Here is a 57,671-nt window from a genome sequence, read left to right as displayed (position 1 = left end):
CCATAGGAGATGAAATTCCCCCGGTCGACAAGGGTTACGTCCGCCTGGGGATTGGTCCGTTTTGCCTTGGATGCTGCCTTTGCCCCTGCGGCATTCGCGCCGATAACGACAATCTTCATCTTCACGCACTGACTCCTTTTTTGTATCTGTCAAGATTTCCACGCAGACTGCGGGCTGGTTCCCTTTCGGGTCGAGCCGGACCGCTGTCGCGATTCCCCGCCGAAACGGCTGGGGCAGTGCGGCAGCGCCCGATCTGTCCTCTGTTACGAATGATCGATGCAGACCATCCTGATGTTGCTCATCTCTTCCATGGCATAGCGGACCCCCTCGCGACCGAGCCCGCTTTCCTTGACCCCGCCGTAGGGCATCTGGTCGACCCGGAAGGTCGGCACGTCGTTGATGATGACCCCTCCCATGTGCAGCTGCCTGACGGCGCGAAACGCCTTGCCGATATCCTTGGTGAAGACCCCGGCCTGCAGGCCGAACAGGGAGTCGTTGGCCATGGCCAGGGCCTCGTCGAAGTCATCGAAGGGCATGAGCGAAACCACCGGCGCGAACGCCTCGGCGCAGATCACCTTCATCTCCCTGGTCACGCCGCTCAATACGGACGGCAAAAGGCAGTTGCCCACGGTTTCGCCGCCGGTCTCCACCCGCGCCCCTGCCGACCGGGCCTCGTCGATCCATGCCAGGGTCCGCTCCCGTTCGGCGCGGGAGATCATCGGCCCCACATCTGTGCCGGGATCGAGGGGGTCGCCTACCCTCAGCCTGCGGACTGCGGCAACGAAGCGCTCAAGAAACGCCCCGTAGACGGAGCGATGGAGGTAGATCCGCTGGACCGAGACGCATATCTGCCCGGAGTTGGCGAAACTGCCGTAGACACAGCGGCTCACGGCGAAATCGAGGTCGGCATCCGCGTCGATGATGGTGGGGGAGCTGGCGCCGAGCTCCAGGGCTACCCGCTTGAGCCCGGCACGGGCGCTGATCTTCCTGCCGACCGCAGGACTGCCGGTGAACGAGATCATGGCCAGGCGGTCGTCCGTCACCAGGGCCTCGCCCACCTCTGCCCCGCCAATGACCACGCTGAGTGCCCCTTCGGGGATGCCGGCCTCCACCAGCAGTTCGGCGAGCTTGATGGCAGACAGGGGGGTCTTGGGTGCCGGCTTCAGGACGACCGTGTTGCCGGCGGCAAGGGCAGGGGCGACCTTGTGGGCCACCAGGTTGAAGGGGAAATTGAAGGGGGAGATCGCGCCGATGACACCGACGGGGGTGCGCAGGTAATAGCCGAACCGGCCCGCGGAGACGGGAGAGGCGTCCATGGGGACCAGTTCGCCCTGGGGCGCCCGTGCTTCGTGGGCGGCGAACGCGAAGGTTTCGGCGGTCCGGTCCGCCTCTGTCAGGGCGTATTTCCAGGCTTTGCCCGCTTCCCTGGCGATGATCCCGGCGATCTCGTCCCGGTCGCGGCGGATCAGGCCCGCGGTCCGCTCCAGGATATCGGCCCGTTTGCAGGCCGGCAGGCCGGCCATGACTGCCAACGCCTGCTTCGCCCCCCTGATGGCCCGGTCGATCTCATCCTTGCCGACCATTGGCACGATCCCCACGACGGTGTCGTCAAAGGGGTTGATGACCTCGGTGCCGGGAAGATGATCCCCGACCCATTCCCCGGCAATCAGCGTTCTGTAGCGCTTGATCACGGCTATTCCCTTCCTCTGCCGAAATGGCTGCAGCCCGTGCACTGTGACCCTTTGTCCGCTGCCAAGAAGCGCAGACGGGCAGAGAGTGCCCATGGGCAAATTATGTGCATATGCACAGTTGAACATTTTTAATATCTAATGTCAAGGGGTTTTAACTCTGATTTCCGGAACTTGTACGGGTGGAGAAGGGTCGGGAGGGTCAAGATGTCCTAACGATCCGGATTGGCGATCAATGTTCAGAACCGGTAGCCGATCCCCCCCATGATGACGTCCGTGTCCCGGTCGTAGTTGGTGATGATGCGGTTCCACGAGGTGCGCAGGCTCCAGTGCGGGTGGAATCGGTAACTCCCGGTCAGGGTTGCGATGGCGGAGATCTTTCCGTCGTCGCCCTGATTTTTGTCGGATCGCTCATCCACGGCGAGATAGGCGCCGCATCCGGCACCGAGCGCTACGGAATCGTCCAGGAAGGCCTTGACGGCCCAGAACTGGCTGACCAGACCGCCCCGCCGGATCAGGCGGGTGTCGCCTTCGTAGAGCCAGGCGACCGTCCAGTCCAGATAGCGCAAGAGCCCTCGCCGATATTCGATGCTGAGCGCGGTCGAACGTTCCGAAGCAAAGCTGTTGGTGATGGTCCGGCCGGCAAACAGGGTGATCTCGTTCTCCGTGGTCTTCTCATCGGAGGGCCTGGAGGAAAGCTGTGCCGTGGCCGATGCGGGTTCACCCAGCTGATAGCCGATCCCGGCCAGGGCCGACACGGTATCGATGCTGCCGAAGGCCTTGACCCAGTTGGTGCGCAGCTGGAACTGCCAGCGGGTTTCGGTCTTCCAGATCGCCGCCAGGCTGGCAATCGCGCCGAAGCCGTGCTCGTTGGTGTAGGAGCCGTCGTTCGCCGAGGGGGTCGTCGTGTCGAAATAGTGATAGGGGCCGATCCCTGCGGAGACCGACAGCCGCCGCTCCAAAAGGTCCGTCTGTGCCCAGAGCTGGAGAGCATTGCCGTCGCGGTGATGGTTGGGCACATGCCCCTCGTTGAGATAGGAAAGGCTCGCCGCCACGTGCTTGGCGAAATCCTGCCGGTATTCCAGCTGCCAGGAGTAGGAGGTGTCGGTCCTCTCCGTGCCGACGGTCTCCATCGTCCCCCCCAGGCCGAAGAACTCGTCGGCGTCGGCAGGGGCGGCGGAAATCAGCAGGCAGGCGAAAAGAGCGGTCCATTTCATGGGGTATTCTCCTGTACAGTCATCGTCGAACAGCCGCACTGTCGGCGCTCGGATCGCTCCGGTGCAGGCGACGGACCTGCATCAAGTCTGATGGATAGGGCATGAAGAAGCAAAGTCATGCCATTGTCCCTATGGTGGAGCGGAAGCGCGACAGGGAGAGCGCAAACAGGACCGCGCCGATCAGGACGAGGGAGACAAACTGCGGCCAGACAACGGCGAGCCCTGCACCGCGGTAGAGGATGGCCTGGGCCAGCATGACGAAATGGGTGTTGGGCGCTGCTAGCATGATCCACTGCACGACATCGGGCATGCTTTCGCGGGGGGTGGTACTGCCCGAGAGGATCTCCAGCGGCAGCAGCACCAGCATCATCAGCAGGCCGAACTGGGGCATGGAGCGGGCGACGGTGCCGAGGAAGATACCGAGCGACGTGGTGGCGAACAGGTGCAGGGCGGTGCCGACCAGAAAGAGGGGGATGGAACCCTCGATCGGTACCCTGAGCAACCCCTGGACAACCAGGGTAAGCGAGCAGGCGGTGGTCGTCAGCACCACCAGCGCCATGGCCCAGACCTTGCCAGTCATGATTTCAAAGGGGGTCACCGGCATCACCAGCAGGTGCTCCACCGTGCCGTGCTCCCGTTCACGGATCAGCGCGGCTCCGGTCAGGATGATGGAGAGCATGGTGACGCTGTTGATGACCTGCATGACCGAGCCGAACCAGAATTGGTTCAACTCCGGGTTGAAGCGTGCCCGCAGGTTCAGATCGACGGTTGCGGCGGTGTTTGCCCGATAGCCCTGCAGAAAGGAGCTGATTTCGGTGTTGACGATGGACTGGATGTAACCGCTGCCGGTGAACGCCTGGCTCATCCGGGTTGCGTCCACGTTGAGCTGGACAATGGGCGAACGTCCGGCCAGGACGTCGCGCTGAAAGTTCGGGGGGATATCGATGGCAAAGGTGTCGAGACCGGCATCCATGCGGGAATCCATCTCGTTCCGCGTGATCATGGCCGGCGTGGTGAAATGCGGGGGGATAAAGGCGTCGGCGATGCGCGCCGAGAGTTGGGAACGGTCCTCGTCGATAATGGCGATCGGCGCCCGGTGCAGGGTTTCCGGCATGGCCCTGGCGGCCGAATAGACCTCGAAGCTGAAGGCGTAGACGATCAGCGCCAGCAATATGGGGTCGCGCAGCAGGCTGCGCAGTTCCTTGATGCCGAGATGGAGGATGTTGGCGCTACGCATGGTCAGCGATCCTGTTTCCTGAGCAGGGCCGTGGCCAGTCCGATCAAGAGGGGCACGGCCAGCAGCAGGGGGACAAACGACACCTTGAGATCGGCAAAGCCGAGCCCCTTGGAAAATGCGCCACGGGCGATGATCAGAAAATAGGTGGTCGGATAGACCGTGCCGATCGCGGCCCCGGCACCTTCCAGTGAGGAGACCGGATGGGTCAGACCGGAAAACTGCACGGCCGGCAGGAGGGTCAGGATAGCCGTGCCGAACAGGGCGGCGATCTGGCTCCGCATGAAGGTGGAAATCACCAGGCCCAGCGCGGTGGCCGCGATCACATAGAGAAGCGCCCCGGCCGACAGGGCCGCGAAGCTCCCCTTGAGCGGGACGCCGAAGACGAAAATCGCCAGCAGGGTGAGGAGCAGAAAGCTGAGCATGGCGAGTGCCACGTAGGGGAGTTGCTTGCCCAGGAGAAATTCCAGCCGGGTGACCGGCGTGACATAGAGATTGACGATGGAGCCCAACTCCTTTTCACGCACCACCGAGAGCGCGCTCAGCATGGCGGGGATCAGCATCAGAAGGAGCGGGATCATGGCCGGCACCATGGCCACCAGGCTCTTGACATCCGGGTTGTAGCGATAGCGGATCGCGATGTCGGCCGCGGAGGCCGTGGCCGCAGTGCCGAGCTTTTCCCGCACCAGGGCCGTCAGCCACTGGGCGTGCATCCCCTGCACGTAGCCACGGATCGTTTCAGCCCGTTGTGGCATGGCACCGTCGATCCAGGCGCCGACGGCGACCGGGGAGCCGCGCCGCAGGTCGCGGGCAAAGCCGGGCGGGATCTCGATTGCCAGACTGATCTCGCCGGCCCGCATCCGCCGGTCCAGGTCGTCGTAGTCTCTGAGGGGCGGGCGCTCGATAAAGTAGCGGGAGCCGGCGAGGCTGAGCAGATAGTCGCGGCTGAGCGTGGTCTGGTCCCGGTCCAGAGCGGCAAAGGTCAGATTCTCCACATCCATGGTGATGCCGTAGCCCATGACGACCATCAGGATCACGCTCCCGAGCAGGGCCAGGGTCAGGCGGATCGGATCGCGAAAGAGTTCCAGCGCCTCGCGCCGGGTATAGCTGAGCAGCCGTTGCAGGCTGAAGAAGCCGGAGGGTGCTGCCGGTGGAGCAGGCTGGCCGGCGCGGGGAGCGGAGGGAATGTCTGCCGTTTCCGCCGCTATGCTGATGGGAGTAGGTGCTGCGGCATCGGTGGCTTCTTCCAGATAGCCGATGAACGCCTCTTCCAGCGATGCTGCCCCGCGAGCTGCGATCAGGGCTGTTGGCGCGTCGCTGACCAGCACCCGTCCGGCGTGCATCAGCGAGATCCGGTCGCACCGCTCCGCCTCGTTCATGAAGTGGGTCGAGATGAAGATGGTGACCCGATCCCGGCGCGCCAGTTCAATCATGATCTGCCAGAAGCCATCGCGCGCCACCGGGTCGACCCCCGAGGTCGGCTCGTCCAGGATCAGCATCTCCGGCCCGTGGATCATGGCCACGGCCAGGGAGAGCCGCTGGCGCTGCCCCAGCGGCAGCGCGTCGGGGAGGCTTTCCATCACCCCGTCCAGGCCGAAGCGCTCCGCCATCTCCCGTACACGGGCGGGAATCCGGGCTTCCGGCATGCTGAAGAGGCGCGCGTGTAGGACCAGGTTCTGCCGCACCGTCAACTCGCCGTAGAGGGAAAAGGACTGGGTCATGTAGCCGACCCGGCGGCGGGTGTCGATGTCGTGCGGGTCCACCGGCCGGTCAAAGAGCCGGGCCTCGCCTTCGCTGGCCGGCAGGAGGCCGGTCAGCATCTTCATGGTAGTGGTCTTGCCGCAGCCGTTGGAGCCGAGAAAGCCGAAGATCTCCCCCTGCTCGATACGGAAGCTGACATGATCGACAGCAATGAAGTCGCCGAAGCGCATGGTCAGATCATGGGCCTCGATGGCGGCCTTGCCGTCGGGTTCTGCCTCCCGCGGCGGGATAATGACCGGTTGGTAGCCCTCGCGCTGCGCCTGGGGCAACAGGGCGATGAATGCCTCTTCCAGGGTCGTGGTGCCGGTCTGGGTCAGGAGTTCCCGCGGCGTGCCAATGGCAAGCACCCGACCGCCGTTCATTGCCACCAGCCAGTCGAAACGTGCGGCCTCCTCCATGTAGGCGGTGGCGATCAGCACGCTCATGCCGGTCCGACCGGCACGGATGCGGTCGATCAGTTCCCAGAACTGGCGGCGCGACAGGGGGTCGACGCCGGTGGTCGGTTCGTCCAGGATCAGCAGGTCGGGGTCGTGGATCAGGGCGCAGCAGAGGCCCAGCTTCTGCTTCATGCCGCCGGAGAGCTTGCCTGCCGGCCGGTCGGCAAAGGGTGCCAGGCCGGTGGCGGCCAGCAGCTCGGCAATGCGCCGCTCCCGCTCCTGGCGGCCATGACCGAACAGCCGGGCGAAAAACTCCACATTCTCCAGCACCGACAGGGTTGGATAGAGATTCCTGCCGAGCCCCTGGGGCATATAGGCGATACGGGGGCAGACCGCACGGCGGTGGCGCCTGTCGGCCATGTTGCCCCCCAGGACGTCTATCCGGCCGGACTGGATGGCACGGGAGCCCGCGACCAGCGAGAAGAGGCTTGACTTGCCCACGCCGTCCGGCCCGATGACGCCGACCATGCAGCCGGCCGGCAGTTCGAGATCGACCGCAGCCAGCGCCAGGGTCTTGCCGTAGCGCTGGCTGACCCCCTGCAGCCTTGCTACGGGCGGCAGGGGCGCCCGGATGGCTTGCGGATCGCAATCGCTCATTGCGGCAGCTTCACCTGCAGGTGGGCGGGCCACGGCTTGGCGGCGTCGAGCCGCACATAGGCCATGCCGGGCAGACCGGTCTTGACCTGGGTGATATGTTTCCGGAGCAGCTCCACGGGGATCTGGGCGCGCAGGCGGAACATCAGCTTTTCCCGCTCACTGGCCGTCTCCACGGTTTTGGGGGTGAACTGGGCCACATCGGCAACGAACGATACTTTGGCGGGGATTACATACTGGGGAGCGGCGTCGAGGATCAGCCGGACCTCTGAACCGAGTGCGACCCGGCCGGCCGCGGTCGTCGGCAGAAAGAAGGTCATGTAGACATCGCTCAGGTCGACCAGGCTTAAGACCCGGCCGCCGGCGGCGACCACCTCGCCGGGTTGGGCGACCCGGTATTGTACCCGGCCGTCGCGGGGGGAGACGAGGGCGCTGTCCCGGATATCGGCCTGGACCCGTTCGACCGTGGCCTGGGCCGCTGCAACGGCTGATAACGCCCCGGAGATCTGGGTCCGGACCGTTGCGATGGTCGCCTCGGCGGCAGCGACCTGGGCGCGGGCCGCGCTTACGGCTGCCACGGCGCTTTTGAGCCGTGTGCTGTCGTCGTCAGCCTCTTGTCGCGACATCGCGCCCCGTGAGACAAGGTCGGACGAGCGTGCTTCGTGCTGTTGTGCGTTTTCCAGTTCTGCTTCGCGCTGTCCGACCAGTGCCAGTGCCGCTGCCTTTTCGCTTTGGCGTTGTACCAGCTGGCTGCGCGTGGTGGCAACCGAGTCGCGCGTCTTCTGCAGCTCGGCCTCGGCCTGGCGGAGCTGGGCTTCGAGCACCTCGGTGTCCATTATCGCCACCTTCTGCCCGGCAGTGACGAACTCCCCTTCGCGCGCCAGGATATCCTTTATCCGGCCGGCGGTCTTGGCGGCGATGTCGATCTCCACCGCTTCGATGCGGCCGTTGCCGCTGACGAGACCGCGGTCTCTGTCGTTGCCGGCGAACTTCTGCCATGCAACGATACCAAGAATCCCCATAACCAGCAGTCCGGCGACGATGATCAGCCATGTTTTCCGTGGTTTGGTCATGGTACCCTCTCTTTGCCAGTGAAGATATTACAGCCAGTCGGTCAGCATTACCCCCACCCCAAACCGGTTGGTGGAATGGTTGTAATCCACGAGGCTTTCACCATAGCCGTTGAAATATTGGACATACCCCTTTAGATGCTTGTGGAGGGGGAAGCTCCAGTCCAACTGCACCGCTCCCTTGTTCCCGGATGTGCGCAGGTTGTTGCGCAGCATCAGGGTCAGGGTGTGCTCCCCCAGTTTTTGCAGGGCAAACAGTTCCCCATAGCCCAGATATTTTTCCATCTGCGGGTTGTCATCATCCTCCCTGCTTTCGGGGATACGGAACCAGGGCCTCAGGGAGACGTAGGTGTCGCCCGCGCTGAACAGGAGGTTTGCGACGATGCGGTTCCAACTGCGGGACAACGGTTCTCCCCGCCCGTTGGATTGGTGGTTGAAGCCGAGGGTGATCATCTGGCTGGTCATGCCCAGCAGTCTGGAGCCGGTATGGAATGCCAGGAAGGCCTCGGGTTCGAAGTTGATCTCGCGAAAGGGTGCGGATGAGCCGCTGTTGTATGCCTGCCAGAAGGCAAGTTGGCTGTAGGCCACATAGAGTGTGCCATTGTCGCCGAAGATGTCGTCCCAGAGCGCGGTCTTGATGCTCAACTGGAATTTGACCTCAAGGTTGTCGAGATTTTCGTCCCGGCCTGCCAGGTTGGCATATACGGCATTATTGGGCGAGGTGTTGTAACTGACGGGAAGCAGGTAGTTGGTTTTGTGCGGCAGGATGGAAAATCTTGATTCCTTGGCCTGTTTTTCATGGTGCAGCCGTTGTTGCAGGGCAGAGTCCTGCGGAACGGATGCCCCTGGCTCGGCGGGCGGTGTTTCTACGGGGGCGACGGGCGAGGGGAGCTGTTCGGTCCGGGCAACACCCGCTGTACCTGCGATTGTCGACAGGAAGAAACATATGACAAGTATGGCGCGTCGTGAAGCGGTCACGTGCTGGCACTCCCCTCAACCCCTACGGAAGTTTGGGCGAATATGCTCTCACTGCCTGTTCGGTGAGTCTCCCCGCTTGCTGATGAACAGGAGGCACATCAGGACAAAGCCCACCGTTCCGCCTAACAAGAACCCGCAAGTAAAGGCAATCCATACTGTGCTCATATGATTGTCTCCGTTTCATGCCCAAAATAACGTTGCGTTCATTCAGGCACGCTTTTGCCTTGGAAAGGCTGCCTGCCCCCCGGTCCGGAGGTCTCTCACAAAAACGGTCAGTGCCTGAAAAGCAGGTGTATCAGATTTATGGGCCAGTCCGGGTGCGGTTCCCTGACCAGGAACGTGTAGGCCATCATGACGGCAAGCAGGGCGATGACGAGGTACAGAACCATTCTTGAGGGTTTCATCCCATGCTCCTCCGGTTTGCTGCCGCGCTGCCGCTACTTCGTCCCGCCACCCAGAACCTTGTACAGCGTCACCAGATTGCTGATGCGGGAGAGGCGGACGCTGATCAGGTTCTGTTGGGCGCTGTAGAGGGAGCGCTGGGCGTCCAGAACCTGCAGGTAGCTGTCGACCCCTTTCTCGTAGCGGGCCTGGGAGAGGCGGTAGCTCTCGGAGGTGGCGTCGGTGAGCGATTGCTGCGCCGCCACCTGCTCGTCAATGGTCCCCCGCAGGGCCAGGGCATCGGAGACTTCCCGGAATGCGGTCTGGATCGCCTGTTCGTACCGGGCCACCGCAATGTCCCGATCTACCTCTGCCACCGTGAGCCTGGCTTGGTTGCTGCCGGCGGTGAAGATCGGCAGGGTGATACGGGGGGCAAAGCTCCAGGCAAAGGCATCGCCGGTGAAGAGGCCGGAGAGTTCGTCGCTGCCGAAGCCCACGTTCGAAACCAGGGTGATGCTGGGGAAGAAGGCCGCCCTGGCCGCGCCGATGTTGGCGTTGCTCCCCCTGAGCAGGTTCTCGGCCTGGAGGATGTCGGGACGGTTGAGCAGCACCTCGGACGGCAGGCCCGGCGCCAGCTCCTTCAGGGCGGTCAGCGTTTCGGAAAGGGACGGCGGCAGCAGGTCCGCCGGGATCTTCGAGCCGACCACGAGGGCCAGGGCGTTCTCGTCCTGGGCCACCAGGGTGGTGTAGCGGGCAATGTCAAGCCGCGCGGTGTCCACGCTGGTCTGGGCCTGGTGGAGGTCGAGGGCGGAGGAGACGCCCGCCTCGTAACGGCTCTTGGTCAGCTGGAAGGATGACTGCTGGCTCGTCAGGGTCTCTTTGGCGAGCTTCAGCCGCTCGCGGTCCGCCCCCAGGGCCAGGTAGGTGGTGGCAACCTGTGAAACCAGGCTGATCTGCACGCTGCGCCGCGCCTGCTCGGTAGCCAGGTACTGCTCCAGGGCCTGGTCCTTGAGGCTGCGCACCCGGCCGAACAGATCCAGTTCATAGGAGCTGACGCCGAGGCCGACGCTGTATTGATGGATGGTCCGTGCCTGGCCGGTACCGGAAAAATCCTCGGGCAGCCGCTGGAACGCGCCGTCGGCAGTGGCATCGACCTTGGGGAAGAGGTCGGAGCGCTGGATCTGGTACTGGGCCCGGGATCGCTCGATATTGAGAACGGCGACGCGGAGGTCGCGGTTGTTCTCCAGCGCCAGGGCGACCAGTTTCTGCAGCCGCTGGTCGACGAAGAACTCCTGCCAGGGGATATCGGCCAGCGGCTTGTCCGCAGGCTTGGCTGCCGCTTCCCCGTAGGCGGCACCGCTGGGCCATTCGGCCGGCACCGGCGCGGCCGGCCGGCTGTAATTCGGGGCCATGGTGGTGCATCCCGCCAGGCAGAGGAATACCCCCAAAGGAAGACACAAGGCTGTTGTCATCCGGTTCATGTCAATGTTCCTCCAATGATTCGATTGGCGTGGCCAATCGCGTGGGCTGTTTTTTCCGGGCAAAGAGACGCGAGACCATGACAAAGAAAAACGGGATAAAGATCAGGTCGATAAAGGTGGCCGAGAGAAGGCCGCCGGTCACGGCGGTACCGATGGCGTTCTGGGCCGCTGCCCCGGCCCCTTTGGTCAGGGCCAGCGGCAGGGTGCCGAAGAAGAAGGCCAGCGAGGTCATGATGACCGGCCTGAGCCGGATCTTCACCGCCATCAGGGTGGCCTCGACCAGTTCATGCCCCTGGTGCATCTGATCCTTGATGAACTGGATGATCAGGATGGCGTTCTTGGTGGAAAGACCCACGGTGGTGAGCAGGCCGATCTGGAGATAGACGTCGTTGGGCAGTACCCGCAACGTGACCGCCGTAACCGCACCCACCAGGCCGAGCGGCAGCATCAGCAGGTTGACGAAGGGGATCGTCCAGCTCTCATAGAGCGCAGCAACCGCAAGGAAGACCACCAGCAGCGATATGGCATAGAGCGCCGGGGCCTGGGCGCCCGCCTTCTTTTCCTCGTAGGAGAGACCGGTCCACTCGTATCCCATGCCGGTCGGCAGCTGGGCCGCCATCTTTTCCATCTCTGCCATGGCCTCTCCGGTGCTTACGCCGGGCGCCGCCTGCCCCATGATTTCGACCGACGGGATGCCGTTGTAGCGCTCCAGCCGTGGCGAGCCGTACTGCCAATGGGCGGTGGCAAAGGCGGAGAAGGGCACCATCTCCCCCTTGTTGTTGCTGACATACCAGCTGTTGATATCTTCCGGCAGCATCCGGTACCTGGCGTCGGACTGGAGGTAGACCTTCTTGACCCGACCGTTTTCGATGAAGTCGTTCACGTAGGAGCTGCCCCAGGCAGTGGCCAGCACGTTGTTGACGTCGGCAAGCGAGACTCCCAGGGCGCCGGCCCGCACGTCATCGATATCCAGCTTGAACTGGGGTGAATCGTCCTGGCCGTTGGGCCGGACCGCGATCAGCTTGGGATTCTTCATGGCCATCCCGAGCAGCTGGTTGCGGGCCTCCATCAGCTTGTCATGCCCCAGGCCGCTCCGGTCCTGCAGCATGAAGTCGAAGCCGTTGGCCTGCCCCAGCTCCACCACTGCCGGGGGTGAAAAGGCAAAGGCCAGGCCGTCCTTGATGGTGGAAAAGGCGCCCATGGCGCGGCCGGCAACGGCAGCCGCCTTCAGGTCAGGGGACTTGCGCAGCTTCCAGTCCTTGAGCTTGACAAAGGCCAGCCCCATGTTCTGGCCGCGACCGGCAAAGCTGAAACCTGCCACGGTAATGATGGTGTCCACCGTCTTGGTTTCGCGCTCCAGGAAATGCTTTTCGAGCTGCTCGATCACCTTGATGGTCCGCTCCTTGGTGGCACCGGCCGGCAACTGCACTTGGCAGATGATGAACCCCTGGTCCTCATCCGGCAGGAAGGCCGTCGGGAGCCGCAGGAAGAAGACCGCCATGGCCGCCACGATGGCGCCATAGACCACCAGGTAGCGGACCGGCTTGCCAAAGGAGCGACCGACGATCCCTTCGTATTTTCCCCTTGCCCAGTCGAACCACCTGTTGAAGTGGCGGAAGAAGCGGCAGAACCAGCCGCACTCGCCCGGCGTGTGCCCCTTTTCCACCGGTTTGAGCAGGGTTGCGCAGAGCGCCGGGGTCAGGATCATGGCCACCAGGACCGACAGGATCATGGCGGCGATGATGGTGATGGAGAACTGGCGGTAGATGACCCCGGTGGAGCCGCCGAAAAAAGCCATCGGCAGAAAGACCGCCGTCAGTACGGTGGCTATGCCGACCAGGGCGCTGGTGATCTGCCCCATGGACTTGATGGTGGCGTCGTGCGGGGAGAGCCCCTCCTCGGACATGATCCGTTCCACGTTTTCGACAACCACGATGGCGTCGTCCACCAAGAGGCCTATGACAATGACCAGGGCGAACATGGTCAGGGTGTTGATGGAGAAGCCGGCGGCCGACAGGACGCCCATGGTCCCCAGGAGCACCACCGGCACCGCGATGGTGGGGATCAGGGTGGCCCGGATGTTCTGCAGGAACAGGAACATGATGATGAAGACCAGGAAGACCGCCTCGATCAGGGTCCTGACCACCTCCTCGATGGAGATCTTGACGAAGGGGGTGGTGTCGTAGGGGTAGACCACCTGCATACCTGCCGGGAAGTATCTGGAGAGCTCCTCCATCTTGGCCTTGACCCGGTTTGCCGTATCCAGGGCGTTGGCGCCGGCCGCCAGCCGGATCGCCATCCCCCCCAGCGGTTTCCCCTTGTAGCGGGCTTCGATATCGTAGTTTTCCGTGCCGATCTTGCTGACGGCCACGTCTTTCAGCCTGACCGTGGAGCCGTCGCTGTTGGTCCGCAGGATGATGGCGTCGAACTGCTCAGGGCTCTGCAACAGGGTGCGGGCGGTGATGGTGGCGTTCAGCTGTTGCCCGATTTCCGCCGGGGTGCCGCCGAACTGGCCGGCCGACACCTGGGCGTTCTGCGCCTGCAGCGCGGCGATCACATCGTTGGTCGTGAGATGGTAGTTGTTCAGCTTGGCAGGGTTCAGCCAGATCCGCATGGCGTTCTGGGTGCCGAACATCTGGACTTCACCCACCCCTTCCACCCGGCTGACGATATCCTGGACGTTGGATACCATGTAGTCGGACAGGACGTGGCGATCGTAGCGGCCGTCTTCCGAGACGAGGCCGATGATCAGCAGGAAGTTCTTGGTGGATTTGACGACCTGTATCCCCTGTTTCTGCACGATCTGGGGCAAGAGCGGCGTGGCCAGCTGCAGCTTGTTCTGCACCTGCACCTGGGCGATGTTGGGGTCGGTGCCGGCCTTGAAGGTCAGGTTGATGGAGACTGCCCCGGCAGAATCGCTGGTGGAGGACATGTAGATCAGGTTGTCGATCCCGTTCAGCTTCTGCTCCACGACCTGGGTGACCGTATCCTGGACGGTCTGGGCCGAGGCGCCGGGATAGGTGGCATTGATGGTGATCTGCGGCGGCGCGATGGGCGGGTACTGGGAAACCGGCAGCGTCTTGATCGCCAGAAGGCCGGCCAGCATGACCATGATAGCGATTACCCAGGCAAAGATGGGACGATTTATAAAAAACCGGGACATAGGGGGAGCTCCTTATGATTTCAACTGGCGAAACCTTTTCACCACGGAGACACGGAGGCACGGAGAAAACAAAAACGGACGGGTTAAAGCAAAATCATTCATCCGGCTGTTTCCTTAATAGAGACGTGAGCTGTACTCCTTGTCTCCGTGCCTCTGTGGTGAGTTGATCATGAACTATTTCTTCCCTGCCGGCGCAGCTGCTGGTGCTGCCGCGCCCTCTGGCTTGGCCCCGAACGGCACGACCTTCACCGGTGTACCGGGCCGCGCCTTCTGGATACCTTCGAGGATGACCTGGTCACCCGCCTTGAGCCCTTCGCTGACCAGCCAGTTTTCGCCAACGGTCCGGGCAACCTTGATGACCCGCGGTTCCACCTTGCTTTCTGCCCCGACCACCATGACCATCGCCTCGCCCTGCGGATTCCGGGTGACGCCACGTTGCGGGACAAGGATCGCCTGGTCGCTTACCCCTTCCTCGATGATGGCCTGCACGAACATGCCGGGGAGCAGGGTCTGCTTCGGGTTCGGGAAGATCGCCCGCAGGGTGATGGAGCCGGTGCTCTGGTCGACGGTCACTTCCGAAAACTTCAGGGTGCCGGGCAGCGGATAGGGGCTGCCGTCCTCCAGGATGAGTTTCACCTTTGCCTGGCTGGCGCCGTTCTTTCTGATCTCGCCGCTGGCGAGATTCCGCTTGAGGCGGAGCAGATCGGCGCTGGATTGGACGACATCCACGTACATGGTGCCGAGCTGCTGCACCGTTGCCAGTGCCGTGACCTGATTGGCGGTCACCAGTGCCCCGTCGGTTACGGTGGAACGGCCGATCCGCCCGGAGATGGGGGCGGTTACCTTGGTGTAGGCCAGGTTGATCCGCGCGGTGTCCACTGCCGCTTTTGCCGCAGCCACATCGGCCTCGGCCTGTTTCAGGGCGGCGCTGGCATCGTCGTAATCCTGTTGGCTGACTGCCTTGATCTTGGCCAGGTCGCGGAAGCGTTCCTCCTTCAGCCGGGCCGGGATGAGATTGGCTTCAGCCCTGGAGAGTGAGGCGCTGGCGCTGTTGTATGCCGCCCGGTAGGTGGAGGGATCGATCTGGTAGAGCACTTGCCCCGCCTTGACATCGGAACCTTCGGTAAAGAGGCGCTTCTGGATGATTCCGCTGACCTGTGGGCGCACCTCGGCAATCAGGTGAGCCGATGTCCGACCGGGCAGTTCCGTGGTCAGGGATACGCGCTTGGGTTCTACCACCACGACCCCGACCTCGGGAACGGCCTTCTGCTGTGGATTGGTGGCATTGGTCTTTTTCCCGCATCCGGCGAGCAACAGCCCGCAGACTGCGAGACCCGCAGCGGCCATAAGGATTTCGGCTCTGTACGTGCTTTTCATGGATACCTCTGCAATGTGCAAGTTTGCCAGCCCTGCGGGCTGGTCATGGGTGGGGTGGCATTAACGGCCAACCGGCCGCTAGTTCTTTTTCTTCACCAGGACGACGATGACCGTCAGCGTCCATGCTGCTATGACAAGTGTGACAAACAGCTTCATGTTCGCCTCCTCGCGTAAATTGGAGTGAATGTTCATTCCATAATGGATATATGGTAATTACTGCCCGCAGTGCGCTGCCGGTGCGTTCAGCGTCTGATCCCGTCCCAGCAGGCCTCGATGGTCCGGGTGATCATGGCTTCGTCCAGGTGGACAAAACCGAGGATATGGTCGCGCGCCACCGAGATCAGGGGGCCGAAGGCCAGGTCGAACAGGATGACGAGGGGGAAATCCTTGAGCACTTGCTGGGCCAGGCCTTGGTCGAACAGCTCCCGGTAGACCTCGCACCTTTTCTCGTTTCCCAGAAGCTTGTCCCGCCGGAAGGCCACTCCGTAGGGGGAGTTGTGAAACTGCTCCAGGTAGCGGAAATGCAGGGGGTGCTCGATAAAGTAGCGCAAGAGCGCCGTGCCCAGATGGAGAAAGCGCGCCCTGAACGGGGCTTCGGTGGAGTAGCCGTCCAGGATGTACGGGTACATCAATCCTTCGAGTGTCCGGTACAATTCGTTGATGAGGACATCCCGGTTCTCGAAATAACGGTAGATCGTCCCGGCCCCCACACCGGCCCGTTCGGCGATCATGGCCATGGGAGCGCCATGGAAGCCCTGTTCCGCCATTAATTCCAAAGCCGCGCGGATGATTTCTTCACGCTTGTCCGGTTTTGACATAGATCGCCTTCCATATTCGGAATGAATGTTCATTCAAAATATCGTCATGTCACGGGACTGTCAAGAATATTTTCCGGGTTAAGGAGATGCAGTGTGCCGGCGCTGCCGGGGGGGTACCGAAAGAGAAAGCAAAGAAAAACAAGGTAATGGACAGATTGCTGGGTAGGACGGGGCGATCCGGGCAGGGATTTTTTCATCGAACAGGGGTGGGAATGAGAAAACCCGCCGTATCGAGCGGCGGGTTTTCTTGTGCGCAGAGAGTAGTACTATTCGTGTATTTTGGTCACGTCGTCGCTGGTCGAGGCCTTCTTGAAGTTCCTGATGCCGCTTCCCAGCGCCTGGCCGATCTGGGGCAATTTGGAGGGACCGACCACGACCAGGAGGATGGCCAGGATGATGAACAGCTCCGGCATACCGATGCCAAACATTTTTTATCTCCTTTCAGGCATGGACGTTTCTTTCTGCCGGTCCGTCACGCCGCCATGGGCAGGACGGCAACGCCGTCTGCTGCAAGGTCTTTCAGGATCATCCCGGCTACGTCGTCGAGACGAGCCTGGAGGGTGGGGGAGAGCTGGTCGCTTGCGTCCAGCGATTCCGGGATGACGCCGATTAGGGTGATCCGGTCCGGGCTGCCGCCGCGCATCTCGCTCAACAGCAGCATCTCCTGGATGCCGATCTGGTGGGGGGAGAGCTTCACCGGGATCCGGTTCAGCATGATGTCGTCCTTCTCGAAGCGGAGCAGTTCCCCCGGCGTTCCGGCCGCCTCGACCACGTCGATAATGTAGGCCCGCTCGGCCTCCTCGAACTTGTGGGTCACCATGATCCCCAGGGTGCCGCCGTCGTAGAGCTCGACCTCCTCGGGGAACGAGTAGTGTTTTTCCAGGTATCTGATGCAGTGGACCCCGAACCCTTCATCGGAAAGGAGCAGGTTGCCGGCACCAAAAATCAATGTTTTCATAAGAGTTTCCTTTTTTTTGTTGCCTGCAAACGCTCAATTTTTCGCAAGATCAAGGCTGTCGAGGGATTGAGCGGAGGCGTAGCAGCGCTACGCCGCACAATCAATCCCGAAGACTTACGCAGATATTGCGGAAAAGTGGGCGTTTCCTACAATACCTTGACCGAGGTGATTTCCTTCCCTTCCGGGTCCACTGCATGCACCGCACAGGCAATGCACGGGTCAAAGGAATGGATGGTCCGGAGCACCTCCAGCGGCTTGTCCTCCTGCGCCACCGGGTTTCCCACCAGGGATGCCTCGTAGGGGCCGAGATTCCCCTTTTCGTCGCGGGGAGAGGCGTTCCAGGTGGAGGGGACCACGGCCTGGTAGTTCTTGATCTTCTTGCCGTCGATCACCATCCAGTGGGAGAGGCTGCCGCGCGGCGCCTCGTGGAACCCGACCCCCTTGTATTCGCCGCTGGGGATCTCGGTGTGGTTGGCGTAGATGGTGTCACCCTTGCCCAGGTTGGTAACCAGCTTGTCCAGGTATTCCAGGGAGAGGTCGGCCATGAGGTGGGCCCTGATGGCCCTGGCCCCCAGGCGCCCCATGGTGGAGTGGAGGTCGCGCACCGAGACGCCGATCTTCTGGCAGGTTGTATCCACCAGCTTCTTGACCTTCTGGTTGCCGCCGGCATAGGCGGCAAAGAGCTGGGCCGGCGGCCCGACCTGGACCGGTCTGCCGGCGAAGCGGGGCGACTTGCACCAGCTGTACTTGCCGTTTTCCTGGAAGTCGGTGTACTCCGGCTTCGTTTCCCCTTCCCACGGGTGGTGGGTTGCGGAACCCTCGTACCAGGCATGGGCGACACCTTCGCTGATATTGTCGATCAGGTAAGGGTCCTGGTGATTGGTGATCGCCTTGAAGGTGCCAAGGTCGCCGTTGAAGAAGATTCCACCGTTCAGGGCGAACTGGGTATTCTTGGTATCTTCGGGGAATTCGGGAACGGCCAGGTAGTTGGTGACCCCGGCACCGTATTTGAACCACTCCTTGTAGGCAGAGGCGATGGCGATCATGTCGGGATAGTAGACCTTCTGCACGAAATCCCTGGTCTCTTCCATGAGCGAGCGGAGGTAAGCCAGGCGCTCCATGTTGATGGTCGTCATGTTCTCCAGGTTGAGGGCGGTCGCCACCCCGCCGACCACCAGGTTCTGGATGTGGGGGTTCTTGCCGCCGAGGATGGCGCCGGCCTGGGCCGCTTTGCGCTGGTAATCGAGCGCCTTCAGGTAGTGGGCCGTGGCGATGAGGTTGATTTCAGGGGTCAGCCGCATGGCCGGGTGCCCCCAGTAGCCGGAGGCGAAGATCCCCAGCTTGCCGCCACTGACAAAAGACTTCAGCTTGTCCTGGACCGCCTTGAACTCCTTTTCGCTGTTCCCCGGCCAGTCCGAGAGGCTCTGGGCGATCTGGGCGGCCTTTTTCGGGTCGGCCTTGAGGGCGGCCACGATGTCGACCCAGTCCAGCGCCGACAGGTGGTAGAAATGGACGATGTGGTCCTGCACCGAGTGCTGGGCCATGAGGATGTTGCGCACATACTGGGCGTTGAGCGGGACATCCACCTTCAGGGCGTTTTCCACAGACCTGATGGACGAGATGGCGTGCACCGTGGTGCAGACGCCGCAGAAGCGCTGGGCCAGCGACCAGGCGTCCTGGGGGTCCTTCCCTTTCAGGATGGTTTCGATGCCGCGCCACATCTGGGCTGACGACCAAGCCTTGGCGACCTTGCCGCCGTTGACCTCGACATCGATCCGGAGGTGACCCTCGATGCGGGTGATGGGATCCAGGGTGATTCGTTTCGACATGCAGTTTCTCCTCTATGAATAAGGTAGCGGATGTTATTTGCCCACATGCACGGCAGCGGGGAGGATCTCCTCGTGGGTGCCGGCATGATGGCTGTTATCTGCGGTCTTGTGGCCACTGCCCGCATGCTTCGGATTGGGGAGGACCGGGAAGAGCTTGACCAGCACCTGGTACCCCAACAGTTCCAGGGCGATGACGCCGACGGTGATCATCAGTTCGGCGATGGAGGGGAAGTAGTGCCAGCCCTGGCCGGGGTTGAAGCCGATCAGGTAGACGTTGAAGCGGTAGAGCCCGCCCCCCAGGATGATCATGGCCGCGGTGATGAAGAGCCAGCGCGGGGAGCGGCGCATCCTGCTGCTGAAGAGGATGATGGAGCCGCCCGCCACCAGCAGGAATTCCAGGAGGAAGAAGCAGGAGTAGAAGTCCAGCTTGATTGCGGCGCCGAGCTGGCCGCGGTAGGCCAGGTCGCCGACCCGCACCGAAAGCCAGATCACCGTCAGCCAGGGGATGATGCGCGACAGCCCCGACAGCTCGTTCAGCTCGATCTCCCGCTTGAAGGCGTTAGAGGAGATGATCGATTCCAGGATGACAATGGAGTAGCCGATGTAGATGCAGTTGATCAGGAACAGAAGCGGCAGGAAGCCGGTATGCCAGAGCGGGTGGAGCTTGGTGGCCGCGATCAGGAGCAGCGAGCCGAGGGACGACTGGTGCATGGTCGGGAGGGTAATGCCGAGGACGATGAAGAAGACCAGAACCTTGTCGAGCCGCGGCCTGAGCCACGCAGCGGACGACCTGACCCACTCCAGGCCCGAGGCGAGCCTGGCCTCGTCGGGAGTCAGCCGGGGATGGAGCCAGTCGGCGACCTTGCGCAGCGTCACACCCTTGCTGTTCTCCAGCGACCAGAGCACTGCCGGCAGGAACTCGATGATGAGGACCAGGGTGTAGGTCATGACGCAGAGCGCCACCTCGAACATGGCCGAGTTGATCTGCCAGCGCGACGGGATGAAGAAGCCGTAGGAGTTCCAGTAGCGCCCCAGGTCGACGACCACCGAGAAGCCGGCCAGGCCGTAGCCGAACAGCGAGGTAAGGAGCGCCGAACGGATCAGGGGGTGGAACTTCCAGTTGTTGCGGATATAGATCAGGATGGCGACGGCGTAGCCGCCGCAGGCGATGGCGGTCCCGGTTGCCACGTCGTAGGCGATCCAGATCCCCCAGGGGTAGCCGTCGCTCATGTTGGAGACGGCGCCGATCCCCTTGACGTAGCGGACGCCGATGAAAAAGAAGCCGATCACCACCAGGGTGAGCATGACAAAGAACGATCTGGTGAAGATCTTCCCTTCGAGTTTTATGAATTCATCATGATGTCCGGCCATTACTTGTCGTCCTCCCCGTTTCCGTTACTGTCCTGCCGTTTCTGGTTTTTCAGGGCGATGAAACAGAGGGTGCTGTAGAGCGCCACCGGCGCCACGAATCCCTTGTAGATGGTATGCTGGATCTTTTCCGAGAATTCGGCCGGCGCATCCTGCGGCACGATGGGGAGTCCCAGCTTGTGGAACGGCACCGCGGCCAGGTAGAGGTGGTTGGTCCCTCCCAGCTCGAATTCGCCGTAGACATGGTGGATGTAGCGGCCGGGATTGTCACGCAGCCGGGCATGGGCGATATCCAGCAGTTCCCGCCGCTTGCCGAAGGAGATGGCACCCACCGGGCAGGTCTGGGCACAGGCGGTGATCCCCTTTTCCTTGAGATTGGTGTTTTTGCACAGGTCGCACTTGACGATCTGGGGCAGGGTCTTTTCCCACTGGAACTTGGGGATGTTGAAGGAGCAGCCGACCTGGCAGTAGCGGCAGCCGATGCAGGTGTCCTTGTTGTAGTCGACGATACCGGTGACCTTGTCCTTGGTCATGGCGCTGACCGGGCAGACCGAGACGCATGACGGCTTCTGGCAGTGCATGCAGGAGTACTTGATGTACGACCACTCCTTGTCCGATTCCTTGTAGAGCTTGATCAGCGTCCGCGTGCTGCCGGAGAGGTCCTGGGGGGCATCCCAGAGGCCGTCCGGGTCGAAGGGGGCCTTTTCAAAGGCGAGGCTGCCGAAGTCGCCGTTGACCCGCTTGCAGGCGGTCATGCAGGCCTTGCAGCCGACGCACATGGTGGCGTCGTAGAGCATGCCGAGCGCCTCGTTGTTGACCGGCGGCTGTTCGGATGCATGGGACAATCCGGTGGTGCTCGCCACGAGCGCCGCACCGCCGAAGCCGATGGTTTTGAGAAAGCTCCTGCGACTTTGCTTACTCATCCTTCTTCTCCTGTGAATCGCCGTCCTTGGGGAGTTTTTTCGCCAGCATGGCCCCGGCGCCGAGGGCCGCCCCGGCTGCCAGTCCAAGAATGCCGGTGGTGAGCGGATCGGCGCCTTTTCCCTTGTCCTTCATGTTGACCGGTGCGTAGGTATCGGGTGGGGTCGGCAGATGGATCTGGACCTTTTCGGCGATCGCCTTCTTGAACAGGATATCGGGCTCGGTGCAGCCGATGCAGGGGTGGCCGATGGAGACCGGCCAGACTCCCACGTCGTTGAACCGCTGTACCGAGCAGTTGGCAAAGGTTTCCGGCCCCTTGCACCCCAGTTTGTAGAGGCAGTGCCCTTCCCGGTGGTCGTTGTCGCCATAGGCAGTGGCAAAGCGGCCGGCATCGAAGTGGGGCCTCCGCTCGCAGTGCTCATGGATCTTGCGGCCATAGGCGAACTTGGGGCGACCCAGCGCATCCAGCTCCGGCAGGCGCTTGAAGGTCAGGTAGTACATGACCGTGGAGAGGAAGTTGTAGGGATTGGGGGGGCAGCCGGGGATATTGATGATCGGCTTGTCCTTGACGATGTCCCTGACGCCGACGGCGCCGGTGGGGTTGGGGGAGACCGACTGGATGCCGCCGTAGCCGGCGCAGGTGCCGATGGGGATGATGGCTGCCGCCCCTTCCGCCGCGGTCCGCAGCGATTCCAGCGCGGTCTTGCCGGAAACCTTGCAGTAGATGCCGTTGTCCTTGGTCGGGATCGCCCCCTCGACCACCAGCAGGTATTTCCCTTTGTTGGCGGCCATGGAGTCGTGCAGCGACTTCTCCGCCTGGTGACCGGAGCCGATCATCAGGGTCTCGTGGTAATCCAGGGAGATCATGTCCAGGATCAGCGAGGTGATGGTCGGGTGGCTGGAGCGGAGCAGCGACTCGGAGCAGCCGGTGCATTCCTGGAAGTGCAACCAGATCACCGCAGGGTTCTGGTTGGTCTCCAGCGCCTCGGCAACCTTGGCATGCATGCCGAACGGCAGGCCCATCATGGCGGTTGCCGTCACGCAGGTCTTGATGAAATCCCGGCGGGTTACGCCGGCGCAGAAAAATTCGTCGTCTTTCTTCATGATCCTCCCTTTCCGTATGGTGCTGTCAGCCTGATCAAAGGCATGTATACTGCACTTCCGTAGCAGCCTGCCCTCGTATACAGCAACTGCCTTGCCAAGACGCCGGGACGATTCCTTTTTTATTATAATGCTCTAACTGTCAGGAATTATTGGTACGGCAGCAGGGGGGCAACATCGGTGAAAATGGGGAGGGATTATCGGCTTGCGTAGTTTTGTCCGGCTGTGTATCATTTTGTCCATGTGTGCGGTAAGGTATGGGAACGGTGGACGAATCAGGGGGAGAACCCGAAGCGGGGAGACCGCCCGGCAGGGGCTGCACCCCTGAAATTGACCGGAAACGGTGCGAGGGACCATGGCGAAGCCGAAGATCCTGATATGCGACGACGAAACGGAGATCCTCCGCTATCTGAAAAAGATGCTGGAAGGGCAGGGTTTCGGCGTGGAGACCTTCACGTCCGGCAAAATCCTGTTGCAGCGGCTGGAGAGTGCGGTCAGCGCCGACCTGCTGCTGCAGGACGTGCGGATGCCCGACATGGACGGCATTGAGGTGTTCAGGCAGGTGAAACTTTTGCGGCCCGATCTGCCGGTGGTCATCATGACCGCCTACGGCTCCATCGATGCGGCGGTGGAGGCGATCAAGCTGGGGGCCTACGATTACATCACCAAGCCCTTCCCGAGGGAAAAGATCCTGGGGGTGCTGGACAACCTGCTGGAGCGGGAGCATCTGCGCAAGGAAAACCGGCACCTGCGGGAGGAACTGCATGGCGGACAATCCGACACCATGGTGTTTCGCAGCCGGAAATTCCAGGAGGTGTACGATCTGACCTTGCAGGTGGCGGCGAGTGACAGCAACATCCTGATCCTGGGAGAGTCAGGAACCGGCAAGGAGCTCATTGCCGCGACCATCCATCAGAACAGCCCACGCCGAAGAGGCCTGTTTTTCTCCATCAACTGTGCGGCACTGACCGAAACCCTCCTGGAGAGCCAGCTGTTCGGGCATGTCCGCGGTGCCTTTACCGGGGCATTCGCGGCCCAGAAGGGGATGCTGGAGGAGGCGGACGGCGGCACCCTCTTTCTGGACGAGGTGGGGGATATGAGCCTGACCGTGCAGGCCAAGCTCCTGCGTGTCATCCAGGAGCGGGAATTCATCCCGGTGGGGAGTACCAGGCCCAAATCGGTGGATATCCGCTTTGTGGCCGCCACCAACAAGGACCTGGAGGCAGAGATCAGGCAGGGGCGATTCCGCGAGGATTTTTTCTACCGGCTCAATGTCATTACCATCAATCTGCCCCCTCTCCGCGAGCGGCCCGAGGATATCGAGCCGCTGGCCCGGCATTTCCTGGCCCGCTTCAGCACCCGCATGAAAAAGGAGGTTACCGGTATCAGCGACGAAGCACTCCGCCTGCTGGTCGGCTACCACTGGCCGGGTAATGCCAGGGAACTGGAAAACGTCATGGAGCGGGCGGTCATCCTGGCACGCAGCACCAGCATCACCCCCGAGATACTGCCGATCTGGAATGCGGCCGCGGCGCCGCAGCCTGCGGCACAGAGCGGTGCGGTATCGCTCGAAGCGCTGGAGCGCGAGCATATCCGGCAGGTGCTGGAGACCAACCAGTATCACAAGAGCCGCTCTGCCGAGCTGCTCGGCATCTCGCGCAAGACCCTGGACCGCAAGATTGCCGAGTACGGGCTAGTCCTGCCCCGGCAGTCGGCATGAGCAGAGGGGAGTCCCGTCACTGATGCAGCGCCGCCGCTTTCCCATCCGGGTCAAACTGACCATTGCCACTCTCCTGCCCCTTTTGATTGCCATCCTGATCTGCAGCCTGTTGGGTTTCTCCATTCTGATCGCCAAAATTGGCAGCCAGGCGCAGGAAAAGGTGCGCAACGACCTCAATGCCGCCCGTGAAATCTACCTGAATGAGATCGATCATGTCCGCGACGTGGTCAAGTTTACCGCCGGTGCCTCCTACACGGCTGAAGCCTTAAGCGGTAAAAGCCGGCGGGAGATAGCCGAGATCCTCGTGCCGCTCCTGAAGAGCGAGCAACTGCATGTCATTACGGCGGTCGATGCCGCCGGAACCGTTCTGTTCCGCGCCCGCAACCCCGAGGTCTATGGCGACGACCGCTCCCGGGACTTCCTGGTGAAGCGGGCCTTGGTCGGGGAACTGACTGCCGGGACCGCGGTCTTTTCTGCGCAGCAGCTCGCCATGGAAGGTGAGGACCTGGCCGGCCAGGCAAAGGTGGCAGCAGTGCTGACTCCCCATGCCACGCCGCTCCGTGCCGCTGTGGAAGACGCCGGCATGCTGCTGATGGCGTCGGCTCCCATTCGGGACCGGTCGGGGACCGTGGTCGGGGCGTTGTACGGTGGCGTACTCCTGAACAACAACAACGACCTGGTGGACAGGATCAAAAAGGTGGTCTACGAAGGGGTCAAGCATGAGGGGAAAGACGTGGGTGGCGCCACCATCTTTCTCAACGACCTGCGCATCGCCACCAACATCATGGATACGGAGAATCGCCGGGCCATCGGCACCAAGCTGTCGGAGGAGGTCTACGACAAGGTCGTGCTGAAGAAGGAGAAATGGGTCGGCCGCGCCTTCGTGGTGAACGACTGGTATTTCAGCGCCTATGAACCGATCATCTCGCTGGAGGGGGCTCCGGTTGGCGCCCTCTATGTCGGCATGCTGGAAAAGCCCTACACGCGGCTCAGGTTCACCATGAGCCTGCTGGTCGGGGGGGTTCTCATGCTCGGGTCATTGATGGGGATCTTTGTTTCCAGGGTTGCCAGCTCCAAGCTTGCCCGCCCCATCAAGGAACTGGAGTCGCTGGCCCGTCGAGTGGCTGCCGGGGAGCGTGGCGTGCGGATCGAGAGCAGCAGCAACGATGAGATCGGTGACCTGGGTGAGGAGTTCAACCGGATGTCGGCGGCGCTTACCCTGCAGGAGGAGGAGATCAGGGGGCTGAACCGCGATCTGGAGCACAAGGTACTGCTCCGCACGGCCGAGCTGGAGGAGAAGAACCGGTTGTTGGTCCAGACGCAGCAGGAGCTGCTCCGGGTCGAAAAGCTCGCTGCCATCGGCGAGCTCGCCGCCGGCGTGGCCCACGAGATCAACAATCCGCTCGCCATCATCCGCGGCAACGCGGAACTCCTGCAGTTGGCCCTCCCCGAGGAATCACCTTCCCAGGAAGAGGTCGGGATCATTACCCGGCAGGTGGGGAGGGTGGAACGGATCGTCGCCAACCTGCTCCGTTTCGCCCGCCGGGAACACAAGGTGCTCGGCCGGGCGGCGATCAACGGCATCCTGGACGAGATTGTCGGGCAGGTGGGGCACCAGATCCCGCTGACCGGGATCACCGTGGAGAAGCAGTATCGCTCGGGCTACCTGGAGATCGATGCCGATGCGGACCAGTTGCGGCAGGTGTTCACCAACCTGGTGCTCAATGCCATTCAGGCCATGCCGCAGGGGGGGATTCTGACGGTCTCCAGCCGGGCCATGCCGGCCGAGGGGATGTGCGAGGTGACAGTTGCCGATACCGGGGCCGGTATCGCCGCAGAGCAGATGGGACAGATCTTCAACCCGTTTTTCACCACCCGCGCCGACGGCACGGGCCTGGGGCTATCGGTTTCCTACGGCATCATCAAGGATCATGGCGGGAATATCGCGGTGGAGAGTTCTCCCGGCGTCGGGACACTGTTCCGGGTCACTCTGCCGCTTTCGTAGCGGCCGCTCCTTCAGCAGGTTGTTGAAAACCTTAGGTTGTTCAAAAACGGTCAGATCGTCGCACCCGCAGAAAGCCCCGCGGAGGCGTAGTACCCACTGGGCATAAACAGCGCTACGCCGCACAAGGCGGCTTTCGAGGACGGCGGCGAGATGGCTGTTTTTCAACAACCTACTAGTCGGGCGGGGCCAGGGCGGCCTCGACGGTTGCCGACAGCGGGCTTTCCTGCAGTTGGCCGTTGTTGTCGACCACGATGCCGGCGGCATAGAGGTATGTTTCGCCCCGCGTGAGGCCGGAGTCATCGTGGCTTGGGGTGGCGAGCATCGCGCCAGTGAGGGGGATGAGGGGAAGTCGCTCTCCCTTGCGGCTGCGGTAGAAGGTGAAGCCTGCGGGGCTTTTCCCTTGGGGCAGGCTGCCGGCGTCGCAGACCAGCCGGATGGCGGTGGGAGAGGGGACTACCGTCAAACGGGGCTGCGGTAGCGGCGGCTGCACGCGGTAGCTGACCGGCGCAGAGCTCAGGCCTGCGTCACCGTCGCGGTTGACTGCCGTAATCCGGTACTGGTAGGCGGTTCCCAGCTTCGCTGTGCCGTCGATGACAAAGAGCCGGTCTCCCGCGCGCTCCACCCCTTGCAGGTATTCCAGATCCACATTCTTCAAGAGTTTCCAGGCATCGGGGCATTCGGTGCACTCCTGCGCCGGGGGGAGCACCTCGTGCCGCATGATACGGAACCCCGCCAGGTCGGTCAGCTTGCCGCCCCCCTCCTGCCGGCCGGGGAGCGTCCAGGAGAGCTGCAGGGCATCCCCCCGCTGCAGCGCCTGCAGGTCGGTCACCCGTGCCGGCACCAGCCCTTCCGGAGCCATCAGCGCACCCTTGCGGCCGCAGGCGGCAACAAGGAGCAGCAGCAGGGCGATGCCGAGAAGTCGTCTCATTTGCCCGCCTTCAGGCGCTCGATCTCTGCTTTCACCCGCTCCTCGGCAGTTCCGCCGGTTGCCTTGCGGGCATTGACGCTCGCCTCCAGGGTGATGCAGTCGAAGATGTCCTCCTCGAACCGGCCGGAAAAGAGCTGCCATTCTGCCAGCGACAGCTCCTTCAGCTCCATCTCGTTTTCCACGCAGTACTGCACGGTACGCCCCACCACTTCGTGGGCATCGCGGAACGGCAGCCCCTTGCGGACCAAATAGTCGGCGACGTCGGTGGCGGTGGAGAACCCCTTGGCCGCTGCTGCCCGCATGTTCGGCACATTCACCCGCATCTCGCGGATCATGTCGGCAAAGATCTTCAGGCTCCCCTTGACCGTATCGATGGTGTCGAAGAGCGGCTCCTTGTCTTCCTGCATATCCTTGTTGTAGGCCAGCGGCAGCCCCTTCATCACTGTCAGGAGCGCCATCAGGTTGCCGTAGACCCGGCCGGTCTTGCCCCGCACCAGTTCCGGGACGTCCGGGTTCTTCTTCTGGGGCATGATGGAGGAACCGGTGCAGAAGGCGTCGGAGAGCTCGACGAACTTGAATTCGCTGGTGGACCAGAGGACCAGCTCCTCGGAGAAGCGGGAGAGGTGCATCATGACGATCGAGCCGGCGGAGAGGAACTCAAGGGCGAAATCCCGGTCGGAGACCGAATCGAGGGAGTTGCGGGTGACCTCGGGGAAATCGAGGAGTTCCGCCACGTGCTCCCGGTCGATGGGAAAGGTGGTTCCGGCCAGGGCGCCTGCCCCCAGCGGCAGGACATTGACCCGCTTGAGGCAGTCGTCCAGCCGCCCCTTGTCCCGCTTGAACATCTCCACGTAGGCGAGCAGGTGGTGCGAAAAGAGGATCGGCTGGGCGGTCTGGAGGTGGGTGTAGCCTGGCATCAGCACTCCCAGGTTTGCCTCGGCCTGGCAGATCAGGGCGTCGATCAGGAGGTCAAGGTAGGCGGTGATCGCCACGATCTCGTCCCGCAGGTAGAGACGGATGTCCAGCGCCACCTGGTCGTTGCGCGAACGGCCGGTATGGAGCCGTTTCCCGGCCTCGCCGATCTTTGCGGAGAGCCTGGACTCGATATTCATATGGATATCTTCCAGGGAGATGGAAAAATCAAAGGTGCCCGCCTCGATCTGCAGGAGGATCTCCTGCAGCCCCTTTTCGATGGCGAGCACATCCTCCATGGGGATGATCCCCTGCTTGCCGAGCATGGTGGCATGGGCGATGGAGCCGCGGATGTCCTGGTGGTACAGGCGCTTGTCAAAGTCGATGGAGGCGGTGAAGACTTCAACGAACTTGTCGGTCGGCTGGGTGAAGCGCCCCCCCCAGAGTTTGTCCTTGCTCATGATGAAAGCTCCTTCTGCGATGCGTGAGTGGTTTCTGCGGCGAGTTCCTCGCCGGGGAGTTTTTCCCATCTGCCGTCCTCTGTCCAGCGCATGATGCTGTGGACCTTCAGCGGCACCCGCGAGGTGCGGGGGTCGATCTCGTGGTGCAGCGGCAGGTTGAAGTAGTAGAGCCGGGTCTCGCTGCCGAAACGGAGCCGGCAGACCGGGGCGCCGCTGAAGTCGTCGGTGCGGAACTCCCTGCTGCTTATCTTTGCCAGCCGGTGATGGCGGTTGATGATCACGTAGGAATGGCCATGGCCCGGTACTGCCCGCTCACCTTCGAGCATGGTCTCGTCCGAGGTATTGCCGAAGACGGTCACGGTTTCACGGACGCCGGGTAAGTCTTCCAGGTATTCGCCGTAGAAGCCTGAGATCACCTCCCGGTAGGATGCGTGTTCGGGTTTCGGGTTGCACTGGATGATGAAGAGGGTATCCAGCCCCTGCCGGGTGGTGAAAAAGAGCTGGTTGGCGTGGTCGATGATCTGCTTGATGTTGGAGGCGTAGATGTCGCGATAGAGGTAGTCGAGGCAGATCAAGGCCATGAAGTTGAAGCAGGAGGGACGGGCGCGGAAGAGATAGAAGTGCCGTCCCCGGTAGAGGTCGTGGTGCTTGTCCAGAAACTCCTCGCCATGGAAGGGGTGCGATTTCGCTTCGAGGAAGACCCGCAGTTTGCCGCTGGCCTCCTTGATCGCTATGCAGCACCAGTTCACCGGCATCTCCAGCACGTCGCCCGACGAGATATCACGGTCGACGCATTCGATGGCCTCGGCATTATCCTCCCGGAAGCGTTCCAGGAGCTCGCGGTAGACCTTGAGCGGGACGTGCTCGATGCCGAACATGGTGACCGTGTTCGGTCTGAAGCCTTGGTCGATGGTGTTAAGCAGGTCATCGAAGCGGGCAAAGGGGATGGAGGTTTCCGGCAGCATGAGGAAATGGAGTTTTTTCAGGTTTCCTTCGCCGTCGGAGATCAGATCGAGGATGACCTTGACCTGATTCCATTTTTCCTCGGGGTCGGTGATGACGAAGCCGTTTTCGACCCGCTGCAGATGATTGGGGATCTGGGCGATCAGGCAGTGCAGGTGATGGCCGAGGGGATACTCCAGGTTGACCTTCTTGTCGATGATCTGCACCATAACGTGTCACCTGTCGTCGAGTCGGCGATGCTGGGGGAAGAGCTTGCCGAGAATGAACCTGGTGCCGTCCGGCATCTTGTAGTCGGCCAGCACCTCTTTGGTCAACCAGCGGGCCTCTTCGACCTCGTCGGGATTGAAGTTAATGTCGCAGTAGAGGGGGCGGCAGAGGTAGTAGAGGATGATGAAATGGTAGTTGTCCTCGCCCGGCGTGACATGCTCGAAGACATCCAGCAGGTCCTCCACCTCCACCCGCAGCCCCACCTCCTCCATCACCTCGCGCTGGAGCGCCGCGATGATCGGCTCACCCAGGTCGATCTTGCCACCGGGCATGACCCATTCACCCTGGAAGGGGGGGACGCTCCGCTTGGTAAGGAGGACCTCGCCGTCGTCGTTGAGGATGACCGCAACTACCGAAGTGACGATATGGTCTTTTTTGAAGGTTGGTTTGGACATGGAAAATATACAAGGGACACGGCAAGCCGTGTCCCTGTAGATAATACTCCGAAGATCGGGATTGGAAAGCCTATTTCTTCTGGTTGGCCTGCATCAGCGCCCGGATCCGGAGGCGCAGGGAGTTGATCTTGATGAAGCCGGTGGCGTCGGCCTGGTTGAAGACCTGGTCCTTCTCGAAGGTGGCGAAGTCGAGGTTGAAGAGGGAGTTGGTCTCGGACTTGCGGCCGACGGTGCGGCAGTGCCCCTTGTAGAGCTTGAGCCGGGCCACGCCGTTGACGCACTTCTGGGAGTCGTCGATGAGGACCTGGAGCATCTCCCGCTCCGGGGAGAACCAGTAACCGGAATAGACCTGGCGAGCATATTCGGGGATCAGGGAGTCGCGGATCCGCATTACCTCGCGGTCCATGGTGATCTGCTCCACCGCCGAGTGGGCTTCGCGCAGGATGGTGCCGCCGGGGGTCTCGTAGACGCCGCGGGACTTCATCCCCACGGAGCGGTTCTCCAGGAGGTCGACCCGGCCGATGCCGTGCTCGCCGCCGATGTAGTTGAGGTGGGCCAGGAGCTGGGCCGGCGACATCTTCTCGCCGTCCACGGCAACGGCGTTGCCGTTCCTGAACTCGATCTCCACGAACTGCGGCTTGTTGGGCGCCTTTTCCGGGGCCTTGGTCAGGACGAACATGTTCTCGGGCGGCTCGGCCCAGGTATCCTCCAGTATGCCCCCCTCGAAGGAGATGTGGAGGATGTTGCGGTCAGAGGACCAGGGGCGCTTCTTGGTGACCGGGATCGGGATGCCGTTCTTCTTGGCATAGTTGACCAGGGCCTGGCGGCTGTTCAGCTTCCAGTCGCGCCAGGGCGCGACGACCGTGATGGCCGGATTGTAGTGATAGTAGGCGAGCTCGAAGCGGACCTGGTCGTTCCCCTTGCCCGTGGCGCCGTGGGAGACCGCGTCGGCACCCTCGATGGCGGCGATCTCCATCTGCCGCTTGGCGATCAGCGGCCGGGCGATGGAGGTGCCGAGCAGGTAGTGCCCCTCGTAGATGGCATTGGCCCGGAACATGGGGTAGACGAAGTCCCGGACGAACTCCTCTTTCAGGTCGTCGATGTAGACCTTGTCGGCGCCGGTGGCCAGGGCCTTGTCGCGGATGGGGGCGAGTTCGTCGCCCTGGCCCAGGTCGGCGGAAAAGGCGATAACCTCGCAGCCGTACTCGTTCTTCAGCCACTTGAGGATGATGGAGGTGTCCAGTCCGCCGGAATAGGCGAGGACGATCTTTTTCACGTCTTTCTTGGCCATTTTGCTCTCCTTATGTTGTATGACTGAACGTCATGTGAGCGTCGATTTTGTGTCAGATCAAGGCGCCCGAAGGAACCCGCGGAGGCGTGGCAGCGCCACGTCGCACAAAGAGTTCTTGAAGGGCAACGCCGAGCTGGCGCAAAAGCGGCGCTCACTATTTCATCAATGTTGCCATGATCGCCTTCTGCACATGCAGCCTGTTTTCCGCCTCGTCCCAGACCACCGACCGGGGGCCTTCGATGACCGAGTCGGTGATCTCCTCGCCGCGGTGGGCAGGGAGGCAGTGGAGGACCAGGCAGTCCGGCCTGGCCAGGCCGACCAGGGCGTCGTCCAGGCAGTAGCCGGCAAATGCCTTGGCCCGCTCCTGCTGTTCCGCTTCCTGCCCCATGCTGGCCCAGACGTCGGTGTTGAGCACGTCTGCACCGGCCACGGCCTCGCGGGGATCGTTAGTGAGGACCAGCTTCGCCCCCATGCCGCGTGCCCAGGCAAGAACCCCGGCGTCCGGCTCGTACCCCGTGGGGCAGGCCAGCCGCAACTCGAAACCGAGCAGTGCCGCTGCTTCGATCCAGGTGTTGGCCATGTTGTTGCCGTCGCCGACCCAGGCGTAGACGAGCCCGTCGTAGCGGCCCTTCTGCTCGATGACGGTGAAGAGGTCGGCCATGATCTGGCAGGGGTGGAACAGGTCGGTCAGGCCGTTGATGACCGGCACGGAGGAGTAGCGGGCGAATTCCTCCACGATCTCCTGGCCAAAGGTACGGATCATTACGCCGTCGCAGTAGCGGGACATGACCCGGGCCGTATCCTTGATCGGCTCGCCGCGCCCCATCTGGGAGGTGCCGGAGGAGATGAAGAGCGGGTGGGCGCCGAGCTGGTAGACCCCCACCTCGAAGGAGACCCTGGTCCGGGTGGACGATTTCTCGAAGATGAGTGCCACATTCTTCCCTTTCAGGAGGTGGTGCTCGATCCCCTGCTTCTGTTTGGCCTTCAGCTCGGCCGTGAGGGCGAAGAGCGCATCCAGTTCCGCTTTGGCGTACTGATTGAGGGCGAGAAAATGACGCGTCATGGCTGCACCTCCGCAAGAATTCCGGCCAGGATGCCGATCATTTCGTCGACCTCCTGCTTGGTCACCACCAGCGGCGGGACGAAACGGAGCACGCTGTCGTGGGTCACGTTGAGGAGCAGACCCCGCTCGTGTCCCTTCGCGACGATGTCGGCTCCCGGCACGGTGAGCCCCATGCCGATCATCAGGCCGATACCCCGGACGTCGGTGATGACGGAGAAGCGCTTCTTGAGCCCTTCCAGTTCGCCCAGGAGATATTCGCCCATCTCTTCGGCCCGGTTGAGCAGGCCGTCTTCGAGGATCGTCCTGACTGCGGCGATGCCGGCGGCCGTCACCAGGGGGTTACCGCCGAAGGTGGAACCGTGGGTGCCGGGGGTGAAGGCGGCGGCGACCTCATCCCGTGCCAGCATCGTGCCGATGGGAGCCCCGCCGGCCAGTGCCTTGGCCAGGGTCATGATGTCGGGGGTGACGCCGAAATGCTCGTAGGCGAACAGCTTGCCGGTCCTCCCCATGCCGACCTGCACCTCGTCGAAGATCAGGAGCAGGTTGTTGCGGTCGCAGATCTCCCGCACCGCCTGGAAGTAGCCGGAGTCGGGAACGTTGACCCCTCCTTCGCCCTGGATCGGCTCCAGCATCACGGCGCAGGTGGTGGGGGTGACGGCGCTTGCCAGGGCAGCAGCATCGTTGAAGGGGACATGCTGGAAGCCGTGCAGCAGGGGGTCGAAGAATTTCTGCACCTTTGCTTGGCCCGTGGCGGAAACCGTTGCCATGGTCCGGCCGTGGAACGAATCGGTGGCGGTGATGATCCCGTAGCGCTCCGGGTTGTCGTAGGTGTCCCGGCTGTATTTGCGGGCGAGCTTGATGGCGGCCTCGTTGGCCTCGGCGCCGCTGTTGCAGAAAAATGCCTTGTCGGCAAAGGAGTGGGTACAGAGGAGTTCGGCCAGCTCGATCTGGTTCGGGATCTGGTAGTAGTTGGAACAGTGGATCAGGGTTGCGGCCTGCTCCTGGATCGCCTTTACCACGGCGGGATGGCAGTGTCCAAGGCTGTTCACCGCAACGCCGGCCAGGAAGTCCAGGTAGCGCTTGCCATCGGCATCCCAGAGGATGGAACCTTCTCCCCGCACCGGAACGATCGGATATCGGCCGTAGGTCTTCATGATGTACTTGTCGGATTTTTCAATCCATTGGGCTCCGTTCATTTCCGTATCTCCGTACCGACGCCGACATCGGTGAATATCTCCAGCAGCACTGCATGCAATACCCGGCCATCGATGATGTGGGCCTTCTTGACCCCCTCGTTCAGCGCGTCGACGCAGCAGCTGACCTTGGGGATCATGCCGCCGGTGATGACACCGCTGTCAATGAGGTTCGGCACGTCGTCCAGCTCGATGCTGGAGAGCAGGCTCCCCCGGTTGTCCTTCACCCCTTCCACGTCGGTGAGCAGGATCAGTTTTTCCGCCTTCAGCGCCCCGGCCACCCGGCCCGCCACAAGGTCGGCATTGATGTTGTAGCTCTCGCCAGCCGCACCGACCCCGACCGGAGCGATCACCGGGATGAACTTCCCGTGCTCCAGGGTCTGGATCAGTTCCTGGTTGACCTTTACCACGTTGCCGACGTAGCCGATGTCGACCATCTCGGTCGTGCCGTCTTCCCCCTTCACCTCCTGGAGCATCTTTTCGCAGAGGAGCAGGGTGCCGTCCTTGCCGGAAAGCCCCACGGCGCGGCCACCGTGCTGGTTCAGGTAGCCGACGACCTCCTTGTTCACCTGGCCGACCAGCACCATTTCCACCACGGCCATGGTCTGGGCGTCGGTGACGCGCATGCCGCGCACGAATTCGGAGACGATGCCGTACCGCTTCAGGGTTTCGTTGATCTGCGGCCCGCCGCCATGGACGATGACCGCGTTGATCCCCAGGGATTTAAGCAGTATGACGTCGAGGGCGAAGGATTCCTTGAGCGCTTCGTCGGCCATGGCATGGCCGCCGTACTTGATGACCACGGTCTTGCCGGAAAAACGCCGGATATAGGGGAGTGCCTCCATGAGGGTGGAGGCCTTCTCGATGAGGTGCTGCATGGGATAGCTCCGCCTTGTGCAGTGGGTGCCGAGTCGAAAGGTGCTACTATAGCAGAAGACGAGGAATAATCAACACGAAAGAGGGTACAGAGCGGTTCGGCACGGGGGGTGAGAGGCTCAGGCCGTGGCAAGGGGGATGGTGATAACCACCCGCGTCCCCAGCCCCGGTTCGCTGTCGATACTGATGGTCCCGCCGTGCAGTCGGATGAATTCCCGGGCATAGTAGAGCCCGAGGCCGAATCCACGGACCTGGCCCGTCTGGGCAGGATCGATCTGGTAGAATTTTTCGAAGATCTTGGGGAGGTTCTCCCTGGAGATGCCGATGCCGTTGTCGAGAACCTGGATGACCGCCTGCCCCTGCTGCTCCTTGAGGCTGACGCTGACCGTGCCGGTGTCGCCGATGAATTTGTAGGCGTTTTCCAGTACCTGGCAGATGGCAAAGGCGATCTTCTCACGGTCGACAGTGGTTGGCGGCAGCGAGTCGAGGTTGAGATCGGTCTGGATGCCGGATTTGCCGACTACTTCGCGGGATTCGGCCAGCGCCTGCATGATCAGGGCGGAGAGGTCGCACAGCTCCAACCTGAGCCCTTCGTCGTTCGCCATGACCTTGCTGAAGGTGAGGAGTTCCGCAACGAGCCGTTCCAGGTAGCAGGACTCGTTGTAGACCATCCGGATGCTCTGCTCGAATGAGGGATCGCTGGTATCGTAGAGCCCGTTTGCCATGTTCTGCAGGAAGAGGGAGATGGCGGTGATGGGGGTCCGGAATTTATGGGAGATGAGCGACAGGAAGTTCGTCTTGAGCCGATCCAGGCTCCTGAGGCTGGCCAGCTCTTCCTTGAGCTCCTTTTTCACCAGCGCCTTGTCGACGGCAGTCTTGAGCTGCAAGAGATTCAAGGGCTTGGCGATGAAGTCGTCAGCATCGGCCTTGAGGGCGTTGAGGATGATCTCTTTTTCGGCAAAGCCGGTCATGATGATCACGACCAGGGTCGGATCGATCTCCTTGGCCTTTTTCAGGAGGTCGATGCCGTTCATCCTGGGCATCATCACGTCGGTGAGGATGACATCGATCCCCCCCTTTTCGAAGAGCCCCAGGGCTTCGTCGCCGTCCCCCGCCTCGAAAACCCGGTAGCCCTTGAGCGCCTTGCTGCAGAGGTCGCGGATGATCGCCTCGTCATCGACGATGAGGATGGTCTTGGTCTGCTGGTCGTTGCCACCAAGCAGGGCGCTGGTCGGAGTCATGCTGCTCCTCTCGTGCGGGCCGGGAATAGGCTGCTGTCAGGTCAGAAGTTCGGCTGCCCCGGAGAGGGCGTCTTGCAGCCGTTCGGGCTGGCTGCCGCCGGCCTGGGCCAGTTCGGGTTTGCCGCCGCCACTGCCGCCGATGAGGGGGGCGAGCTGGCGGATGAGGTCGCCGGCCTTGTAGCGGCCGGTCAGGTCCTTGGTGACCGCCACCAGGAGATGGGCCTTGCCGTCGGTTTCGGCACCCAGGACGACGATCCCCGAACCGATGCGGTCCTTCAGGGTATCGGAGAGTTCCCGCAGCCCCTTGGCGTCGGCCACGGAGACCTTGGTGGCAAGGAGCTTGATGCCGGCAACCTCCTGCACGCCTGCCAGCAGATCGGCCGACTGGGCGGCATTGAGCCTCCCCTGCAGGGTTTCGAGCTCGCGCTGCAGCTCTTTCTGGCGGGCCAGCATCTTTTCCAGCTTCTCCAGGGGGTCGCTCCCCTCGGACTTGAGCAGGGAGGCGACGCGACGCTGCCCCTCCTCGATCTCCTGGACGTAGCGGAGCGCGCCGTTGCCGGTGAGCGCCTCGATCCGGCGGACCCCGGCGGCGATCCCGGTTTCGGTGACGATCTTGAAGAAGCCGATATCCCCGGCTGCCCTGACGTGGGTGCCGCCGCAGAGTTCGGCGCTCACCTCGCCGACGCGGACGACCCGCACCCGGTCGCCGTATTTCTCGCCGAACAGGGCCGTGGCGCCGCTGCTCATGGCATCGGCCGCATTCATCTCGCTGGCCATGACATCGGTGTTGTCCATGATATAGCCGTTGACCAGCTCCTCGACCCGGACCAGTTCATCGGCGGTCACCGCGGTGTAGTGGGTGAAGTCGAAGCGGAGCCGCTCCGGGGTCACCAGTGAGCCGGCCTGCTTGACGTGATCACCGAGCACCTGGCGGAGTGCCGACTGCAGCAGGTGGGTCGCCGTGTGGTTGCGGGCAGTGGCGTTTCGCTCGCAGGACTCCACCTTCAGGTCGGCGGCATCCCCCCGGCGCAGCACCCCTTCCTGCACCACGGCATGGTGCACGGTCAGGTCGGGGAAGGGCTTGCTGGACATCCGCACCTGCAGGTGGGCCGCTCCGGTGGAAATGGAACCGGTATCGCCGGCCTGGCCGCCGGACTCGCCATAGAACGGGGTGGTGTCGGTGATGACCTCCACCTCGTCGCCTGCCGCGGCTTCCTGCACCAGCTGGCCCGCCTTGAGGATGGCAACGACCGTGCCGTAGGCCGCTTTTTCGTCGTACCCCACGAAACGGCTGCGCATCCCCTGGTGGTGGAGGGTCTTGAAGATGGCGGCAATCCCCTCTTCGCCGGAGCCTTTCCAGTGCTCCCTGGCCTGCTCCCGCTGCCGCTCCATGCACGCCTCGAAACCCGGCTCGTCCAGGGTGAACCCTTCGGCGGCCACGATGTCGGCGGTGAGATCGACCGGGAAGCCGAAGGTGTCGTAGAGGCGGAACACGATCTCGCCGGGCACCACCCGCTCTCCCCGGTTCTTGAGGGTTGCCACCTCGTCGTTGAGGATGGCCAGGCCCCGGTCGAGGGTCTCGGCAAAGCGCTCCTCCTCGGCCCGGATCACCTTCTTGACGTACTCTTCGCGCTCCAGCAGTTCGGGGAAGGCATCGCCCATGAAGCTGTTCACCGCATCGACGGCGCGGTAGAGGACCGGATCGGCAAAGCCGAGCATCTTGGCGTGTCGTGCGGCCCGGCGCATGATCCGGCGCAGTACGTAGCCCCTTCCCTCATTGGAGGGGAGGACGCCGTCGCAGATCAGGAAGGTGACCGCCCGGGCATGGTCGGCGATGACCCGCATGGAGACGTCGTCCCTGTCGTTGGTGCGGTAGCGCTTGCCGGAAAGCTTTTCGATATGCTTGATGATCCCCTGCAAAAGATCGGTGTCGTAGTTGGACTTCACCCCCTGCATGACGGTGCAGATCCGCTCCAGGCCCATGCCGGTATCGACGGCCGGCTTGGGAAGCGGGGTCAGGGTGCCGTCGCTGGAGCGGTCGAACTGCATGAAGACGTTGTTCCAGATCTCCATGTAGCGGTCGCAGTCGCAGCCGACGGCGCAGTCCGGGCTGCCGCAGCCGACCTCGGGGCCGTTGTCCCAGAAGATCTCGCTGCAGGGTCCGCAGGGGCCGGTATCCCCCATGGACCAGAAATTGTCCTTCTCGCCGAAACGGTAGATCCGTTCGCGCGGGACCCCCTCCTGGTTGTGCCAGATATCGGCAGCTTCGTCGTCGTCGGTGTAGACCGTGACGTAGAGGCGGTTCTTGTCGAGCTTCAGTTCTTTGGTGAGGAACTCCCAGGCAAAGGCGATGGCCTCTTTCTTGAAATAATCGCCAAAGGAGAAGTTGCCGAGCATCTCGAAAAAGGTATGGTGCCGGGCGGTCCGGCCGACGTTTTCCAGGTCGTTATGCTTGCCGCCGGCCCTGACGCATTTCTGGGACGAACAGGCCCGCACGTAGTCACGCTTTTCCAGGCCGAGGAAGCAGTCCTTGAACTGGTTCATGCCGGCATTGGTGAAGAGGAGGGTCGGGTCGTTGTGGGGGATGAGGCTGGAGCTGGCGACCACGGTATGGCCCCGCTCGTTGAAAAAGGTCAGGAAGCGTGCTCTGAGTTCTGTGCCTGTCATGAAAACCTCTTCATAGGATGGATGCATCGTCGGATGCAGATATTGTGGGGTTCAGCCGGTCTCCGTTCCCGCACGGAGCAGCGAGATGATCGCGGCCGTGGAAAAACCGCGGCGCTGGAGATAGCCGAAGATCCGCCTCCGCTCGCGGTCCGATGCGGTCAGCGGGTCAAAGGCCGGCATCTTGCGCGCTACCAGCTCGCGAAGCGCCGCATGTTCATCGATCTCCGTCGTTGCCCTGGCAGACACCTCGGCAGCCAGCTCGCTGGCGATGCCCCGGCGCTGCAGTTCCATCCGGAGCCGGGGGCCGAAACTCCGTCCGCTGGTCAGCGCCGCCTCCACCCATCGTTCGGCGAAACGACGGTCGTTCAGGAAGCCCGATTCCGTCAGGCGGTCGAGGAGTGCCTGCACGATTTCATCCTGAAAGCCGCGCTGGAGCAGTTTGCGCCGCAGCTCGGCCGCCGAATGGTCGCGGCGGGCCAAAAGCCGGTAGGCGCAGTCGCGTGCAGCAGCGGCAGGGTCTCTCTCTTCGTGCGACGGGCCGGTTTGCCGGTTTTGCCGGGCCGGTGGCGCGTCCCCGCGCGGCATCCGTCCCGCCATCAATACTTCTCGATCTTCAGCGGTTCCTCTTCGGCGACAGGTTCGTCGTGATGATCCTGTTCCTTGGCGAACTGGTCCCAGGTGGCGTTTGAGGTGGAGGAGATGCCGGAGACCTTGAGCGCGAAGTCGTCGGGGTTGGAGGACTGGCGGACCGCCTCCTCGTACGTGATGAGCTTGCCGGAGAAGAGCTTCATCAGCGACTGGTCGAAAGACTGCATGCCATAGGAGATGACCCCCTGGGCAATGGCCTCGGGGATCTGCTTGGTCTTCAGTTCGTCGTCGATGCATTCGCGGATGCGCGCCGTGCCGATCATGACCTCCACCGCCGGGACCCTTCCCTTGCCGTCAGCACGGGGGACCAGGCGCTGGGAGATGACCCCCTTGATGACCGAGGAGAGCTGTGTCCTGACCTGACGCTGATGGTAGGGGGGAAAGACCGAGATGATCCGGTTGATGGTCTCGGTGGCGTCCAGGGTGTGCAGGGTGGACATGACCAGGTGCCCGGTCTCTGCGGCGGCCATGGCGGTCTCGATGGTCTCCAGGTCGCGCATCTCTCCCACCAGGATGACGTCGGGGTCCTGGCGCAGGGCGCTTTTCAGGGCCGTGCCGAAGGAGGCGGTGTCGAACCCGACCTCGCGCTGGCTGATGATGCTCTTGCGGTCGCGGTGCAGGAACTCCACCGGGTCCTCGATGGTGATGATGTTCGCGGTCCTGTTGTCGTTGATGTAGTCGATCATGGCTGCCAGGGTCGACGACTTGCCGCTGCCGGTGGTCCCGGTCACCAGGATCAGGCCGCGCTCTTCCGCGGCGATCTTCTTGAGCACCGGCGGGAGGTTGAGCGCCTCCAGGGAGGGGATGGTGAAGGGGATGGTCCTGAAAACCATGGCCACCGATCCCCGCTGGGAATAGGCGCTGACCCGGAAGCGGCCGAGGCCGGGCACCCCGTAGGCCAGGTCGGCCTCGTAGTGCTCGGTGAACTGCTTCTTCTGCCGTTCGTTCATGATCCCCATGGCGAGGGTCGAGATCATGTCGGGGGTAAGGCGCGTAGTGTTGGGGATCGGATGCAGCTTGCCGTCAATCCGGACAATGGGGAACTGGCCGCTCTTCAGGTGGATGTCGGAACCCCGCGCCTTGACCGCTATGCTAAGAATGTCGTTCAATTCCATGGCTTACCCCCTGGAAGGCTGGCTCATCAGGACTACAGGCCGATCTGGCTCCGCAGGTCGGTTTCGATCTGGGCCACGAGTTCCGGGTGTTCCTTCAGGTAGATGCGGGAATTCTCGCGCCCCTGACCGATCCGGTCCTTGCCATGGGAGAACCAGGCGCCGCTCTTTTCGATCAGCCCGCGATCCACGGCCAGGTCGAGCAGATCCCCTTCCTTGGAGATCCCCTCGCCGTAGAGGATGTCGAATTCGACCTCCTTGAAGGGGGGGGCCACCTTGTTCTTCACCACCTTGACCCTGGTCCGCGAGCCGATGACATCGTTGCCCTGCTTGAGGCTGGCGATCTTGCGGATGTCCATCCTGACCGAGGCGTAGAACTTGAGTGCGTTGCCGCCGGTGGTGGTTTCGGGGTTGCCGAACATGACGCCGATCTTCATCCGGATCTGGTTGATGAAGATGACGCAGCAGTTGGATTTGGAGATGATGGCGGTCAGCTTCCGGAGGGCCTGGGACATGAGCCGGGCCTGGAGACCCATGTGCGAGTCGCCCATGTCTCCCTCGATCTCCGCCTTGGGGACCAGGGCCGCCACCGAATCGATGACCAGCACGTCGATGGCGCCGCTTCTGACCAGCATCTCCGAGATTTCCAGGGCCTGCTCGCCGGTATCGGGCTGGGATACCAGCAGGTCGTCGGTCTTGACGCCGAGCTTGCGGGCATAGCCGATGTCCAGGGCGTGCTCGGCATCGATGAATGCGGCGATGCCGCCCAGTTTCTGTGCCTCGGCAACGATATGGAGGGCGAGGGTGGTCTTGCCCGACGACTCCGGGCCGAAGACCTCGACCACGCGGCCGCGGGGAACGCCGCCGACGCCGAGGGCCAGGTCCAGCGACAGGGAGCCGGTGGATATGGCGGCAATGTCGGGCAGAGGCTCGTCATTGCCCAGGCGCATGATGGCGCCCTTGCCGAACTGTTTTTCTATCTGGCTAAGCGCCAGGTCTATCGCTTTTTCACGGTCGCTCATCTGCACGGTCTCCATTGGGTGATCGGTTGGACCTCATGACATCAGTGCAAGAGGGTCGGTTGCTGTCGAACGGCCGGTGGTCGGAATACCGGCAGCATTGAAGGTTGATAGCATAGGTGCCACGCCTTTTTCAAGCTCTCTTTGGCGGCGGAACCGGGATGTCGCGGGTCAGGGCACGAGCTGCGGGGGGGCGGGACCCTCCTGCTCCGTACCGCTTTCCCCCTGCATGAAGGGGAAGGCCGGCTGCTGTTCCGCCTCTTCCGTGGGGAGCAGCACGAAAAACGAGCTGCCGGGATTCTCGTCAAGGTCCTGGCAGGGGCTCTCTACCCATACCATGCCACCATGGGCCTCCACCATCCCCTTGACGATGGTCAGCCCGAGGCCGGGACCTTTTCCCTGGAACTTGCCGCGGCCGCTGGAGTGATGGCGGATATCCCCCACGCCGTAAAATTTGTCGAAGATGTTCAGGTGCTCATCGGTGTTGATGCCGATGCCGCTGTCCCTGATCTCCACCTCGATGAAACGGGTCGTGCCCATCCGGTCGAAAAAGCCGGCACTGAACTGGGCCAGGATTTCTTGCTTCCCGGCAAGCTCGATCTGGTCGATCAGCCGTGCCGCTATCAGGATCTGGCCGCCGTCCCTGGAGAACTTGATGGCGTTCTCCAGGAGCTGGCTGAACACCTCTTCCAGGTATTCCCTGTCGGCGGCAAAGCTGGGGATCTGCTCCAGGTCCCTGAATGCCAGCTTCTGCTCCCGTTCGCCCAAGAGCGGGAGAAAGTGGCTGCGGAGCGTTTCCAGGAGCTCGTCGAGCCGGAGCGTCGCCTTGCTCAGGGTGAGCGATTTCGCCTCCAGGCGCGCCACCTTCAGCAGGTTGGAGACGATATCGTTGAGCCGAGCCCCCCCCTCGTGGATGATGGAGAGAAGACGGCGTTCCTCCTCGGATCGGGGGGTGCGGGAGGCGAGCAGGAAGTCGGTCCCCCCCATGATGCTGGTGAGGGGGGTGCGGAATTCGTGGGAGATCACGCCGAGGAAGTGGTTCTTCATCCGGTCCAGTCGCTCCAGTTCCTTGTTCGCCCGTTCGACCAGCGCCAGGTTCATCTTGAGGCGCTTCTGGGAGAGGGCCAGCTGGTGGCTGCTCTTTTCCAGAAGGCTGTAGGAGCGGAGCAGCTCGTCGGTCTTCCAGGTGAGCTCGGCAAAGATCCGGGCATGCTCGATGACGATGCCGATCTGGTGGCCGATGGTGGCGAAGAAGCGGATCTCTTCCGGGGTATAGGTGCGGTCTGCCGTGTGGAGGATGTGGAGAACGCCGATCACCTTCTGCTTGGCAAAGAGCGGCACCCCGGCCAGGGTGCGCCAGCCGTCCTCGGTGGCATTCACGACAACCGGGCAGGTGCGGGGGTGCGGCACCGCGAGCGAGTGGCAGCAGTAGCGTTCGTCCGATGAGCAGGCGAGCCGTTCCAGCCGGCAGGTGAGGGTCTCCCGGAGATTGCTCTGGGTGGCCAGGGTCATGCCGGTGCCGTCGTGCTGCTGGAGGTGGATGACCCCTGCCTCGGCAGTGAAGACCTCCATGGTTTCGGTGAGGATGGCTGCCAGCACCGTTTCCAGCTGCAGGCTCTCGTTGGCGCGGCCGATGATGGCGTTCAGGATGGAGAGCTCCCGGTTGCGCTGCTTGATCTCCCGTTCCGCCCTCTGCTTGAAGGTGATGTCGCGCAGGGTGACGTGGACCAGCTTTTCGTCGTCCAGGTCGATGAGCCTCGCCTCAACCTCGCCCAGAAAATCCTCGCCGTCCTTGCGGCGGAAGGAGAGCGATTCCGCCCGGCCGCGACCGCGCCGCTTGACCCGGCGGACAAGGTCGCTGAAGCGCCGCCGGTCCGGGGCAGGGGTGAGGTCCTTGCCGGTCAGCGAGAGCATCTCTTCCTTGGTGTAGCCGAACAGCTCGGTACCCTTGCGGTTTACCTCCTGGAGGCCGCCCGTTTCGGCATTGAAGACGAAGATGGCATTACCCGCCCCTTCCAGCAGGCTTTTGTAGCGCCGCGCCGTCTTGTCGACCTCGCGCTTCATCTCGACCAGCCGCTTGAGTGCCGCGGTCTCTTCTTTTTCGAGCAGGAGACGGCTCTTCCGGGCCAGTCGCTGCTGCACGGAGAAAAACGTCCCGACAAGCGCCAGACCGGGCCAGAGAAGCAGTCCGGGCAGCTCCGTCACGCCGAGGAGTGCGGCTGCCAGAAGCCCCAGCAGAATCCCCATCCCCCAGGTCATGCCCTGAACGAGTCTGTCCATCTGGGCAGGGGTCATGGTCGGCTCCTCCCCCGGTCATCTGCATCGCTGGCCAACAGGTGGCGGCGGAGCCAGTTGAGGGCATGGTAGGTCGTGGCAATCCGGACCTGTTCCCGGCTCCCGGAGAGATGGAGTTCCCTGACCCGGCAGCCGTTATGATCGCAGAGGGAGAGGAATACCGTTCCCACCGGCTTGTCGTCGGTCCCCCCTGTGGGGCCGGCAATGCCGGTGACCGCGAGCGCCAGGTCGCTGGCAACGGTGCGGCGGACCCCCTCGGCCATGGCCGCGGCGACTTCTTCGCTGACGGCGCCGTGCCGTTCGATCAGCTCGGCGGGAACCCCGAGCAGTCGGTTCTTGGCGTCGTTGGCATAGGCGACCACGCCGGCCCGCATGTAGGAAGAGCTGCCGGAGATGTCGGTGAGATGTTTTGCCAGGAGCCCGCCGCTGCACGATTCCGCAACGGCGACGGTCAGCCCGCGCTCGTCCAGGAGCCGCGCCACGACGGTTTCCATGGTGTCGTGGTCTTCGGCAACGATGGCGTCTCTCAGTCGGCTGCGTACCATTTCCGCTGCCGTATCCAGCGCGGCTGCCCCGGATTCCGGGCTGGCAGTAAGGCGCAGCCTGACCTGTATCAGCGGGAACTGGACGCAGTAGGCGATCCTGATCCCGTCCAGGGCGAGATCGCTCAGGAGCTGCCCGACCTGGGCCTCGGAGATGCCGAACACCGTCAGGACCCTGGTGCGCAGGAGCATGGGGATTCCGGCCCGTTCCCGCACGGCCGGGATCACGCTTTCCTCCACCATGGGGCGCATCTCGGACGGCACGCCGGGGAGAACATAGAGATGGCAGCTGCCGAGGAGGGTCCGGAAGCCGCAGGCCGTGCCGGTGGGGTTGGGGATGACGGTTGCCCGCGAGGGGAGAAATGCCTGCTTTTCGTTCTGGGGAAAGAGTTCCCTGCCGCGGGAGCGGAAAAAGGCGACGAGATGCGCGTGAGCGGTTTCGTTGCGCACCAGGCTGTCTCCCGTGGCTGCTGCCGCTGCTTCGGCAGTCACGTCGTCGCTGGTCGGACCGAGACCGCCGGTGGCGATGATGGTGTCGTGGTCGTTCGCCAGTGTGGCCAGGGCGTCGGCAATCGCAGTCAGCTGGTCGCCGACGGTCATCTGGCGATTGACCTCCAGGCCGCAATCGTAGAGCCTGGCGGCGATCTGCGCCGCATTGGTGTCCACGGTCTCGCCGCAGAGGAGTTCATCTCCTATGGAGAGCAGGGCGATCTTCACGATTTCGGACTACCTGCCGTCTCCCGCTCGATGATGCGGTAGACCTCTTGCAGCGGGAGGCCGGCTTCTGCAGCCAGGCGGCGGCACTCATCAAATTCCGGAGCGATGCGATTGCTTCCGTCGAGGCCGGTGATGACCTTGACCCGGACCGTCCCCAGCGAGGTGGCGCGCTCTTCGTTGGCCCGTGCCAGGGTCATCCGTTCCACCGGGTAATAGCGCAGGCCGATGGCGGTGGTCTCGGTGAGGATCAGCCGGCCGAGGCGGTCCAGCCCTTTGCGCGGGGTGATGACCGTCAGCTTCGTGCCCGGCCGGTTCTTTTTCATCTGCAGCGGCGAGAATGCCACGTCCAGGGCACCTTCGGCAAAGAGGCGCTCCATGACGAAGCCGAGCACCTCCGGGTTCATGTCGTCCAGGTGGGTTTCCACCACCATGATCTCGTCGTCAGTCGTTGTGGCCTCGCCCAGGACGGCCCGGAGCAGGTTGGGGCGTTCGGGGCAGTCCCGGCTGCCCGCGCCATGCCCGACGGCGGTGATGCGCATGGCCGGGGCCTTGCCGGTTGCCGTGGCCAGGGAGGCGACAATGGCGGCGCCGGTCGGGGTGACCCATTCGCCGGGGAGGGGGTCGTCGGCTACCTGCAGCCCCCGCATCAGCTCGGCGGTTGCCGGCGCCGGGATCGGCAGGCGTCCGTGGGCGGTCTCGACCCAGCCCCTGCCATAGGGGAGGGCCGACGCGTACAGCTCGACAACGTCCAGGGCGTCCAGGCAGATGGCGGTGCCGACGATGTCGACGATGGAGTCGATGGCGCCGACCTCGTGGAAGTGGACCTGTTCCAGCGGGACGCCGTGGACCAGCGCCTCTGCTTCGGCGAGCCGCCTGAAGATCCGCTGGCTCCGCTCCTTTACCGGGGCGGCAAGGTTGCTGGCATCGATCAGGGCGACAATGTCGGGATAGTAGCGGTGGTGATGATGCTCGTGGAAGCTGACGTCGAAGCGGGTGGCGGCGATCCCGCCGCGGCTGGTCCGCTCGGTGCCGATGGCGAAGCTCGCAGGCGGCAGGGAAAGGGTCTTGAGGCCGTCGCTCACCATTTGCAGGGGAGCCCCCAGGTCGATCAGGGCTGCGACGGTCATGTCTCCCGCAATGCCTGCAGAGCAGTCGAGATAGAGAATGTTCATGTTGAAACCGGTCCCGTGGATGCGAGAGAAGCTCAAGATGCAGGTTGCGCGGGGAGTCGGGCGCCAGGTTTACTTGAGTGCTACGTTGAGCGCTGCACAAGGGGCACGGCGCTGCAGATGAACTGTCTACGCATCCGTCAACGATTCATGAGACTGGCTGCGTAGCCTGCCCCGAATCCGTTATCGATGTTCACTACCGTTACCCCGGCGGCACAGGAGTTGAGCATGCCGAGAAGTGCCGCAATCCCCCCGAAGGAGGCGCCATAGCCGACCGACGTGGGGACCGCGATGACCGGCCGATCCACCAGACCGCCAACCACCGAGGGGAGCGCCCCCTCCATCCCTGCCACGACGATCAGGACCGTTGCCGTGGAGAGAAGCTCCCGGCGGGCCAGCAGGCGGTGAATCCCCGCTACCCCCACGTCGTAGAGGTGTTCGACCTTGTTCCCCATCAACTGGGCCGTCAGCATTGCTTCCGCCGCCACCGGGATGTCGGAGGTCCCGGCCGAGATCACCAGGATGGTCCCCTTGCCGTGGATCTCCACGGGGTTGGCTTCGACGGTCAGGCAGCGGGCGTCCTGGTGATGGCTGGCCGTGGGAAAGTGCTCGCGCAGCGTCCGGGCCTTTTCGTCGTCGATGCGGGTCACCAGGATGTTGTTTCCCTTGGCGAAGAGGGCGGTCATGATCCGTTCGATCTGGCCGACGCTCTTCCCTTCGCCGAAGATCACCTCCGGGCACCCCTGCCGGAGTTCCCGGTGGTGGTCCACATTGGCAAAGCCTAAGTCCTCGAAGGGGAGGTGGCGAAGCCGCTCGATGGCCGCATCGATCGCGACGTCGCCGTCACGGAGTTCTGTCAGGAGCTGTTTCAGGTCTTTAACGTTCATGGTGTACTGATCCAATCATAATAACGGCTTGAAATTGTACCATGCAGGCGGGAAAAGAAAAGGAAAAACAGAGCAAAGCGTTTGACCCCCGGCTATGACCCTGTTATCTTTTGGGCAACGATTCCATCAGACGTTCCGGGAGGGGCCTGTGCTCATTGTCATGCACCACAAAGCGGGGAGCAAGCAGATCGAGGCGGTTGTCAAGGCGGTGGCGGTATTGGGGCTCACCGCGGCACCCATTCCCGGCAGCGAACGGACCGCAATCGGCGTTCTCGGCAACAAGGGGTATGTGGACGACTCCACCATCCGCGACCTGCCGGGGGTGCAGGAGGTGATCCACGTCTCCAAGCCGTACAAGCTGGTTTCCCGCGACTTTCACCCGCGCAACACGGTGGTGCGGGTCGGTGACGTGGAGATCGGCGAGGGGCGCTGCCCGGTGGTGGTTGCCGGCCCCTGCGCGGTGGAGAGCGAAGAGCAGATCGTGAAGACCGCCAAGGCGGTGAAGAAGGCCGGAGCCCTTCTCCTGCGCGGCGGCGCCTTCAAGCCGCGAACCGGTCCCCACACCTTCCAGGGGTTGCGCGAGGAGGGGCTGCTCCTCCTTGCCAAGGCCGGCAGGATGACCGGGCTTCCCATCGTCACCGAGGTGATGAGCCCGGATACGGTGGGGCTGGTGGCCGAACATGCCGACCTGCTCCAGGTGGGTGCCCGCAACATGCAGAATTTCGACCTTCTGCGCGAGCTGGGACGGATCAGAAAGCCGGTCCTGCTGAAGCGGGGGATGAGCGCCACCCTGGAGGAATTCCTTGCCGCGGCCGAGTATATCCTTGACGAGGGGAATCACAACGTCATCCTCTGCGAGCGGGGGATCAGGACCTTTGAGACCGCGACCCGCAATACCCTCGACCTGTCGGTGGTGCCGCTGGCCAAGGAGCTGTCGCACCTTCCGATCATGGTGGACCCGTCCCATGCCACCGGCAAGCGGTCCCTGGTTTCCCCCATGGCAAAGGCCGCGCTGGTTGCCGGTGCGCACGGCGTCCTGGTCGAGGTCCATCCCGAGCCGGAAAAGGCCCTCTCTGACGGCCCCCAGTCGCTCACCTTTGCCGGTTTCGAGCGGCTCATGGAGGAGGTCCGAAGGCTCAACGCCTTCCTGGGATTTCCCGAAAAAGCCACTTGATTTCCTGACTTGCCACAGGTAGAATGAGCACAGTCTAAGGTTCTCTCTACCATGTGCGTGAGGCTGAAAAGCCCAGGCGGAATGCTCAAACAACGGGAGCCTTTTAGGCCGCGGTGTGCTGCCCCTCGCGGGATTTGCCTGAAGCGGTACAAAGGAGCCCACTTTTAAGGGAACTCGCTGTGAGGCCCCTGAGCCAACGGCATGGTGGAGAGATAGCACAACGGGGAGGCTTTTAACGGGCCTCCCCTTTTTCATATGTCCCTCAATCCGTGACAGATGCCGGGTCGACGAAGCGACTGTGCCCGAGAGCCAGCCGCTGTAGGCGAATTGGAGCGTCAACCGGCCTGCCTGTCTGAGCCCGTAAGGGTGAGTTGCGGGCCGGTAGCGGAATGAGCCGTACAGCGGCGGTTCGAGCGGCACGCGGAGCGTAGCGGCACGGCAGTCGTCACGGATTCACAATGTCTGGAGGTTCGCTATGCGTCTGTTCCCGTGGCTTTTCCTGATGGCATCCCTCTTGGTAGCCGTCCCTGCTTTCGGGGTGCAGGCCCGCAAAGGGGCGTCGGTCGGAAAGCCGGTGCCGCAGGTATCGGCACTGAAGGCCGGTGCCGGATTGCGCGATCGTCTCAGGGACGGCAGCGAAGGGCCCGAGCTGGTGGTCGTCGCGGCGGGCAGCTTCCGGATGGGCGCCGTGCACGGAGGTGGGGACAGCGACGAAAAACCGGTGCACCAGGTGACCATCCCCAGCGCCTTTGCCATCGGCCGCTTTGAGGTGACCTTTGCCGAGTATGACCGCTTCTGCGTGGCAACGGGACGGGAAAAGCCGAAGGATGGCCGCCGCTACATCCCCTTCTCCAACTGGGGACGCGACCGGAGGCCGGTCATGAACGTTACCTGGGATGATGCCATTGCCTACACCCGCTGGCTCTCCGAGCAGACCGGCCATCGCTACCGCCTCCCCAGCGAAGCCGAGTGGGAATATGCCGCCAAGGCCGGCAGCGAGGACCGATTCTGGTGGGGATTCAATGCGGGGGAAAAGCGGGCCAACTGCAAGGGGTGTGGCAGCGAGTGGGACGGCAAGAAGACGGCGCCGGTCGGGTCTTTTGCCCCCAGCCCCTTTGGCCTGTACGACACTGCGGGCAATGTCTGGGAATGGTGCCAGGACCGCTGGCACGAAACCTACGAAGGGGCGCCGGCCGACGGCCGGGCCTGGGAAACCGGCGACGACCCGCGCCGGGTCCAGCGCGGCGGCTCGTTCGGCAGCAAGCCGCGCTATATCCGCTCATCGGCCCGTGGACGCGGCAAACCGACCGATCGCTACGTCTATCTCGGTTTCCGGGTGGTGCGGGAGCTGGGACCGGTCAGTCGATAAAATCGCTCTCCATCAGTTCCATCAGCCCTTCGGGGGTGAATGGGAAGGTTGAGACCTGTTCCCTCCCCTGCCGGTTCTGCCAGGTCCAGCGGATCACCTCGTCGTCCCCTTCCCGCTCCCTGCTCAGCCGGTCCGGGTTCAGGCTGATGAACACCTGCCACATCTCCTCCAGGGTCAAAAGCTCGAAGCCGACCAGATCTCCGACCTTGTCCCCCTTGGCCAGAAAGCCGTCGATCAGCTCGTAATCGATGAGGGCCGCATCTTCCCCCCACCACTTGATGAAGCGGTGTGCCGGCTGTCGCCTGGTGCCGATGATCTCCTTCATCTCCGCGTGGTTCATGGCCCCTCCTGTCGATCTGAATGACGATTTTCTCACAGTATAGCTGCCAGCTAGCGGCCTGCAAGCAGGGATGCTCAATCAGTCAGGTTCTCGCCCGTACGTCGGGTGTCGCCGGAGATCCAGCGGCAGCAGAGAAAACAGAACGAGGCGGCAACGGTGATAGCCACGGGGGTGATCAGGAGGGCACTGCGCAGGCCGAAGGCATCGGACAGCCTGCCGATAATGGCAGGAGAGATGGCGTCTCCCAGGGCATGGATGATGAAGATATTGACGGCAAAGGCCATGGCCCGCATGCCCGGCGGCGAGACATTGACGATGACCGTGTTGAGTGGCCCGGTATTGAGAAAGAGGAAGAATTCGGCCAGGAAGATGGCGCCGAGGCAGATGGCCAGGTTGTGGGTGGCGATGGCCGCTGCGGTTATGGGCGCGCCCAGGATGAAGCCCCAGCCGGAAACGAGCAGGTAGCCGCTCGACCGCCGGGCCTGGATGCGGTCGCCGAGCCAGCCGCCGGTCAGGGTGCCGGCGATCCCGGCCAGCACGGTAATCCCGCCGAAAAGGGTGTTCCCCCTGGCCACATCGAGGCCGTGGACCCGGTTGAGGAACGACGGCACCCACTGGGCCAGCCCGCCCAGGGCAAAGGTCATGGCGGCCATGGCCAGCGTGGCGGTGAGAAACGAGCGGTTGCGCAACAGCGCACGGTAGTTGCGGTCGGACGAACGGTCGCTGGTCGCGGCAGCTAAGCGGACGGGCTCGCGCAGCCTGGAAAGGGGGAGGGCCAGCAGCAGCCCCGGAATGCCGGCCAAAAGGAACGCCTTCTGCCATCCCAGGTGCTGGCCGACAACGCCGCCAAACAGGTAGCCGAGGGCGCTGCCGACGGGGATCGCCAGGTAGAAGTAAGCCAGTGCCCGGCCCCGGCGTTCAAGGGGGAAAAAATCGGCCAGGAGTCCCGGCGAGACCGTGCCGAAGCTCGCCTCGCCGATCCCCACGGCGCTGCGGGCAGCGAGCAGCGTGGCGTAGCTCCGGGCGAAGCCGGCCCCCGCCGTTGCCAGGCTCCAGGCCACCAGCCCGCCCGCAGCGAGCCGGACCCGGCTGCCCCGGTCGCCGATCCAGCCGAACAGCGGCGCCGTCACCATGTAGCAGAGCATGAAGGCGCTCCCCAAAAGCCCCAGTGCGGTGTCGGACAGCTGCAGGTCGGCCTTGATCAGGGGGAAGACGGCATAGAGCACCTGGCGATCGATATAGTTGAGCAGGTTGACGGCCAGGAGGATCGCCAGGGCCAGCCTGCGGCCGGGGATCGGTGCATTCGGGTTCATAGGGGCAGACCAGGTCCTTGTGGATAGGGTCGGAGGTCGGCTGCAGTGCAGCGGTCCGGGCTCTGCTCAGAGGCATGCCCTTGCTTCGGACTGCATACTGTGCAGGAAAACAGGCTGCATTTCAAGATCTGATCTCATTACGGTATCAGCCTCTCGCGATACGCTTTGAAATCGGTCATTTGCCGTTGAGGATGCCTTCGATCGTCTCGTCCACCGATTCCATGGACGGCACTGTTGACGGCGATACGCCGGGGGGCAGCACGTCCTCTTTGCCCTGCCTCCCGGAACGGGATGAGAGCGATGTCGCAAGATCCGCACTCGCTTCGAGGAACATTCCCCGCAACACATCATTGTGGTGCGCATGTCGCCGGTCGATCGCACACTGCCGGTCGAAACCGCAACCCGCAGCGTAGCCCCCCTCTGCGGCATCCTCCCTCGCTACGGACTTTTCCCAGAAAATCTGTCCATCCCTGCCGACTCTTGCATTCAGGCTGACGGAAAACCGGACCGGATCGGAGCTGCCGGGGAGAGGCACATCCGCTTTCGTGACGGTCCCCGCGACGATCACCTCGTCGTTCGCCCCTTCCGAAAGGTCAAAAACGAACCTGACCTCCCGGAATTCGCCCGAGGCTTTTAATTCGTCGGCAAATGCCTTTCCCCACTGATTGGGCGGAAAGGCGCCGATCCCGTAGTCGATGCCGGTTTTCGCGAGGTTGACGTATCCTCCCTTGGATGAATTGTGTCTCGTGTATTCCCCGGTGCCATCTGCGAAGGCAAGGACCGCCACCTTCACGGGAAGTTTCCGCGCGCTCCCCCCTGGCATGGAGGGTTTGTAGACAAACGACGGGTTAATTCCGCACCCCGCAAGCGATGCGAGCACCAGGGCCATAATCAGAAACCGCCGCATAGCTGCTCCTGTCCGAAAGATTTTTGGGTGACGGATTTACCGTTACTCGTAATGCGTCCAGATACGAATAACTTTTGCGGTACGGTTCTCCTCCAGTACTTGTTAAACCGGTCTCTGTTTATGAGTGTACGCGCCATACAGCTTCGTTCGGTCCTGGTCATGGCTCCTCCCTTCCGGAATGCAGCAGGAGCGAGTGTAATCGGATGCCCCGGCCAGGGCAAGGGGAAATATCGGCGGGCGAGGCGGGGGCGGTACGGTCCTTCGCCTGTAATTTTTACCAGTTGAAGTCCCCTTTCCGGCTTCAGGGTGTAAAATGATGGTAAAGAGTAAGTGAAACGGGGGGCTGATAATCATGGATATGAAAAACAATCAAGAACCCCATGAAAACAAGGCTGAAACAAAACAGGAGCGGGTGATGCGCCGGGTGAGTTCATGGCGTTTTCTGGCCAGCCTGGTGGCAGTCGGCGTCGTTGCCGGGGGCATCTGGTGGTGGTATGCATCCGGCTGGGAGAGCACCGACGATGCCCAGATCGACGGACACATCAACCCTGTCAGCGCCCGCATCAGCGGCCAGGTCACCACCGTGAACTTCGAGGATAACCAGGTGGTCAAGGCGGGCGCACTCCTGGTTCAGATCGACCGGACCGATTACCAGGTGGCCCTGGGCCGGGCTGAGGCCATGTACGCCAATGCCCTGGCAGCAGCCAAGGCTGCCAGGGTGTCGGTTCCGATTACCGCCACCACCACAGCGAGCCAACTGGCGACGGCCCGAGCGAAGATGGAGCATGCCAGGGCCGGCGTCACGGCCGCAGAGCGGCAACTGGAGGTGAGCCGGGCCCAGCTCCGGGAAGCGGAGGCCGGCAATACCCGCGATCAGGCCGACCTTGGCCGGTACAAAACGCTCTTTGGCAGCGGAGTGGTGTCGCTCCAGGATTACGACCAGGCAGTGGCCAGGGCCACGGAATCAGCGGCAACGGTGGATGCGGGCAAGGCAACCCTCAAGGCGGTGACCCAGCAGGTGGCCCAGGCCAGGGACACCCTGACCCAGGCCGAGGCTGACCTCCGGACCGCCCTGACGGCGCCGCAGCAGGTGGTTGTTTCCCGGGCCCGGGAGGAGAGTGCGGAGGCCGCTGTCAAACAGGCCAAGTCGGCATTGGAACAGGCCCGTCTCAACCTTGGCTATACCAGCATCATGGCGCCGGTGGACGGTGTGGTGGGCAAAAAAGCGGTGGAAAAGGGGCAATACGTCCAGCCGGGGCAGCAGCTCTTCGTCATCGTGCCGCTGAACGACATCTGGGTCACTGCCAACTTCAAGGAAAACCAGCTCAGGCGTATGCGGTCCGGACAGCCGGCCCGCATAAGCGTGGATGCCTACAACAGGACCTATGCCGGCCATGTGACGAGCATCGGCGGCGCCAGCGGCTCCCGCTTTTCCCTCTTTCCCCCTGAAAACGCCACCGGCAACTACGTGAAGGTGGTGCAGCGCATCCCGGTGCGGATCGATCTGGACCGGGGGCAGGACCGCGAGCATCTCCTGCGGCCGGGGATGTCGGTGGTGCCGCGGGTGCGGGTGCGATGAACGGCGCGGCTCAAGAGTGGCGGCCGGCCGCCAACCCCTGGATTATTGCCAGTGCCGTGATGCTGGCCACCTTTATGGAGGTGTTGGACACCACGATCGTGTCAGTGGCGCTCCCCCATGTGGCCGGCAGCCTATCCGCTTCCACCGATGAAGCCACCTGGACCCTCACCAGCTACCTGGTTTCCAATGCCATCATCCTGCCGGCCAGCGGCTGGCTCGCCCGGCGCTTTGGGCGCAAACGCTTCCTTTTGGCCTGTATCGTCCTCTTCACCTGTTCATCCCTGGTCTGCGGCTTGGCCACCTCTCTCGGCATGCTGGTGCTTGCCAGGGTCGTGCAGGGGATCGGCGGCGGTGCCCTCCAGCCGATCTCCCAGGCCATCCTTCTGGAAAGCTTTCCCCCGGAGAAACGGGGCATGGCCATGGCCGCCTTTGCCCTGGGGGTGGTGGTGGCACCGATTCTGGGACCGACTCTGGGGGGGTGGCTCACGGACAACTACAGCTGGCGCTGGGCCTTTTACATCAATATTCCGGTGGGAGTCCTGGCGGTTGTCATGATCAATGCCGTGGTGGAGGATCCACCGTATATCCTGGAGGGGCGCCCGGGCAGGATCGACATTATCGGCTTCGGCCTGATGGCCGTGGCCCTGGCTGCCCTGCAGATCATTCTCGACCGGGGGCAACAGGACGACTGGTTCAGCGCCGACTGGGTCCGTTGGTTCGCCGCCATCAGCATCCTGTCATTGATCGCCTTTCTCGTCCGGGAACTGACGGTTGCGGAACCGGTGGTCAACCTCCGAGTGCTGCGTGACCGGAACTTTGCGGTGGGGGTCGTGCTGATCACCATGGTGGGGGTGGCCCTGTACAGCGCCATCACCCTGCTGCCGATCTTTCTCCAGACCTTGATGGGCTATTCGGCCCTCCAGAGCGGCATGGCGGTAAGCCCCCGAGGCGCCGGGGCGCTCATGACCATGCCGCTGGTCGGCTACCTCTCCGACAGGGTCGATTTTCGCAAGCTCATCTTCACCGGATTCGTCATCGTCGCCGCATCCCTCTGGTGGCTGGGCGCCATCAACCTGGAGATCGCCATGAGCACCATTGTCTGGCCGAGTGTCTTCACCGGTGTGGGGCTGGCCATGATCTTCGTGCCGCTCTCGGCCGTGGCCATGGGCACCCTCCCCCAGGCAGAGATAGGTAACGCCAGCGGAATCTTCAACCTGATGCGCAATGTGGGGGGGAGTGTCGGCATCTCCGCGGTCACCACCATGCTGATCCGGGATGCCCAGGCTCACCAGGCATACATGGTGGCGCACCTGACACCCGGCGATATTGCCTTTGGCCTTCGCACTCAATCGCTGTTCCGTTTTCTGGAGGGACAGTTCGGCCCGGTGGATGCGGTTCACCGGGCAGAGGCGCTGGTATACGGCGAACTGCAGCGTCAGGCGGGTCTCTGGGCCTTTGTCAACAATTTCCGGCTGTTGGCGTTGATCTGCCTGGTCTGCGCCGGTTCGGTCGTGCTGTTCAAGAAAGTGCGGAGAAGAAAACCGATGCCGATGCACTGACGGAGCAGCGGCCGGATCGCCTTAACCAGCGGCGTGCCCCGTTGCATCCGCTGAATGGGATGGATCTAGCCTTCTCGGCTCATTTTTTCGCGGCGTTCGACTTCTGCCGGGGTGGGTGGGTCCATGGCGAAATCCCCGGTCTTTACTGCACCGTTGCGTACATATTGCGCTATCAGGATGCCATTGGGCGACGTTCGGCTGGCAATCAGCCGAAACGCCGCTGCTCTTGAGCCGACGCCGAACAACTTCTTGCCCTGCCCGAGGACGATCGGGAATGTAAAAAGGTTGATCTGATCGACGAGATCATGCGCAAGCAGCGTTTGGAGCAGGTCGGTGCTGCCTTGAGTAAGAAGCGGTGGCCCCTCCTCCTGTTTCAGCCTGGCCACATCCGTCGCTGCCTCACCGAGGGGAAGCGAGTCCTTCCACGTCAGATCCAGGCCCTTCCGGGTCGCAACATACTTCGTGACCGAATTGAACGTCCTGGCGATGGAATCGTCGGGCCCACCCTCGGCATAGGGCCAGTGCGCCGCGAAGATCTCGTAGGTCTTCCGGCCGAGCAGGAGATCGAAGGGCTCACTGAACATCTTGCCGATCTCTTCGCCGAACACGGCGTCCACCAGTGGCGCTACCCAGCCGCCGTGGTTGAATCCCATGGTAGGGTCTTCAAGGGGGCCGCCGGGCGCCTGCATGACGCCGTCCAAAGAAACCATTGCTCCGATAATAACTTTTCTCACAAATTACCCTCCTCTCTTGCCTCATAGTGTAAGGCAAAATGGGCATAAGGGGGCTGCGCTTCACCTGACCGGCGGTTTCTTGCCCGGGCAAGGTCTGAGCGCATGTTAGGCTGTTTTTTCTGTAAACTCATACCAATAGGAAGCAACAATGCCGTAGATAAAGTTCAAGCCAATGACTACCACAGGTGTCAGTGTGCCGAAGCCAATACCGAGAAGCCCTTTACCCATACTTGGCAAGACCATGAAAAGCATCATTGCCGAGGGCAACAGGCTGAAGAGGCATCCACGAAGAACAGGTCGCTTTTTCCATAACGGCAAAAGAAGCAAAAGCATCCAAATGCCACCCCAGATCATTCGTTGATAGAGCCAGGGGGCGGTAAATTCCGGCTTCATACTGACCCCTAGCAGATCACTGATTCCGACCTTTCCCAAAATTGTGATGTTGACACTATCGACAAGCCCGCCAATGGCACCGCCGGTAAACGCCCCACTGATTTTTCGAATCATGATTATGACCTCACACTGTTTATAAATGCACGCAATAGGGGGCAGGTATCAACAATCAACAACTCTGCGTCAACAGCCTTTTGAGCAAATTAGGGAAACTCCCTTTTCAGGGTGACCCTGGCGCCCGCGGTAACGACCAGTTGTATCTTGACGCCAACAATCGCAGGATAATAACTGTTGAGGCTGAAAGCAGCGCTATAAAGTCTGGCGGCATTGCAGTCAGTTGCAGCAAGTAAAGCAAGGCTCCACCGGCAAGACAGGCAGAAGCATATACCTCCCTCTGCAGAACCATTGGCACTTTAGCTGAAAGCAGGTCACGGAGCATTCCTCCAGCTGTAGCAGTCATCACTCCCATCATAACAGCGCCGAAAAACCCCAACCTATATTCAATGGCCTTGTAGGTACCGATCACCACAAAAGTGCCTAGTCCGAAAGCATCGAAATAGGTTAATGGATGGGTGAGGAATTCCAGGTGGTGGTGAAAGATAAATACCAATATGGAAACTGCGACCGAAAGGTAGAGGTATGTCTCGTCCTTAAAGATAAAAGGCGGGTTGTCGCCCAGCAATAGATCACGCAGCGTACCGCCGCCAGTAGCGGTAACAAGACCCAGTACCAGGACACCAAAGATATCCATGTCTCGGCGAATCCCGGCCAGAGCCCCTGATGCGGCAAAAGCAGCAGTTCCCAAAAGGTCAAAGGTATAGAGCAAAGTCATACAAACGCGCTCCGTAGGTTTGTATAGAATTTTGGGACGCGGGGGGACGCGGGGACAGTATATAAAACTATTTTCCCCTTGGTTTCGGTCCTCTCTTCGCCGGCCGAAGCAGGCGCTCCAGCTCTCCCTCCAAGCGCTCGACAAACGATACTTCCCCAAGCGGCCGGCCGCTACGCTCGTGTTTCTTCAGCAAGGCCAGCTCCTCTTCATCCGTCAGACCCAGGAATCCCTTCCAGTCACTTACAATGTCCAACAGCGGCTTGACCTTTACGAGCTGATCATCGTTCCCGGCAAGATGGGCAGCGGCACTGCTCCAGCGATACTCTCCGGGAAGGGCGACCTTGTCGGCAGCAACGGGATTCATTTCCACATAGCGGGCAGCGGCGAGCAAATATCTTTCGTCCATGGGAAACGATGCGAAACGTTCCTGCCAGAGATGCCCGCGCCATTTCTCCCGGAAATTGATCCTTCTGGTGTATCGGCGGTGAGCTTCGCCAATCGCTCGCGCCAGCCCTTCTTCCGTTTCGGGAACGGCAATGAGATGAACATGATTCGGCATCAGGCAATAAGCCCAGATCTGAACCTGATATTTGCCGCACCATTCGGCCATTAACTCCAGATAGGCCTGATAATCATCATCACAAAAAAAGGTCTGTTGGCGACGATTGCCGCGTTGCGTGACGTGGTGCGGAAGTCCGGGAACTATTACTCGTGCGATGCGTGC

General features: G+C 62.5%; 48 protein-coding genes and 1 other RNA gene (1 of these 49 running past the window's edge). 7 read left to right on the top strand and 42 right to left on the bottom strand.

The window, feature by feature from the left end; genetic code table 11:
* The 18 genes from GJT30_06560 to GJT30_06475 all read right to left on the bottom strand — a co-directional run.
* Nucleotides 1-125, bottom strand: partial view of an NAD(P)-binding protein gene (locus GJT30_06560; protein ID MSM39265.1) — the 5' end (the start) only. Its footprint begins 1,570 nt before the window's first position; the window shows 125 of its 1,695 coding nt (coding positions 1-125); its start codon is at nucleotides 123-125; the stop codon falls past the left edge of the window.
* Between the two features lie 138 nt (nucleotides 126-263).
* Nucleotides 264-1,691, bottom strand: coding sequence for an aldehyde dehydrogenase family protein (locus GJT30_06555; protein MSM39264.1), 1,428 nt, complete (start codon nucleotides 1,689-1,691; stop codon nucleotides 264-266).
* A 236-nt stretch (nucleotides 1,692-1,927) separates the two neighbouring features.
* Nucleotides 1,928-2,905 (bottom strand): hypothetical protein, encoded by a 978-nt coding sequence (locus GJT30_06550; protein ID MSM39263.1) that lies wholly within the window; start codon nucleotides 2,903-2,905, stop codon nucleotides 1,928-1,930.
* A 115-nt stretch (nucleotides 2,906-3,020) separates the two neighbouring features.
* Entirely contained in the window at nucleotides 3,021-4,142 is a 1,122-nt protein-coding gene (locus GJT30_06545) for an ABC transporter permease subunit (protein ID MSM39262.1), read from the bottom strand.
* Between the two features lie 2 nt (nucleotides 4,143-4,144).
* Entirely contained in the window at nucleotides 4,145-6,934 is a 2,790-nt protein-coding gene (locus tag GJT30_06540; protein MSM39261.1) for a ribosome-associated ATPase/putative transporter RbbA, read from the bottom strand.
* On the bottom strand, nucleotides 6,931-8,004 hold the full coding sequence (locus tag GJT30_06535; protein ID MSM39260.1) for an HlyD family efflux transporter periplasmic adaptor subunit: 1,074 nt from the start codon (nucleotides 8,002-8,004) through the stop codon (nucleotides 6,931-6,933). The genes GJT30_06540 and GJT30_06535 overlap by 4 nt, the downstream gene beginning before the upstream one ends.
* A gap of 27 nt (nucleotides 8,005-8,031) precedes the next feature.
* Nucleotides 8,032-8,937: a phospholipase gene (locus GJT30_06530; GenBank protein ID MSM39259.1), complete on the bottom strand. Its 906-nt coding sequence runs from the start codon at nucleotides 8,935-8,937 to the stop codon at nucleotides 8,032-8,034.
* Between the two features lie 90 nt (nucleotides 8,938-9,027).
* Entirely contained in the window at nucleotides 9,028-9,144 is a 117-nt protein-coding gene (locus GJT30_06525; protein ID MSM39258.1) for a DUF3789 domain-containing protein, read from the bottom strand.
* A gap of 272 nt (nucleotides 9,145-9,416) precedes the next feature.
* Nucleotides 9,417-10,841 (bottom strand): AdeC/AdeK/OprM family multidrug efflux complex outer membrane factor, encoded by a 1,425-nt coding sequence (gene adeC, locus GJT30_06520; GenBank protein MSM39257.1) that lies wholly within the window; start codon nucleotides 10,839-10,841, stop codon nucleotides 9,417-9,419.
* A gap of 1 nt (nucleotide 10,842) precedes the next feature.
* Nucleotides 10,843-14,004 carry an efflux RND transporter permease subunit gene (locus GJT30_06515; GenBank protein ID MSM39256.1) on the bottom strand — a complete coding sequence of 1,054 codons (3,162 nt, stop codon included), beginning with the start codon at nucleotides 14,002-14,004 and terminating at the stop codon, nucleotides 10,843-10,845.
* A gap of 174 nt (nucleotides 14,005-14,178) precedes the next feature.
* Nucleotides 14,179-15,381, bottom strand: a complete 1,203-nt coding sequence (locus GJT30_06510; protein MSM39255.1) for an efflux RND transporter periplasmic adaptor subunit — start codon at nucleotides 15,379-15,381, stop codon at nucleotides 14,179-14,181.
* A 242-nt stretch (nucleotides 15,382-15,623) separates the two neighbouring features.
* Nucleotides 15,624-16,199 carry a TetR family transcriptional regulator gene (locus GJT30_06505; GenBank protein ID MSM39254.1) on the bottom strand — a complete coding sequence of 192 codons (576 nt, stop codon included), beginning with the start codon at nucleotides 16,197-16,199 and terminating at the stop codon, nucleotides 15,624-15,626.
* A 266-nt stretch (nucleotides 16,200-16,465) separates the two neighbouring features.
* A complete protein-coding gene (tatA, locus tag GJT30_06500) occupies nucleotides 16,466-16,627 on the bottom strand; it encodes a twin-arginine translocase TatA/TatE family subunit (GenBank protein ID MSM39253.1) in 162 nt (53 codons plus the stop codon).
* A 44-nt stretch (nucleotides 16,628-16,671) separates the two neighbouring features.
* Nucleotides 16,672-17,157 carry a hydrogenase maturation protease gene (locus GJT30_06495; GenBank protein ID MSM39252.1) on the bottom strand — a complete coding sequence of 162 codons (486 nt, stop codon included), beginning with the start codon at nucleotides 17,155-17,157 and terminating at the stop codon, nucleotides 16,672-16,674.
* 146 nt (nucleotides 17,158-17,303) lie between these two features.
* Nucleotides 17,304-18,986 carry a hydrogenase 2 large subunit gene (locus GJT30_06490; GenBank protein ID MSM39251.1) on the bottom strand — a complete coding sequence of 561 codons (1,683 nt, stop codon included), beginning with the start codon at nucleotides 18,984-18,986 and terminating at the stop codon, nucleotides 17,304-17,306.
* A gap of 33 nt (nucleotides 18,987-19,019) precedes the next feature.
* Nucleotides 19,020-20,357: a Ni/Fe-hydrogenase cytochrome b subunit gene (gene hybB / locus GJT30_06485; GenBank protein ID MSM39250.1), complete on the bottom strand. Its 1,338-nt coding sequence runs from the start codon at nucleotides 20,355-20,357 to the stop codon at nucleotides 19,020-19,022.
* Nucleotides 20,357-21,277: a hydrogenase 2 operon protein HybA gene (gene hybA, locus GJT30_06480; protein ID MSM39249.1), complete on the bottom strand. Its 921-nt coding sequence runs from the start codon at nucleotides 21,275-21,277 to the stop codon at nucleotides 20,357-20,359. The genes hybB and hybA overlap by 1 nt, the downstream gene beginning before the upstream one ends.
* Nucleotides 21,270-22,379 carry a hydrogenase small subunit gene (locus GJT30_06475; GenBank protein MSM39248.1) on the bottom strand — a complete coding sequence of 370 codons (1,110 nt, stop codon included), beginning with the start codon at nucleotides 22,377-22,379 and terminating at the stop codon, nucleotides 21,270-21,272. The genes hybA and GJT30_06475 overlap by 8 nt, the downstream gene beginning before the upstream one ends.
* Before the next feature lie 352 nt (nucleotides 22,380-22,731).
* On the opposite strand from GJT30_06475, the gene GJT30_06470 reads away from it, so the two are divergent.
* Both GJT30_06470 and GJT30_06465 read left to right on the top strand, forming a co-directional pair.
* The gene (locus GJT30_06470; protein ID MSM39247.1) at nucleotides 22,732-24,096 is read left to right on the top strand and encodes a response regulator; all 1,365 of its coding nucleotides are present in this window, start codon (nucleotides 22,732-22,734) and stop codon (nucleotides 24,094-24,096) included.
* A gap of 22 nt (nucleotides 24,097-24,118) precedes the next feature.
* A complete protein-coding gene (locus GJT30_06465; GenBank protein ID MSM39246.1) occupies nucleotides 24,119-26,101 on the top strand; it encodes a HAMP domain-containing protein in 1,983 nt (660 codons plus the stop codon).
* 172 nt (nucleotides 26,102-26,273) lie between these two features.
* Here GJT30_06465 and GJT30_06460 read toward each other — a convergent pair whose 3' ends face one another.
* The 17 genes from GJT30_06460 to larB all read right to left on the bottom strand — a co-directional run bounded on the left by GJT30_06460 (nucleotide 26,274) and on the right by larB (nucleotide 46,747).
* On the bottom strand, nucleotides 26,274-27,029 hold the full coding sequence (locus tag GJT30_06460; GenBank protein ID MSM39245.1) for a fibronectin type III domain-containing protein: 756 nt from the start codon (nucleotides 27,027-27,029) through the stop codon (nucleotides 26,274-26,276).
* Nucleotides 27,026-28,402, bottom strand: coding sequence for an argininosuccinate lyase (argH, locus tag GJT30_06455; protein MSM39244.1), 1,377 nt, complete (start codon nucleotides 28,400-28,402; stop codon nucleotides 27,026-27,028). Before argH ends, GJT30_06460 begins: the two co-directional genes overlap by 4 nt.
* Entirely contained in the window at nucleotides 28,399-29,574 is a 1,176-nt protein-coding gene (locus GJT30_06450; GenBank protein MSM39243.1) for a hypothetical protein, read from the bottom strand. The genes argH and GJT30_06450 overlap by 4 nt, the downstream gene beginning before the upstream one ends.
* Before the next feature lie 6 nt (nucleotides 29,575-29,580).
* Nucleotides 29,581-30,027, bottom strand: a complete 447-nt coding sequence (locus tag GJT30_06445; GenBank protein MSM39242.1) for an NUDIX domain-containing protein — start codon at nucleotides 30,025-30,027, stop codon at nucleotides 29,581-29,583.
* A gap of 70 nt (nucleotides 30,028-30,097) precedes the next feature.
* Entirely contained in the window at nucleotides 30,098-31,318 is a 1,221-nt protein-coding gene (locus GJT30_06440) for an argininosuccinate synthase (protein ID MSM39241.1), read from the bottom strand.
* Nucleotides 31,319-31,472: 154 nt separating this feature from the next.
* The gene (argF, locus tag GJT30_06435; GenBank protein MSM39240.1) at nucleotides 31,473-32,381 is read right to left on the bottom strand and encodes an ornithine carbamoyltransferase; all 909 of its coding nucleotides are present in this window, start codon (nucleotides 32,379-32,381) and stop codon (nucleotides 31,473-31,475) included.
* A complete protein-coding gene (locus GJT30_06430; protein ID MSM39239.1) occupies nucleotides 32,378-33,577 on the bottom strand; it encodes an acetylornithine transaminase in 1,200 nt (399 codons plus the stop codon). Before GJT30_06430 ends, argF begins: the two co-directional genes overlap by 4 nt.
* Nucleotides 33,574-34,452: an acetylglutamate kinase gene (gene argB, locus GJT30_06425; GenBank protein MSM39238.1), complete on the bottom strand. Its 879-nt coding sequence runs from the start codon at nucleotides 34,450-34,452 to the stop codon at nucleotides 33,574-33,576. The genes GJT30_06430 and argB overlap by 4 nt, the downstream gene beginning before the upstream one ends.
* A gap of 117 nt (nucleotides 34,453-34,569) precedes the next feature.
* Nucleotides 34,570-35,691, bottom strand: a complete 1,122-nt coding sequence (locus GJT30_06420) for a response regulator (GenBank protein ID MSM39237.1) — start codon at nucleotides 35,689-35,691, stop codon at nucleotides 34,570-34,572.
* A 36-nt stretch (nucleotides 35,692-35,727) separates the two neighbouring features.
* Entirely contained in the window at nucleotides 35,728-38,358 is a 2,631-nt protein-coding gene (alaS, locus tag GJT30_06415; GenBank protein MSM39236.1) for an alanine--tRNA ligase, read from the bottom strand.
* A 51-nt stretch (nucleotides 38,359-38,409) separates the two neighbouring features.
* Entirely contained in the window at nucleotides 38,410-38,943 is a 534-nt protein-coding gene (locus tag GJT30_06410; protein ID MSM39235.1) for a regulatory protein RecX, read from the bottom strand.
* A gap of 11 nt (nucleotides 38,944-38,954) precedes the next feature.
* Entirely contained in the window at nucleotides 38,955-40,121 is a 1,167-nt protein-coding gene (locus tag GJT30_06405; protein MSM39234.1) for a PilT/PilU family type 4a pilus ATPase, read from the bottom strand.
* A gap of 32 nt (nucleotides 40,122-40,153) precedes the next feature.
* Nucleotides 40,154-41,140, bottom strand: coding sequence for a recombinase RecA (recA, locus tag GJT30_06400; GenBank protein MSM39233.1), 987 nt, complete (start codon nucleotides 41,138-41,140; stop codon nucleotides 40,154-40,156).
* A 168-nt stretch (nucleotides 41,141-41,308) separates the two neighbouring features.
* Nucleotides 41,309-43,432 carry a PAS domain S-box protein gene (locus GJT30_06395; GenBank protein MSM39232.1) on the bottom strand — a complete coding sequence of 708 codons (2,124 nt, stop codon included), beginning with the start codon at nucleotides 43,430-43,432 and terminating at the stop codon, nucleotides 41,309-41,311.
* Nucleotides 43,429-44,691, bottom strand: a complete 1,263-nt coding sequence (locus GJT30_06390) for a competence/damage-inducible protein A (protein MSM39231.1) — start codon at nucleotides 44,689-44,691, stop codon at nucleotides 43,429-43,431. The genes GJT30_06395 and GJT30_06390 overlap by 4 nt, the downstream gene beginning before the upstream one ends.
* Complete coding sequence (gene larC / locus GJT30_06385) at nucleotides 44,688-45,863, bottom strand: nickel pincer cofactor biosynthesis protein LarC (protein MSM39230.1); 1,176 nt, start codon at nucleotides 45,861-45,863, stop codon at nucleotides 44,688-44,690. Before larC ends, GJT30_06390 begins: the two co-directional genes overlap by 4 nt.
* Nucleotides 45,864-46,000: 137 nt before the next feature.
* Complete coding sequence (larB, locus tag GJT30_06380) at nucleotides 46,001-46,747, bottom strand: nickel pincer cofactor biosynthesis protein LarB (GenBank protein MSM39229.1); 747 nt, start codon at nucleotides 46,745-46,747, stop codon at nucleotides 46,001-46,003.
* Nucleotides 46,748-46,895: 148 nt separating this feature from the next.
* Between larB and aroF the strand changes: the two genes are divergently transcribed.
* The 3 genes from aroF to GJT30_06365 all read left to right on the top strand — a co-directional run bounded on the left by aroF (nucleotide 46,896) and on the right by GJT30_06365 (nucleotide 49,290).
* Complete coding sequence (aroF, locus tag GJT30_06375; protein MSM39228.1) at nucleotides 46,896-47,921, top strand: 3-deoxy-7-phosphoheptulonate synthase; 1,026 nt, start codon at nucleotides 46,896-46,898, stop codon at nucleotides 47,919-47,921.
* Between the two features lie 40 nt (nucleotides 47,922-47,961).
* A non-coding RNA gene (gene ssrS, locus GJT30_06370) (6S RNA) lies at nucleotides 47,962-48,136 on the top strand.
* 287 nt (nucleotides 48,137-48,423) lie between these two features.
* Nucleotides 48,424-49,290, top strand: a complete 867-nt coding sequence (locus GJT30_06365) for an SUMF1/EgtB/PvdO family nonheme iron enzyme (protein ID MSM39227.1) — start codon at nucleotides 48,424-48,426, stop codon at nucleotides 49,288-49,290.
* Here GJT30_06365 and GJT30_06360 read toward each other — a convergent pair.
* From GJT30_06360 to GJT30_06350, 3 genes are all read right to left on the bottom strand, one after another.
* Nucleotides 49,280-49,630 (bottom strand): hypothetical protein, encoded by a 351-nt coding sequence (locus tag GJT30_06360; protein ID MSM39226.1) that lies wholly within the window; start codon nucleotides 49,628-49,630, stop codon nucleotides 49,280-49,282. The genes GJT30_06365 and GJT30_06360 overlap by 11 nt on opposite strands.
* A 74-nt stretch (nucleotides 49,631-49,704) precedes the next feature.
* Nucleotides 49,705-50,943, bottom strand: coding sequence for an MFS transporter (locus GJT30_06355; protein MSM39225.1), 1,239 nt, complete (start codon nucleotides 50,941-50,943; stop codon nucleotides 49,705-49,707).
* 175 nt (nucleotides 50,944-51,118) lie between these two features.
* A complete protein-coding gene (locus tag GJT30_06350; protein ID MSM39224.1) occupies nucleotides 51,119-51,850 on the bottom strand; it encodes a hypothetical protein in 732 nt (243 codons plus the stop codon).
* Nucleotides 51,851-52,202: 352 nt separating this feature from the next.
* Between GJT30_06350 and GJT30_06345 the strand changes: the two genes are divergently transcribed.
* Together GJT30_06345 and GJT30_06340 are read left to right on the top strand one after the other, a co-directional pair.
* Nucleotides 52,203-53,429, top strand: coding sequence for an HlyD family efflux transporter periplasmic adaptor subunit (locus tag GJT30_06345; GenBank protein MSM39223.1), 1,227 nt, complete (start codon nucleotides 52,203-52,205; stop codon nucleotides 53,427-53,429).
* Nucleotides 53,426-54,988 carry a DHA2 family efflux MFS transporter permease subunit gene (locus tag GJT30_06340; protein ID MSM39222.1) on the top strand — a complete coding sequence of 521 codons (1,563 nt, stop codon included), beginning with the start codon at nucleotides 53,426-53,428 and terminating at the stop codon, nucleotides 54,986-54,988. Before GJT30_06345 ends, GJT30_06340 begins: the two co-directional genes overlap by 4 nt.
* A gap of 65 nt (nucleotides 54,989-55,053) precedes the next feature.
* On the opposite strand, the gene GJT30_06335 is transcribed toward GJT30_06340, so the two are convergent.
* From GJT30_06335 to GJT30_06320, 4 genes are all read right to left on the bottom strand, one after another.
* Nucleotides 55,054-55,722 (bottom strand): deaminase, encoded by a 669-nt coding sequence (locus GJT30_06335; protein ID MSM39221.1) that lies wholly within the window; start codon nucleotides 55,720-55,722, stop codon nucleotides 55,054-55,056.
* Nucleotides 55,723-55,827: 105 nt separating this feature from the next.
* Nucleotides 55,828-56,229, bottom strand: coding sequence for a hypothetical protein (locus tag GJT30_06330; protein MSM39220.1), 402 nt, complete (start codon nucleotides 56,227-56,229; stop codon nucleotides 55,828-55,830).
* Between the two features lie 106 nt (nucleotides 56,230-56,335).
* Nucleotides 56,336-56,947 (bottom strand): trimeric intracellular cation channel family protein, encoded by a 612-nt coding sequence (locus GJT30_06325; GenBank protein MSM39219.1) that lies wholly within the window; start codon nucleotides 56,945-56,947, stop codon nucleotides 56,336-56,338.
* A gap of 67 nt (nucleotides 56,948-57,014) precedes the next feature.
* Nucleotides 57,015-57,671, bottom strand: a 657-nt coding sequence (locus GJT30_06320) for a transposase (protein MSM39218.1), incomplete at its 5' end; no start/stop codon positions are given.

This window comes from Geobacter sp., assembly GCA_009684525.1.
Classification (GTDB): domain Bacteria; phylum Desulfobacterota; class Desulfuromonadia; order Geobacterales; family DSM-12255; genus Geoanaerobacter.
Note: the sequence above shows the minus strand (reverse complement) of the source record. Positions and strands in the feature narration are given on the sequence as shown.

Coding starts and splice junctions, on each gene's coding strand:
- GJT30_06550 (MSM39263.1), bottom strand. CDS start 2,905: ATGAAATGGACCGCTCTTTTCGCCTGCCTGCTGATTTCCGCCGCCCCT.
- GJT30_06545 (MSM39262.1), bottom strand. CDS start 4,142: ATGCGTAGCGCCAACATCCTCCATCTCGGCATCAAGGAACTGCGCAGC.
- GJT30_06540 (MSM39261.1), bottom strand. CDS start 6,934: ATGAGCGATTGCGATCCGCAAGCCATCCGGGCGCCCCTGCCGCCCGTA.
- GJT30_06535 (MSM39260.1), bottom strand. CDS start 8,004: ATGACCAAACCACGGAAAACATGGCTGATCATCGTCGCCGGACTGCTG.
- GJT30_06525 (MSM39258.1), bottom strand. CDS start 9,144: ATGAGCACAGTATGGATTGCCTTTACTTGCGGGTTCTTGTTAGGCGGA.
- adeC (MSM39257.1), bottom strand. CDS start 10,841: ATGAACCGGATGACAACAGCCTTGTGTCTTCCTTTGGGGGTATTCCTC.
- GJT30_06515 (MSM39256.1), bottom strand. CDS start 14,004: ATGTCCCGGTTTTTTATAAATCGTCCCATCTTTGCCTGGGTAATCGCT.
- GJT30_06510 (MSM39255.1), bottom strand. CDS start 15,381: ATGAAAAGCACGTACAGAGCCGAAATCCTTATGGCCGCTGCGGGTCTC.
- GJT30_06505 (MSM39254.1), bottom strand. CDS start 16,199: ATGTCAAAACCGGACAAGCGTGAAGAAATCATCCGCGCGGCTTTGGAA.
- tatA (MSM39253.1), bottom strand. CDS start 16,627: ATGTTTGGCATCGGTATGCCGGAGCTGTTCATCATCCTGGCCATCCTC.
- GJT30_06495 (MSM39252.1), bottom strand. CDS start 17,157: ATGAAAACATTGATTTTTGGTGCCGGCAACCTGCTCCTTTCCGATGAA.
- GJT30_06490 (MSM39251.1), bottom strand. CDS start 18,986: ATGTCGAAACGAATCACCCTGGATCCCATCACCCGCATCGAGGGTCAC.
- hybB (MSM39250.1), bottom strand. CDS start 20,357: ATGGCCGGACATCATGATGAATTCATAAAACTCGAAGGGAAGATCTTC.
- hybA (MSM39249.1), bottom strand. CDS start 21,277: ATGAGTAAGCAAAGTCGCAGGAGCTTTCTCAAAACCATCGGCTTCGGC.
- GJT30_06475 (MSM39248.1), bottom strand. CDS start 22,379: ATGAAGAAAGACGACGAATTTTTCTGCGCCGGCGTAACCCGCCGGGAT.
- GJT30_06470 (MSM39247.1), top strand. CDS start 22,732: ATGGCGAAGCCGAAGATCCTGATATGCGACGACGAAACGGAGATCCTC.
- GJT30_06465 (MSM39246.1), top strand. CDS start 24,119: ATGCAGCGCCGCCGCTTTCCCATCCGGGTCAAACTGACCATTGCCACT.
- GJT30_06460 (MSM39245.1), bottom strand. CDS start 27,029: ATGAGACGACTTCTCGGCATCGCCCTGCTGCTGCTCCTTGTTGCCGCC.
- argH (MSM39244.1), bottom strand. CDS start 28,402: ATGAGCAAGGACAAACTCTGGGGGGGGCGCTTCACCCAGCCGACCGAC.
- GJT30_06450 (MSM39243.1), bottom strand. CDS start 29,574: ATGGTGCAGATCATCGACAAGAAGGTCAACCTGGAGTATCCCCTCGGC.
- GJT30_06445 (MSM39242.1), bottom strand. CDS start 30,027: ATGTCCAAACCAACCTTCAAAAAAGACCATATCGTCACTTCGGTAGTT.
- GJT30_06440 (MSM39241.1), bottom strand. CDS start 31,318: ATGGCCAAGAAAGACGTGAAAAAGATCGTCCTCGCCTATTCCGGCGGA.
- argF (MSM39240.1), bottom strand. CDS start 32,381: ATGACGCGTCATTTTCTCGCCCTCAATCAGTACGCCAAAGCGGAACTG.
- GJT30_06430 (MSM39239.1), bottom strand. CDS start 33,577: ATGAACGGAGCCCAATGGATTGAAAAATCCGACAAGTACATCATGAAG.
- argB (MSM39238.1), bottom strand. CDS start 34,452: ATGCAGCACCTCATCGAGAAGGCCTCCACCCTCATGGAGGCACTCCCC.
- GJT30_06420 (MSM39237.1), bottom strand. CDS start 35,691: ATGACTCCGACCAGCGCCCTGCTTGGTGGCAACGACCAGCAGACCAAG.
- alaS (MSM39236.1), bottom strand. CDS start 38,358: ATGACAGGCACAGAACTCAGAGCACGCTTCCTGACCTTTTTCAACGAG.
- GJT30_06410 (MSM39235.1), bottom strand. CDS start 38,943: ATGCCGCGCGGGGACGCGCCACCGGCCCGGCAAAACCGGCAAACCGGC.
- GJT30_06405 (MSM39234.1), bottom strand. CDS start 40,121: ATGGAATTGAACGACATTCTTAGCATAGCGGTCAAGGCGCGGGGTTCC.
- recA (MSM39233.1), bottom strand. CDS start 41,140: ATGAGCGACCGTGAAAAAGCGATAGACCTGGCGCTTAGCCAGATAGAA.
- GJT30_06395 (MSM39232.1), bottom strand. CDS start 43,432: ATGACCCCTGCCCAGATGGACAGACTCGTTCAGGGCATGACCTGGGGG.
- larC (MSM39230.1), bottom strand. CDS start 45,863: ATGAACATTCTCTATCTCGACTGCTCTGCAGGCATTGCGGGAGACATG.
- larB (MSM39229.1), bottom strand. CDS start 46,747: ATGAACGTTAAAGACCTGAAACAGCTCCTGACAGAACTCCGTGACGGC.
- GJT30_06365 (MSM39227.1), top strand. CDS start 48,424: ATGGCATCCCTCTTGGTAGCCGTCCCTGCTTTCGGGGTGCAGGCCCGC.
- GJT30_06360 (MSM39226.1), bottom strand. CDS start 49,630: ATGAACCACGCGGAGATGAAGGAGATCATCGGCACCAGGCGACAGCCG.
- GJT30_06355 (MSM39225.1), bottom strand. CDS start 50,943: ATGAACCCGAATGCACCGATCCCCGGCCGCAGGCTGGCCCTGGCGATC.
- GJT30_06350 (MSM39224.1), bottom strand. CDS start 51,850: ATGCGGCGGTTTCTGATTATGGCCCTGGTGCTCGCATCGCTTGCGGGG.
- GJT30_06345 (MSM39223.1), top strand. CDS start 52,203: ATGGATATGAAAAACAATCAAGAACCCCATGAAAACAAGGCTGAAACA.
- GJT30_06340 (MSM39222.1), top strand. CDS start 53,426: ATGAACGGCGCGGCTCAAGAGTGGCGGCCGGCCGCCAACCCCTGGATT.
- GJT30_06330 (MSM39220.1), bottom strand. CDS start 56,229: ATGATTCGAAAAATCAGTGGGGCGTTTACCGGCGGTGCCATTGGCGGG.
- GJT30_06325 (MSM39219.1), bottom strand. CDS start 56,947: ATGACTTTGCTCTATACCTTTGACCTTTTGGGAACTGCTGCTTTTGCC.